Raw genomic sequence first — 57671 nt, 5'->3', positions numbered from 1 at the left:
GCTCCATCCACTATGCACATAGCCGTGTAACCGACTCCTGCTTCAAGTATTACTTCACCCAGTCAATACAAGTGCCATGCACGATCCTTCGGACGTCGCGCAGTGCTTTATCTCCAAGCTCAACGTTGTCTGCACGAGTCCCACATGCACCCGAGGGATTGTCAAAATCTGCGCTCTCGACACTTAGCGCGCGGAGAGCTAGCTGCCCCGCAATTCATCAGGGTTCGTCTCGTATCCCTAGGGATTCGAGACGCTGAGGTTATGAGAAACAGAGATTCAGCTTTCCATCAGCGGACCCACGAAATCCTGGCATCATTAATAAGGAATCGGAAGCCGGAGGGCAGGTTCGGATTCACAAAGTCGACTGCGGCGGGAGACGTGGAGTCCGGAACAGTATAGAACTAAGGAGTTGGGGGACCTTTCTAGTAGGCGCTAGGAGGTCCTCCGTGCTCCGTATTCTACCCAGCAAGCAGGGCGTCGGACCGACCAGTTGGGTCGCCCCGTGATCCTCAGAACGTCCAGCCCTGGCCTTCGATAAAGCCCATTAGGTTCACACATGGGACGCCGATGGCCTGGCATACGTCCGGAATTTTCGGTTTTTGGAGGTTCCCGCTGAAATGTTCCTCGGTTACGACTGTGCCCGTTGTAACCATGGCTAGCGCGATGACAAAAGGGTCGGCACCATTTCGCCCGGTCCCAGCCCCAACAAGCTTGGGATGGGACCGGAGAATGTCCCGCGTAGCCATCTGGACCTCTTCGTCCAGCTCACAAAATAGTTCGCGTTGGTTACTCGCCCAGGAGGAGGCGTCATCGTCACGGCGGTTCAATTCCTCCCGGACGATGTCCACGGAGCGAATACGCCCGTCGACGATCATCCCCTCGATGTTGGCCCATAGCCCTTGGAAAACGGTTGGACGGAATAAGTCACGCCGGCCATTGAGTATTGCGCTTGTATCGAAGGAATAGAAGTCCCGCATCAGATGACTGTCCGAAGACTAGCAGTTTCCGCCAGCCGGCTAATCTGACCAACCTTGACATTGAGGTAGATCGCGGCAGTATTGCTGTCGATCACGCGCCTCCTATGCGCATCCGCTACATGCCTCACATATCCCTTGCCAAGATCCCGAACAGTGTTTCGGTACCAGTTGCCGCCCCCCGCACGACTTTGCACTTCCTCCCTTTCGTACGCTGCCAAGAATGTCTCGCGCTGTTGCTCGTAGAACGTCCTGGAGACTCGACCCAGAATTGTAAGCCGCCGCAGGATTACTTCTGCGCTAACCCCAAATGCAGCAGCAACGGGCTTCAGAGTCTCGTAGTCCCAAGTATTTGGACTATCTCTCCGCGCGATAACTTCAGGACGTGAAAGCAAGACGTTCCCAGGAACTAGCAAGGATCCGGCGATTGCGTTGCAGCGAGCTTCCAGCTCTCTGTCCGGACTTGTCGCTCGCAGATCTGTAGTCGTATCGCAAAGTCCCTCTGTATGAAGTAGCAGGTGCGCATACTCGTGCATCAGAGAGAATAAGCGACCACGTGGACTGTCGGCGCCGTTCACCACTATCACTGGTAGGACATCGAAATGCAGCGAAAAGGCGCGCATCTCCTTCACTGCGATGCGGCCCCCACGAGTGGCCGCCACCAAGACGCCGGCCTCTTCTAAGGCAGAAATCCAAAAATTCAGGTGCTCGTAAGGTGTACCAGCATTTTGGGGCAGATCGAGGGCAGAAGCTGCAAGTAAGGCATCACGGCCGGCGCGCGCAAGCTCCTCATCGCTTCCCGGAGTCTCAGGCAGACGCCAAGCGGAAGCGATGTCCTGATCGTCCAACTCGGAAAGTTCCAGCAAGTAGTCTCGTTGTGTATGCGCACGTCGGTACTCGTCATGCAGGTCAGGGCTCCATTCCCCGGCCTCAGAACCTGCCATCCTCCGAAAGTCTCTCAGAGTGTCGAATCCGGACGGCGGCTCCGAGAGGAAAAAGACCGACAAGGATCTCTTGTAAACGGCGGCTGCCTTCTTAAGCTGGGCTACTGTCGGCTGTTGTTGTCCACTTTCCCAAAGCGCGACACGGTCGTCCGGAACGCCAATCTTTCGTGAAGCGGCGAGGTCAGAAAGGCCGCATGTTTCCCTGGCCCAGCGAAGCACTGACACTTCAACGAGAGCGGGGATGGACGGCATGACTCAATCATGCCGTAGTTGGTACGTCCAGTTAGAACATTGAAGCTTGGAAGATCCGCAGGTCGTGTGGATGGAGGCGGCTATAACCCCATGCGCATATAGCGGTACACGGTGGGCCGGCTCGTGCCGATGATCTTCCGATATCGGCCGCCGCCAGGCTTCTTGCCTCCGTTAGGCTCGGGCCCGGCATGCAGAGTTCGGCGGGTGAGGACGCTGCCACGGATCTCGGTCTACTCGACGACGCGATACAGATCGCGCAGTAGGGCATCCGTAATCGGCGAGTCAGGTAATCGATTTCCGATGGATAGCGCCAGATCCATGAGAACGTCACTACCCTGCGGGACGAAAAGTTGATCTGATTGAGGCAACACTGGTTTGAGCTCGTGGCGGAGTCTTCCCTCGAAGTAGACGGCGGCTTCGAGATGTCGCGCTGCGTCGTTGGACCTCCAGCCCCAGGTGTTAGTCGTCACCCACCCGCGCTGGCGGGCTGGCCGGCCGTAAGGAGACATCTGAACATCGATCGGCGCACCTGCATCCATGTCCGGCCGGAGAACGTAGATGACGCAGATGTCCTCGTCGTCGACGGGTGAGGCCCGAAGGATCCCGGGCGTGGCCAGCTGAAGCCTCGTTGTAGCGAACCAGCAGGCTACAAGAAAGTCTTCGGTGAGGTCCAAGGATGGCGTCGCCAGCCCGTAGTGCTGCGCGAACGAGGTCTTCAGGTTGTCACCACGAAACGTAGACCAAGTTTCATGGTCGTAAGAGTGCGGCTTTTCGGGTGATATTTCGACGGCAGATTCGATGAGTGAGTTGAATGCCGTGGCCGCCGCTGCCGGGGTAGAGCGTCGGGTGCCACTAGGCAAGAGGGATGGTTCAATCGCATGGGCATCCCCGAAGAGCTTGAGACGCGTTGCACGCGAGCGTTGCAACGTATGTTCCCGGTTTTGCCCTCTATACAAGGGGACACCGTCACCCAAACTATTTGACACAGCGCTCTGGCTGTTCTCTTCCAGCAGCGTGATGAGCGTGTCGGCGGAGTCGGCGAAGTACCGAGGCACCGTTCGAAAGGGGACCGACAAGTGGCCGAAAGTTCCGTCTGTGAGCTTTCTGGCTCGATAAATGGAGTCGTTCTCGGAGAGAAAATCGTGGCTATAGACCTGGCCGTAGAACGGGTCGACGAGCCCAGCCTGCACGCGGGGCGGAACAACCAAGAATGCGGTTTCGTTCACGGTCGCTCGAGGGTTCTTTTCCCATGAGAGGTCAGAAACGTCGTCCACGTGATCGAGATTGAGATGCGAAAGGCTCGCGGTTTCGCCAAGTGACTGGCTGTGACTGACTCCGGACGGGAGGCCGATAGGAAGTCCCCACACGCGAAGAATGAAGAGTTCTATGGCGGATTGTGCCTCATCAGGTAGGCGACTGCTCCAGAACGTCTGGATTCCTAAATCAACTGCTTTCTGCCAAGTGTCTAGCATGAGTGCGATGAACGAAGAAAGGACAGCCATTGGTTGGATGAGGATATCGATCAGGACATCAGGCCCTGTGATTGTGAACCACGTAGAGTCGGGTGCGTCTGGCCCGATGGGACGCATATCAGCGAGAGGTTCGAGCCGCAGTTCAGAAAGCGCTGACGAGGCGCGCTGACGTTGTTGTTCGTCGAGTTCCGTGGCGGCCAGGATCCAATTGAGGTGCAGGGGATCGAGATGCAAGTCCACGAGGGCGCCACTGATCTCCGCGAACAGAGCCTCTCGCACCTCAGTGGGCCCGACTGGGGGGCTCGTGATGTGAAGGCCTGCAGGGACGAGTGCCTGCTGCCGACAGGATTCGTCGATAACGCGGGGAGCTGCGCGCATGATCGCAGTGGCCCCAATGTTGCGGAGAATTAGGGTGCGAATATGGTTGCGGATGTGGGGCACATCTGAATACTCCCACAGAGTGGCGGACGGTCTCGTCTAGCGCCACGCGAACCGACCGCTGGCGGGCAGGCCGTAACTGTGCCGGAAAAAGCCATTCTTCACGCCCAGATTAATCTCGCGCAGTCGTGGCTCGATCTGAGCTGCAGAGAGCGTCTCGAAACCCTTCAGATACTAGACGTATCTACGGTCGCATGATGGTCTCGCGAAGGAACGGTGGAACGCTGCGAGTCGGCGATTCTCATAACTATGTGTCGAAACCTTGCGGTTGAATCGCGGTACGAACCTTTAGTTACGAGACACCTGTAAGGGTCGTGACGAAGCTGATCGTATGCGCGAGGGTATCGAGCGAACTCTTGCGATGTCACGGTGGGCGTTAGCGTCCGCCACACGTTTACCCCACGGAAATGATGAAAACCGCTGACATGTCACGGACTTTGTACGAGGCAGAAATCCGCTAGATTCCGCGGATTTGCAAGACAACACAAGCCGTTGGCAGACAAAGAAATATGCCCTCCCCTGAGAAGAGGTCAGGAGTTCGAATCTCCTTAGCTCCACAGTGAAGGCCCTCCCACCTGCGGAAACGCTGGGTGGGAGGGCCTTTGTCGTTCCCCTTTCTTGGAACTGCGTCACGCCACGCACCTTTTTGGCGCCCGGACTCCTCCGAAACCCCGAAACCCGCTCGCAGTCCGTTGAGGGCACCGAAAACCTGCTCGGCGTGATGCGGCCCGCGTCGAGCCTTAGGTCATCCGCTCAGCGAGGGACACAATGATTCCCTCTGGACCTCGCACGTACGCCATGCGCCAGGCTCCTTCGTACTGGCCGATACCGCCGACCAACCCGTAACCCTCGGCGGCAAGCCGGTCGACATGGGCCTGAAGATCGTCGACTTCGAAGGACAGGCTGCGCAGCCCTAGTTCGTTGGCCATGGCGGCAGGCGATCCCGGCTCCGGGTCCGGCCTGACGAAGCTGGATAGCTCAACCCCTGTTCCTCCGTCAGGTGTCCGCAACATGACGATCTCCGTGCGGGAGTCAGGGATCGCTATGACCGTGTCGATGAATTCGCCCTCCACGAAGGTCCGGCCCTCGACCTCGAGCCCGAGTCCTACGAAGAACGCCGTTACCTGGTCGAGGTCCTGAACGGTTACACCGACGTGGTCGAACCGCATGATTCGGGACATGGGACAAGCCTCCAAGTGTTCGTTTCACGGCCCAGGACGGAGCCTACCGGGGACTTTACGGCGGATTCACGTCGGGAGAAAGTCATCGTCCGGACGGCAGCCTGGCGGCGTGCCCAGCAAGCCTGCCGGCTGGCTCGCACGGCCCGTGCGTAGGCTTGGGGAGTGACCATGCATGAGAACCAGCTCAGCCTAGGCCGGACTGAAGCCGTGCGCCTGGTGCGGGGCCTGTTTCCTTCGGTCTCAGAACCGGAAGTAACCGCGGTCGAGAGTGCCGGAACGGTCAATTACGTGTACCGGGTGGGAACATGGTGCGCCGCCAGGTTCCCAATACAAGGCGGTGACGCTCGCGAAGTCCGCGAAGTCCTTCTCGCGGAACACTCTGCAATGCGCGAGTTCGCCGCAGTGAGCACCGTGCCGTCCCCTTTGCCTGTAGCGATTGGTGAGCCAAGCGGAGAGTACCCGTCACCCTGGTCTGTCCAAACGTGGATCGACGGCGAGATCGCGACCCCGGCCTCGGTCGCGTCGTCGACGTCGTTCGCGGTGGACCTTGCGGCGCTCATCGCGAGCCTTCGGCGGGCGGACACAAAGGGTCGCTCATTCTCCGGCGAAGGCCGCGGCGGGGAGTTGGCAGCGCACGATGCGTGGATCGCGCAGTGCCTGCAACAGAGTGATGGACTCTTGCCGGTGGATCGGCTCCGCCGGGCCTGGGCATCGCTCAGATCGCTGCCTCGTCACGGTGACGATGTGATGTCCCACAAGGATCTCATTCCCGGAAATGTGATCCTCAGGGACGGTCGCCTCGAGGGCATCCTCGACACCGGTGGCTTCGGTCCTGCCGACCCCGCGCTCGACCTCGTCGCCGTGTGGCACATGCTCGACTTCATCCGACGAGAAACGGTCCGCGCCAATCTCGCGATCGGGGACCTCGAATGGCAGCGGGGTGCCGCCTGGGCCTACGAACAAGCGATCGGGCTCGTCTGGTACTACGCCGAGTCGAATCCCACAATGAGCGCACTTGGACGGAGCACACTTGATCGGCTGCTCACGGATCCGCTCTTGGGGCTGTAGAACGGATGCCGCCGGTCATCTTCTGCCATGTCAGACTGGACGCATGTGTCCCCTCCCTATGAAGCCGCGCGCTCTGTCCGACAGCGTTGACGGCGGGAGCCCGACGCCGCCGAGCGCCGCGCGCCGCCACCTCGCCCTTAGGCTCGACGACGGTTGGCTCAGGTTCCAGACGCGTCTCGCGATCCGGCGCGGTCGGGTGGAGACGGTCATCCCTTACACCGGTTACGGCACCACTTCCTGGGTCCGGGTCTTGGCGCGCATTGTCCGCAGTGAACCGCGGGACACGGGGAGCGGTCCTCAGGCCGGTGCGCTCAAACCGCTGAAGGATGGCATGCGCGGCTGGCGCAATTTCACGAGTGCGCCCGTGGCACACGCTGCCGTGCGCGTGATCATCGCAGGCACTGTCCATGATGTCGAAGCCGACCGCGGAGGCGTCGTCGACGCGCGTATCCCCGTAGCCCTCGACGCCGGCTGGCATACAATCACCATTGAATCCGGCGGATCCAGGATCGTGGAAGCCCCGGTGCAAATCATCGCTGACGACACAGACTTCGGCGTCGTCTCCGACATCGACGACACCGTGATGGTCACGGCGCTGCCTCGTCCATTCCTAGCTGCCTGGAACACGTTCGTACTTGACGAACACGCGAGGACCCCGACGCCGGGCATGGCTGTGCTGTACGAGCGGATCGTAAGGACGGTGCCCTCGGCCCCGGTGGTGTACCTGTCGACGGGCGCTTGGAACGTCGCTCCGACGCTGTCGCGCTTCCTGTCCCGAAATTTGTATCCCGCCGGTCCCAAGCTCCTGACCGACTGGGGTCCCACCCCAGACCGCTGGTTCCGCAGCGGCCAGGAGCACAAGCGGACCTCTCTGGAGCGTCTCGCGGCGGAGTTCCCGGGCATCAAATGGCTGCTGGTTGGCGACGACGGACAGCACGACGAGGCCATCTACGCAGAGTTCGCCCAACGCCATCCGCAGAACGTCAGGGCTATCGCGATCCGCCAGCTCTCCGCCAGCGAAGCGGTACTCGCTGGCGGGCGGTCGAAGTCCGCGGCTCAACCCACTCCGGGGATCCCTTGGATCTATTCTCCGGACGGTGCAGGGATGTCGGCCCAGCTAGAGCAGTTGGGCATCATCCGGCGCAGCGTCCGGTCCTCCGCGGTCGGCTGAGTCGGCCCTACTGGTAGCTGATAGCTGTGCCGGCTGCGCCGGACCAGGTGATTCGTCCGCCTTGGTAGTCCTGCGCCACACCGGCGCCGAAGGCGAACTCATTGGTCGTCGGGTAGCCAAGGCGGCCGTTCTCCCAGCCCTGGGATGCGTAGGCTGCGCGGATAGCGCCGGCGTTGGAATGGGCCCCTGAACCGGCAGACCAGTAGATGACGCCGAACTGGAAGTTCTGGTAGACCCCACCGTTCTTGAGCCCGGTGATTTCATCGCTGGTGGGGTATCCGAGGATGCCGTTCTCCCAATTAAGTCCGGCCCAGGCGGCGTCGATGGCGGCCCTGGTGATGTGGGCGCCGGTGGCCGGTGACCAGTGGATGACACCGTGCTGGAAGGTCTGGTAGACGCCTCCGTTGGTGAGGCCGCCGATTTCATTGCTGGTGGGGTATCCGAGGGGGCCGTTCTCCCAGTTTTGGGCGGCCCAGGCGGCGTCGATGGCGGCCCTGGTGATGTGGGCGCCGGTGGCCGGTGACCAGTGGATGACACCGTGCTGGAAGGTCTGGTAGACGCCTCCGTTGGTGAGGCCGCCGATTTCATTGCTGGTGGGGTATCCGAGGGGGCCGTTCTCCCAGTTTTGGGCGGCCCAGGCGGCGTCGATGGCGCCCTTGGTGATGAAGGCGCCGGTGGTCGCCGTCCAATGGATCACGCCTCCCGTGTAGTCCTGATAGCACCCACCGGCGGCGAGCCCGCACACGACCGCTCCGGTGGCCGTACCGGCGCCCGGAGGAACCGCGGCTGCTGCTGCAATGGCGTCCGCGCCCGGTGTCCCTCCTCCAGACGTTCCTCCAACCTTGATGACGAGATCGTCGATGTACTCGTCTCCCATTTGCGTCAGATGCTCAGCGCCGAGCTGGAGCGCCGACACTGTGGTCGCTGTCGTATTGACTTGGTTGCTTGAAAAGATTGATGTTCCGTCAACCCAGACTTCAACCGTGGACGCGGCGCCGTTTGCTATGACATGCATTCCAACATGCCGCCACGCATTCAGCGCAATGGAGCCCGACACCAACTTGGTGTAAGTAAAGCCCGTCGAGGATGTTACCCGGAGCCAAATTTGGCCGTTGCTGTTGTAGCGGTAGATGTCCACGAACCTTGTGGTGTCGAAGAAGAACCGGAAGTAGGGGACATCGTTTCCGGCGACGCCCGCGGTGGTGATATTGAACCAGGCGTCCGCATATACGTCATTGGAATTTGCCGGGAGCGTGGTCACCAAGTTGGCCAGGGAACCGGGGTCGGTGGTCACATGCAGGTGGGCCGAACATGATCCGGAGTGGGCCTGTGAGTTGTCGATGGTGGCCGTTCCAGTTGTTCCGGTATTAACCGTGAAGCCGTCAAGGGTTCCGGATTCGAAGTTGTTGGCCACAACCGTTGTTCCAGGATAAGTGTTCGTGGGAGCTGGAACTCCGGCTGAACAAGTGGTCGGCGGCGGGGCGGCTGCGCTTGCCGGACCGGACGCAAAGGCCAGTGCCATTACGGGCACAGCAAGTGCGCTGATGAAGCTCAAGCTAAGCAGTCGTTTCACTGATCTGTCCTCCCACTTCGGTCAACGTCCGCCACCACAGTGGTGCCGAAAAGCTGCCGGTGAGTGCGGAGGCTCGTGGCCCAGGCACCCGGCAACGCGGTCGAGAACCTATGGCACCATGGGGGCGGTTACAGGAGCGTTACCAAATCCCTAGGTGGGTGATGACGGCGGTGGAGTAGAGGCATGACCGGTTGACCTCCGCAAGCTCAGGGGTGCACGCTGAGGACGTCGGGACCGAAGCTGGGCAGCCCCGGGGCCCCCGCATAGCCCAAGCGGGGGAGGGAGAAGATGTCCTCCATCGTGGCGAGCAGGCTGTAGTGGTTGTACATCTTTGCGCTGCTGGTGCCCGCACTGGTGAACCGGGAGAGCACAAGCGCGCCGATAAGGCCGCCGGCTGTTCCGCCTGGCAGACCGGAGGGGCCGGTTGCGTTACCGTCCGCCTCGTCAAAGGTGATGACGAGCAGGCCGTCCTGCCGATACGCCTGTGAGTTGAGGATTGCTGGGACTTGTTCCTTGAGCCAGGTGTCTGCGGTCGCCAGTCCGCCGGGTTGTCCATTGACGCAGGGGCTGTCGTGGCCGTCGTTGCAGAGGTTGGGGCTGATGTAGGCAAGGTTCGGAGTGGTGGCCGCGGACTGCAGGTCCCTCGCGAGGTTGGAGTAGTCCACTACGTTGTCTTGGCAGCCAGGGAGGGAAGTGATGCTGGTGAAATAGACGAAGGGATTGTGGCGCGTGGCGTACTGGTCATTGATTTTGGCGTTCTGGGAGTCGTCCTTTGCACCCGGGTTCGGGTGGCGGCACGGCGTTCCCATATCTTCCATGTATCCCTTCCAGGTTTTCCCGGCGCCGCTAAGTTGCCCGGCGAGAGTCGGGACTGAAGCGGGGTAGACGCAGCCCGATCCGAGCACTTGTCCCGGGTCGGCGGTTCCGGTTTGGATGAACGGAGCGTAGGTCGTGCAGTCGTTGCGCGTCATCGGGTTGGATGCCTGCCCGGAGATCTGGGCCAGATAGTTGGGGTTGGAATGATGGGCGACCCCGTAGTACTGGGTCAGGAGGACGCCCTGACTGCGCAGGGTTTGGGAGAGGTAGGGGGCTGCCGAACCCGGACCCCAGGTCTTGTTGTAGCTCTGGTTTTCCAGATTGATTACGAAGATGTGCCCGACTTTCCCGGCTGCAGCAGATGGTACGGGACTGGCGGGAGGCGAGGCGGACGTCGGGGACGCGGAGGAACCGGTGATCGTGGTGGGATCAGGAACCGGTGTTCCACCACCCGATGGACCTTGGCAAGCCGTGCTGATCACCAAGAGCGCAGCTGCCATGACGACGCGCCGAGTCCGGGGACGGCGGTATTGCGGACCGTCCTGGCGCGGGACCTTCCTGCCGGATTTCATTCTCAGTTTCATCTGATCCTTACTCCTCCAAATTCCTGCCGACCTCGGGCTGAGGCCCTGGCCCGCATGGCGGCAGGTCTGCGCCGAAGGGTCACGCCTCGTTTTGGCGGTAGCAGGTATCGCGGAAGCGTTCCGGTGCGGACACTTTTGCACACTAAGTTCAACAGGGCTATGGTTCCGGGCTTCGGGTTACCTGTGAATTCGGAGCCGGGGCCATAGATGCAGCGGCTCCGCGCCTGGACGATGGAGGAATGGGCCGGGCCTTGTTTCGGTGCCTGTTTGCCGCCACACTGGCTCCCATGCACGTGGAGGAACGGCGAAACGGCAAGTGTTTCAAGACTGCCCAGCGCGCGGCTATGACGATCGCGCTCGTGGCTTCCTTGGCGCTGGCCTCCTCCGGATGCACCGACGGATCGAAGGGACAACAGTATCCTGAGGCAAGCCGGGCAGCTGGAACCCCGCCGACCGGAACTTCGACGGCGGGATTTTCGACGGCCGGAACTGCGACAGTGGGGGCGGGCGCAGGGCAGTCCGAGGCGACGGGACCGATGCCCGTGGGTGATTTGCCCGGATGGCGGCGGGTATTCAGCGAAGACTTCAGCGAGGGGGACGTCCCGGTCGGGAGTTTCCCCGGTGCGGCGTACAGCGCAAAATGGAGTGTCAACTACGCTGACGGCACACCGGACACGGCCGGTCAGCAAAGCGGCGGCAGGTCGGGGTACTACCCATCGAAGGTGCTCAGCGTCAAGGACGGGATGCTCGACATGTACCTGCACACCGAGAAGGGTGTCTCGATGGGGGCGGCACCGTCGCCGAAACTGAATCCGGCCAACGGGCGCCCGTACGACAGTCTGTTGTACGGGCGGTATTCGGTACGGTTCAGGTCCGAGGCATTGCAGGGGTTCAAGACGGCGTGGCTCCTGTGGCCCGATAGCGGAGTGTGGCCGCGTGACGGAGAGATCGACTACCCCGAGGGTGATCTGTCCAAGTCCTTTTACGGCGCCGTCCACCAGGCCGGCTCGGACAAGGACATTTCCCGCAATATCCAGTCGGGTGCGCAGTTCACGTCTTGGCATACCGCGACGACCGAATGGACGCCTGGGCGCGTTGAGTTCTTCCTCGATGGTGTCTCGATCGGTGTCAGCACTGTCGGCATCCCCGACAAGCCGATGCATTACATCCTCCAGACCGAATCCTGCCTGACCGGCTGCCCCGCACCTGCAACAGTCGGGCACCTGCAGGTGGCCTGGGTGGCAATTTGGGCGAAAGCGTAGGTGCATTGCCCGCCCCTCGTTACCGCGCCGCTTCCGTTCGCCGGGACCGTCGGTCCACGCCGGCGAGGAGGACCAGAGTGAGTACGGCCAGGAGGGACACAGCCACCGACGGATGCCAGAAACCGGAGTAAAGCATCGCCGTCGAGAGCAGGATTGCCGAGGCAAGGCTGAAGCTCACCGCTATCGCGACGGCCAACGGGAGCACTTCGAATCCGGTTCCTTTTCGGAGCCGGGCGGGTTTCAGGAGCAAGATGAGCGCTGTTCCCGGGCCAGCGAGGAGGAACGGTCCTATGATGGCAAGGCGTAGAGCCTCCGGGCCTGTAAAGGACAGGGGAATCGAAGCCAGCGCAACGGCGGCCACGATGGCGCCGATCATGCCGACGGTTCTTTCCTTAGATGCCATTCGGTGCTCCTTGCAGGTGGTAGATCACTCCGCCTCCGTTGCGGTACTCCACTGTCCACCCTCCTTGGACTGCGCATCTGTCGATGAAGTGCGGGAGGCCTTCGCTCGGCCCCGTGTTGAGAAGGTCGGCTGCGGCGACCTGGCTTGCAGTGACTATCAAATAGGCGCCTGCCGATGGGACGAGTTGGGTTATCGATGCGCAGCCGGGCTGCGGGTCGCCAGGGCGTGCCGGCTCCGCTTGGAGGACTGTCTGGTACCGGTATCCGGTGTAGTGCTCATACCGCCACGCCGTGTCGTGAACTGCCTCGATGAGGACCGAACCACGGGGCGCGGTGGCATAGAGCTGGTTGACCAGGGCGATTTCGTCGGGAGTGAAATTCTCAATTGCGTCATTGCCGTACCTGGTGGTGACCGTGCCCGCGGCAATAACGGAACCTAGCATGAGGAGCGCTGCCAGCTGGCGCAAGCCGGGCGGACTGGGACCAGCGGGAAGAAACGGAAGCACAACGAGGCTCGCGGCGAAGGGCAGGCTGAATAGGTATATCCGGAGCAACAGCTCACCGCCGTACGACTGGAGCGGGAACATGACGAAAGGTGCCACCGTCCCCATTGCAGCAGCCAGCCAGCGCGTCCCCAGTCGTCGTCCCCGGAGGCTACCCAGCCCCGCGAGGCCCCAGACCAAGGCTCCCTCCGCGAGCCGGGAGTAGACGATGAACTGGTGGGCAGGGTTACCGCCCACCCTGTTGAGCAATGAGGCAGAAGCCGCGGCGTTGATGTTGCCTATGGATCCGAAGAGGGTGTGCAGGTGGCCAATGAGGAAAGGCGTGGCGGCCAGGACCAGCCAGCAGACCGGAAACAGCAACGCCAGGACCGGCAGGAACCGCAGCCGGCACCGTCCGCTCAGGGCGAGCAGGGCCAGGATAGGAATCGCGGCGAAAGGTGTGAGTTGATGGGCGACCGTCATCCCGGCCAAGAGCACCGCACACACCGCGGCCAATATGATGAAGGCTGACCGTGACAGTTCGGCCGGTATCGGCGCCGGTTTCACGGGTTCGAGCCGGCGCACGAGATTCCTCAGCCGGCTGGCGAGTTTATTCCCCGGTTTCCACGGCCACCCGGGGAATACTGTCAGGACACAAGCGACCAGGGTCAGCAGCAGCAGCAAGGCGCAGGCTTGCGGGGAGAGGTAATCCTGCCCCACCCAGCTGGCAAGGTAGAACATCCATACGCCCGCCCACGCTTGCCTCCGGGTGGAGGTGAGGCGCAGGGCCAGCGCCAGCAGGGCGGGCATGAGCAGGACGTTGACACCGACCGGCGCCCACGTAGCAGCCCAGGTCAGATCGTGGACTCCTGTCGTATTCGAGAGCATCGCCAATAACCCGAAAAACCCGGGCCAGTTGAAATATGCGTCCAGCTTCCGGTCCAGGCCTCCGGACTGCGTGATGTAATCGGTGATGCCCAAGTGGCGGTAGCTGGCTTCCAGACGGGGCAAACCGTGAATGATCGGGTCTGCCCCGTGCAGAATGACGATCAATACCAGAAGCTGAATGACGAGCAACCACGGGCGAAGAACCTTGAGACCGAGGGAACCGACGAAACCGGCAAGGCTTAGGCCCAGGGCAAAAAAATAGGCGAAGGGCAGGACTTGGATCAGGCCAGCGCCGCCAATGTCCTGTGCGTTGACCGTTTTGAGCGCCCAAACTCCCAGGATCAGAGCGGTCGCCGCCATGACCGCGAGAGCCCCCATAATGCGCGGGTCACCCCGGTCGGCCCGATGCTGGGCTTGGTGCAGATGTTTTGTGTCGCTCGTGCGGAAAGGGACCACGCCGACGTCGGATCGGTGCAATCGCGCAGTGGAGACCCGCCACGGGGTTTGTACGGCCATCACGGAGCCGGGACTCCATGTGCTCGTGACCCGGATGTGCGCTCGACTTTGTGTTTGGCCGGGGCAAGGCGATGCTCCTGCGAGAAGTGATGCAGCCGCGCGGCGGCGACCACCGCCGTGGCCAGTTGGGACGCCAGCCAGAGCACGGAAACTCCGACGAGCCCGTAGCGCTGGGCGACCGCCGGGGCCGGCGCCACTGAGACCACGAACGCCGCAATCGCGACCACGGTCGACTCGGCCAAACGTCCGGCGGAACGGCACACGCCGTAATAGACCTGAGTGACGCAGGTGAGCATCAGGGCCGGGACGAGGACAGGCAGCAGCACCCACGCCGATGCGTAGCCGGATCCCAACAGGGGCAGAAGCAGCGAGCCCGCGGCGAGCAGCAGAACCCCGGCGAGGGCGGTTAGGAGGAGACTCATCTTCAAGGCCCGCCGGATCAGGCCCGCACGTGAGGAGAACCGGCTATCGGACGTGTCAGCGGCGATAGCGGTCTGAAGCGAGTAGCCAGCTGATTGCGGCACAAAGAAGATCGCTGACGCAAGCATCCAGACGAGGTACCAGGCCGCGGCGGCCGACGTGTTCAATGCCGCTGCCACGACAAGTGGAAGGACGTATCCGGGTGCGCGGTCGGCCAGCATCAGCGCATGCTGACGGAGGCCCGGGCCCCAGACTTTCGCCGCCTCACGCCAACTGAGCTGTGTCCAGTCCGGAGTCGTTTCGGTGCGTCTAAGCTGGTGCAGGCCCAGGAGTACGCTCGCCAGGGCACCCGTGGCTACGGCGACGACGATTGCGGCTGGAGCGCGGTAACCCGCAAGCAGGCAAGCCGCCAAGGTAATGAGCTGGCACGCGGCCTGGACCAGGCTGCGCGTCAATGCACGATCTGCCCGGGCCTGCGCGACTGCAATGTGGTCGAGCTGGTACGCGACCGAGGCAAGGAGCGCAGCCGCGAAAAAGCCTGCACTCATGACAGGATCTTTCCAAGCGGTGCCGACGCCGGATCCCAGGAAATAGGTCACAACGACTACTCCCGCACCCGTGAGAAGTGACGAAAAGCTCACCGCCCCGACGCTCGCCGGTATCAGGTTCCGGCCTTGATCCGGCTGGGCAGGTAACAAGGTCAGTGTTGCTGGGCCGACCCCGAGCATTCCCAGCTGTACCGTCAGCATCGTTGCGGAGACCACGGCAGAGGCCAACCCCAGGCGATCGGGAGGAATCATGAGCGCGGCAAGCGCCCAGAATACGAGCCCGGCCGCCATTGGCGTGATGCGGGCGGCGGCTAGCCACACGGCGTTCCCGCCGAGGGACAGTCCTTGCTTGGGAAGGCGCAGTAAAGTGCTGCTAAAGGCCCCGTAGTTGTATACGAGGAAGCCCGCCCAGTAGGGCAGGTACCGGGGGGCTGTGGCCAAGGAAAGAAGGACGCCTCGCGCCGTTGCGAGCAAAGGCAGCAGCACCAGCCACCCGGCCCTGCCAGGGTGCTTGTACATTGTGCGTGCCAAGCCTGCCCCGTCCTGCAGCCACTGGTCGCGGGCGTACCCGAAGGTGTCAGCGAACCGGTGCCTTACGAAAGTCGTGGGGGAGACGCCGATGCGGTATCCACCGTCCTCAAGCCGGATCCTGAGCTCGATGTCCTCGCCCGAGCGGAAGCTTTCATCGAACCCGGCTTCGAGCAGAACGCTACGGCGCATGAGCGTGGCACTGACACCAAACCATGAGCGGACTCTGCTGTGGTTATGGTGCCAGGCAAGGGCCGCCCCCCAATAGCCCGCGCCGTCGGGCTCGCTCACAAGTCCAAACTGCAAGCCATCGAAGCCGCCCGCTTCGAACTCTTCCACCAGGTTTGCGAGGACGCCTGCTGGTACGACGACGTCGGCATCGATGAGCGCGACAAGATCGGCGTGCGCGGCCCGGGCCCCGAGCATCCGCGCCGCCGGAAGTCCTCGCCCCTTGTCGGAGATGACCCGTGCCCCGTAGGAGCGGGCGATCTGCACGGTGGAGTCAGTTGAACATCCGTCGATGACGATCACCTCGCGGGGGTTCTGGTCGAAGACAGACTTCAGGCATTCGCCGAGCCAGTTGGCAGCGTTGCGGGCCGGGATCACGACAGACACGTCCAGAACGCTGCCAGACCACGCCTTCCTGCTCACGGCCGGCCGTCCACCATGGAGGTGACGGTGCCTGCGACAAAGTCTGAGGTCCGGTCGGCGGACCAGGCCACGGGAAGGCGTAGCACGAAGCAAGGAACATCACTCAGCGAACGTGTGATGACGGAGGTTTTTGCGGAAAAATGCTCGCCCAATGGCACGAGGCCCGTGGCCCCTAAGGCCTCGATGAGCCGCCGCGACACGAAAGGCAATTCCGAATGGAAGTTGCCCACAATGCGCGCTGCCATCCAGGCTTCTGTCCGGCGCTCCAACCGGGCTTCCGCTCCGTCGAAGCGTTCGAGGAAGACGGCGATTCTGGCGGGCGCCTGCGTAACGATCTTCCCTGGGCCGAAAACGTCTGCCGGGTGGACCATTCTGTGCTCGGGTGACCACCGACGCGTGAACGCGGCCGTCCGTGGATAGCGGACGATGACAGGGTGTACAGCGGTGGCCACGCTGCTGATGGTCGAAGTCAGCCAGCCCGGCGCGAGGGGCTTGCGGATTCCTTGGAACAGTTCCGGATAGATTGGCCGGTGGTGGGGTTTGATGAACATCGGTTTTGCGTAGGACAGAAGGGTCCCCTCCGCAGTGATGAATCCCCAGTCATCGGCCATGAATCCGACGTCCGGCATGGCCAGAAGTTTCGCGACCGTACTTGTTTTCCCGACGCCACCCCATGCGGGCATCAGGATGCCCGCTCCCCGGTAGTTCACCATAGCGGCGTGAACCATCGCTGTATCCTGCCTGATACACAAGTGGTCCAGCAGCGGCACGACCGCCGTCAACAGTTCGCCCGCCCCTTCGACCACGAAGCCGTTTTCCGCACGGGTAACCTGAACCCGGTCCTCCGGGAGGAACAGTGAATCATCTGTATACCGGTAGGCGTCTTCGGCATGGGACTGCGCGGGAACCGGAGTGACGCCGCCGCTGATGTTCAACTGAAGGGTTGAAGCCGAAGGGCCAAGGAACGGGGCAAGCATGTCACGTAGCTGTGCCTCACCCGGCGTGCCCTGGGCCACCCTGATTCCGACTCTTCCGTGGACGTCGAAGGCAACTGCGGGTGAGGTGACGATCTGCTGGTTAATCACTGGGCTTGCCTCCGCTGTTGTCGCGAATGAGCCGGTACAAAACGGAGCCGGACGCACGCACGGGGCTCGATGACGACTGCCACAGGCTCTGCAGATAGCCAATTGCAGTGACAGCCAGAACCGCAAGGATCACTCCCGCCCGGGCCAGTCCTCCGACGTCACCGTCTCTCCCGCAGGAACGTAGTCCGGCCAGAACAGCGCGCGGGAGCACTCGGCGGACATATCGGCGTTCCGGTCCAAGGATTTGGCTCCGCCCTAGAAGCCGGGTCACCTCGGCCTTCGAGACGCCCTCCGACCAGGCCCTGGACAACATGTAGCGCAGGGTACCGCGCGTCGCAGGCACATGGTGGCGAACCACGGCTGCCGGTTCGTAAACCACGCGGGTGCCGGGGGAGCCCATGGATGCCCTCAGGCACAATTCGGTCTCCTCGCATCCAAGCGGACGATCACCTTGCCGGCCAAGGGAAGCGTTGAACCCGCCGACCCGCTCAAAGACATCGGAGCGGAAGGACATGTTCGCGCCGATCACGTTACGCACTTGTGCCGCGACTCTGGGCAAACCTTTATAGGTGCACCCGACAATCCAATCAAGCTCTTCGGGAAAGTGCGCCGGACGACCCGATTCCCACACGGGCTCAACCCTGCCCCCGACCGCCAGCACATCCGGATCGTCATAGAGCACGACGAGCCGGGCCAGCCAGTCCGGGGCGGCTTCGGCGTCATCGTCGAGGAAGGCCACAATGTCACCGGTTGCCGCCTTCACTCCGGTATTGCGAGCACCGGAAAGTCCCGGGGGCCCCGAGTTCTCCACTACTTCAACCCCCAGCAGCGCACCCGTTAGTCGCCGGTACAGACCCAATCGCCGGTACAGATCCTCATTGTGGTCAACTACGACAACAAGCTGTTCCGGCCGAAGTGTTTGAGATTGAACCGACGCGAGCCCGTGGAGCAGCAACTCCCACCGGGCTTCGGTGAAGCAACAGATCACGACGCTGACACTTAGCCAGCTGGCACCGCTTGGCATTAGCCGTCCGCCAGCATCGCAAGGACCGTCTTCGGGTCGGTTGGAACATGAGGAAACCTCATATCCGGATACCGGTACTTCACGCGCCGAAGGGCCTCCGGCCGTACCCCCGCCGTCGGCGCATCCCATCCGACGCACTCGCGGGTCAGCGTTCGCAGGACGCGCCACCCGTCGCGGAAGGTCTGCAGATGTGAGTTGCCTGAAATGCGGGACAACTCGTGGCTAGGCACCTCAGCGATGCGAAGCCCCGCCCGGGCCGCCCGCGACACCAGTTCGGTCTCGATTTCGAAACCATCGGACTTGAGTTCAAGGACCTCCAGGCACTCCCTGCGGAAGGCGATATACCCGTAGCAAAGATCCGAGAAGTTGCAGTGCAGGGCCTTGTTTGCCAGCCCAGTGAGCGCACGGTTCCCGAGATTACGCAAACGCGTCAAGTCGTCGGAACCGCCGCCGGTGACATATCGGGAGCCCTTGACGAAATCGTGGTCGTGCTGAAGGGGTGAAACAAACCAACCGATCTCCCTCGGGTCCATGCTCCCGTCCGCATCGAGCATGACGATGATGTCCCCGGTGGCCGCGGCGAACCCTGCCCGCATGGCGGCGCCCTTGCCGGCATGCAGCTCGTTCACCACGACGACGTCGAAGCGAAGCGCGCGCGCCACATCCACGGTGAGGTCTTCGGACCGACCGTCCACGACGATGACTTCGTCAACGTATGACGGCATCCGCCTGAGCACCCACGGCAGATTCAACGCCTCGTTCAGAGTAGGAATCACCACGCTGATCGAAGCCGCCGGGAGCGAAGCCCCGGGAGCTGAAGCAGCAGGGGTCCGGCCGCTGGCAGGCTCCAACTGTCCAATGGACACAGATCTCACCCCCGTCGATCTATCCGCACGAATGCGGAATACCAACTGGGAAGGATCCGGCGCCCTCGTTTGGACGGTCGCCGGAAAAGGGGGCCTCCATAGTTCATGACGGCACCTCCATTTCGCTCGCGATTACATGCACCAGGTCAAGTGGATGTTGGCACGAGCATGGGACCGGGCGCGTTACAGCACCGTTACAAGGAGACGTGGCTCGTGTTGTGAAGGATTCAGCCGGGGGAGGCCTGCGTGGCCAGCCGAGGGAAGTATCGATTACGAGTAAGTAGGACTTCCTTCGGGGTTCCTTGATTCAAGTAGTGGCCACTCGTGACCGGGCTGGTCAAAGCTGACTAATGTCGGACGACGTAGCGTTTGCCCACTAGGAACCCGACTTTAGATTGGGGTACGAGACGTGGTTTCATCACCAGATCCCCAGTGGTCCCTGACCTTGCTCAACGGTTGGACCTTGAGCCGGGATGGCGCACGGCAGAAGGTAGCACATCGGCAGCAACGCCTTATCACCGCGCTGGCCCTGCTTGGCGAGCGGCCGCGGACGTTCCTCTCCGGACTTCTCTGGCCTGACTCGTCCGAGGCCCAGGCGGCCGTCGGTCTCAGGGTGAGCATCTGGCACATCAATCACGAGCTCCCCGACCTGCTCGATGCTGACGGAACTACGGATGTCTCCGTCGCCCTCGGTGAGCACGTGCTCGTTGATATCACGGACCTTCAACGAGAGCTTCAAGCCCCGGGAGCAGAGTTGAGCGATTGGTACCCGAGATGGGAACGGCTACGGACTGCGGAGCTTCTTCCCGGATGGTACGAGGACTGGATTCTGGTCGAACAGGAACGGTTCCGGGCTCTTCGTACAGCGGCCCTCGACTCCATCGCGTCATACCACCTCAGTCAGGGAAACACCGAGGAAACCAAGGCTGCGAGCAAACTGGCCATTGCCCTGGAGCCTTTCAGGGAGTCCTCGTACCGTTTGCTGATACAGGCCCACCTTGCGACCGGCGACCTTGTCTCCGCACTCAAAACTTATCGGAGCTTCTCCGCCGACTTGAGACAGGAATTCGGTGTTGGCCCGTCCCCGTCACTCGTCAAGCTCATCGCCGGTGCCGTCGGAGACAGCGGCCGTCAAATGGACAGCGGCGGTTTGCCGCTCACCCAGATGCTCCCGTCGCTCCGCCCCGTGACCTCCGAATCGGGGGACCCCGGCGTAAACCTTGTCAGGGAACTGGCTGCGCAAAAACCGTAGTCCGGTGTCACCTTTCGACGCCGAGGCGTGCGAATCCAAGGCTCTCACCGCTAAGCCTGCCATCACGTACCTTGAACGGATACAACCGCCCGATATCCAATTCTTTGAGTCCTGCTGCCGGGAAAAGCGCCGAAACCGTATCGTCGAGTAAGAACGTTGCATCCGGTGACCCGTCTACCCGCCCGAACGACCCGCTGAAACGAGCGGCAGACGATACGCGCAGCAGGTCGAACGATCCCAGGACCCTTCGCCCACGGAACCGAATGCCCAGACATCGCACACTTCCGGCTAAGAAGTCGTCCGCGGTGAAGCCCACCAGGATTTCGCCCTGGCCACGCAGATGCTCGCCCACTCGAACGGAGAGCATGATCTCCCGGTCGAAGTGGATCAGCAGCAAGTGGTTCGGCCCTAGGTTGTTCTGTCCAAATCCTCCTGGAATCCGTGAGTCGCTGCGAAAGCTCGCTCCGCCCATGGCTCTTCTCCCGCCTGAACACCGAGACATCTTCTTTCCTGCAAACGTACGTTGGGAAATTGGAAGGCCGTCGTCCGGCTTCGGATCAGACGAAAACCGATAGCAGCAGGGTGAATCCGAATCCCACGACGGAAATTATGGTTTCCATAACCGACCAGGTCTTGATCGTCTGGCCTACTGTCAGTCCGAAGTATTCCTTGACCAGCCAGAAGCCCGCATCGTTGACATGGGAGAAGAACAGCGATCCGGCACCGATGGCGAGCACTACCAGCGCTAGCTGAGCCGGCGACAATCCGGTTGCCAGCGGTGCGATGATGCCAGCGGCTGTCACCGTAGCAACAGTCGCCGAGCCAGTGGCGAGGCGAATCAGCACTGCGATGATCCAGCCCAGCACCAGGGCCGACAGGCTGGCGGCTACCGCGATCTTGGCGATCGCGGTTCCGGTACCGCCGTCGACGAGTACCTGCTTGAAGCCGCCCCCGGCGCCGACGATAAGCATGACCCCGACAATCGGCAACAGGCTCTCGCCGATCTTCTTCGTCAGGATGGAAGCGGAGAAGCCGACCCGTGTACCGAATGTCACCATTGCCAGAAGCACGGCCACGAGCAGGGCAAAGACCGGATCACCGATGAAGTCAAGGAAAGGACGGAGTGCGGCGCTCTTGTCCATCCAGATGTCTGCCCCGGCTTTGATCAGCATGAGCACCAACGGCGACAACAGGGTCACCAATGTCCAGCCAAAGGACGGGCTGCGCGTTGCTTGCGGATCCTGTGCCTTGCCTACCGGCGCCTCGCCGTGTGAACCGGCGGCTTTCGCGCCGGGGCCTTGTGACCTGGCCGGTTCAGCGTGCTCGCCGGATCCGACGGTGACTGCCAGGCCTGCGCCAGCGGCTCCGATCGGCACGATCCTTGCTGCGAGACGGCCAAAGAGCGGACCTGCGATGATGACCGTTGGAATGGCGATCAGCAGGCCAAAAGCAAGAGTCACACCGACATTGGCGTGCAGGATGCCGATCGCCGCCAACGGGCCCGGGTGCGGCGGGATGAACCCGTGGAGCACCGACAAGCCGGCCAGAGCCGGAATGCCAAGACGCATCGCCGGACCCTTGGAACGGTGCACAGCCAGCATCACTACGGGAATGAGTAGCACGAGCCCGATCTCGAAGAACATGGGGATGCCGATGATGCCGGCGATGAGAGCCATCTTCCAAGGCAGCGTTGCGGGCCGACCATGGAGAAGCGTGTCGACGATCTTGTCCGCGCCGCCGGAATCAGCCAACAGCTTGCCCAGCATGGCTCCCAGCGCGATGAGCACACCAACGTAGCCCAGCACGCCGCCGACGCCGTTTTCGTAGGACGTGGTCACCTTGTCCAAGGCGATGCCCGAGGCAATGCCGACGAAGAGGGCGCCGATGCTCAAGGCCAGGAAAGCATGCATCTTTGCCCAGACGATCAGTAAGACGACTATCGCGATGCCAATGGCCGCCACCACAAGTACTTGGGTGTCGTGGCCGGTCCACGGTTGATGCATCGCGTCCGTGGTTGCGTCGGTGGCGACCCCGGCGAAGGCCTTGTTGAGGATGGAGATTCCGTTCATGGTTCTCGTCCTGTTCCGCTCGGCCGCAGGCCGAACTTGTCCATGATTTGCTGGGCAATCACTCCTGGAGCCGGACCGACGTCTATCCGGATTCCGGGCTCACCCGGGGACAGTTCCTCAAGGTCCGCGAACTGACTCCCCAACATACTGGCGGGCATGAAATGGCCGTGGCGTTCGGCCAGCCGTGCGCTGATGGTCTCGGGTGTCCCTGACAGAAAAACGAAGACAACACCTGAACCTCGGCGATTGATGATGTTTCTGTAAGACCGTTTGAGCGCCGAACAAGTAATGACGCCGTTTTCCCCGTGATCCAGCCTCCAGTCGACCCACTCGGCAACCTTCTCCAGCCAGGGATATCTGTCCTCGTCCGTGAGCGGATGTCCCGCTGCCATCTTGTCGATGTTTGTTTGGGGATGCAAGGCATCGCCTTCCTCGAAGGCCCAGCCAAGTCGACCCGCCAGGAGCGCGGCAACCGTGGACTTGCCGGAGCCCGAAACGCCCATGACAACCAGCACAACCGGTTCGACCAGCGGGGGCGTCGCCATGTCAAGAGGGTCCATTGTGCCCATCATGGCAGCACGTGGGTCTCTGTGCCATAGCGAATCGCAGCGGCTCTCTCGGCGGCCAGCGCCGGAAATGCTTCCGTCAACGGCATATACAAAGCATACTGATGATCTACTCAAGGAGGAGGGCCATGTCAGCAGTGAGAGGTGCAACAAGCGACGTCATCGAAACGAACATCCCCGGCCGAATGGATCGCCTGCCTTGGTCCAGATGGCATTGGATGATCGTCATCGGTCTCGGCACCGTCTGGATCCTGGACGGACTCGAGGTCACCATCGTTGGGGCGATTGGCGACAGCCTCACGCAGCCGAATGGCGGTCTCGGCATGTCCACTGCGGACATTGGCGTGGCTGCCGGGGTCTATGTATCCGGCGCCTGCGTCGGGGCCCTCGTTTTTGGCCATCTCACGGACAGGTTCGGGCGGAAGAAGCTCTTCCTCCTCACCCTCGGGCTGTATCTGCTTGCCACCGTGGCCACTGCGTTCTCCCTGAACCCGATGTGGTTCTTCATTTGCCGCTTCTTCACCGGAGCGGGCATTGGCGGGGAGTACGCGGCGATCAATTCGGCGATAGACGAGCTCATCCCCGCCGCCCGTCGGGGCGTCGTGGATTTGGCCATCAACGGCTCTTTCTGGCTTGGGACGGCCTTCGGCGCGTCGCTCTCCGTGCTGTTGCTCAACCCAGCCTTCTTCGCGCCCGGCATCGGCTGGCGTCTCGCATTCGGCCTGGGGGCGTTTCTTGGCTTGCTGATCCTGCTCGTGCGGCGCAACGTGCCTGAGTCTCCGCGTTGGATGTTCATCCACGGCCGGGACAAAGAGGCGGATCGGCTCGTCCGCAAGATCGAGGACGACGTCGAGGAGGCCGCGGGGGAGAAGCTGTCCGAGGTCAACCAGACGCTCAAAGTCCGTCAGCGTAAGTCAATTGGCTTCGGCGTCATCATCAAGACGGCGGTCCAGCGCTATCCGAAGCGGGTCGTCCTGGGTCTGTCGCTCTTCATTGGCCAGGCGTTTCTCTACAACGCGGTGTTCTTCACCTATGCGCTCGTGCTGACAAAATTGCTGAATGTCCCCAGCGACCTTGCCCCATGGACGCTGGTCCCGATCGCCGTCGGCAATTTCCTTGGCCCGCTCGTCCTGGGCCGCTTCTTCGATAGCGTCGGGCGCCGGACGATGATTTCCGGTACCTACATCGCGTCAGGTGTCCTGCTTGCCATTACGGCGTTCGTCTTCTCCCGCGGAGCGCTTGATGCTTTCTGGCTCACCGCCTGCTGGATGGTGATCTTCTTCTTCGCCTCAGCGGGCGCCAGTTCCGCGTATCTGACAGTGAGCGAAATCTTCCCAATGGAGACCCGGGCCATGGCCATCGCGTTCTTCTACGCCGTGGGCACCGGTATTGGCGGCATTACTGGCCCTATCCTGTTCGGTCGGTTCGTTGAACAAGGAATCGGAGCAGTGGCCTTCGGTTATGTCATAGGCGCAGTGCTGATGGTTGCAGCCGGCGTCGTCGAGATCGTATTCGGGGTTGAGGCTGCGAGGCGGTCGTTGGAGGACATCGCTGCCCCGATCACTGCCCAGATGGAGGGAGCGCCGGCCTGACGGCGGCTCATTCGGGGCACTGTTCGATCTCGGACAGGAGCTGCAATTCTCGAACGGCAGCGGAGGAGGCAATTCAGCAAGCTGAAATCACGATGCCGGAGTTCGCCACGGCGAGTACATCCGCATGGCAGTTGCCAATATTTGGCAATCGGTTGTCAACCGGTGCGTAGCTGACTAGACTCGAGGTGAACGCATGCCCGCGAACTAGCATTTGGCGCCCTACGCCGCCATGCGGGCGAACGGATCCAAAGGAGATTTCCGTGACTGAAACCAATGCCGTGTGGAGCCTGTCCGGTTTCGGCGACGAAGTGGATCCCGATCCCGCGGTCCAGGCCGCCGTCTTGCTGGCCCTCGGTGCCGGCCATATTGAAGTGCGCAGCGCATGGGGCACCAATGTTTCAGAACTTGAGCCCGAAGCGGTGGAGCGGCTCAAGGCCATCCTGGACGAGAAGGGCCTGAAGGTTTCCGCAGTCGCGAGCCCCATCGGCAAGGTCGACGTCAGTGTTCCCGTGGAACACGAGCTCGCCCGGCTGCGCCAGATTATTTCAGTGGCCAAGGGCCTCGACACCAAGTACATCCGCATCTTCTCCTTCTACCGGGCCGAAGGGCAGAGCAATGAAGACATCCGCGACTCAGTCATGGAGCGCCTGACCGCACTCACGAACGAGGCGGCCGCGTCCGGCGTCGTCCTCCTGCACGAAAACGAAAAGGGCATCTACGGTGATACGCCCGAGCGAGTCCTGGACATCATGGAGACCATCGCTTCACCCGCGCTGCGCGTTGCCTGGGACAGCGCCAACTTTGTCCAGGTGGGCGTCAAACCGTACACGGAGGCTTATGCCGTGCTGCGCCCCTACCTGGAGTACTTCCAGATCAAGGACGCAATCGCCGGTACCGGTGAAGTAGTGCCTGCCGGCGAAGGCGACGGCGAACTGGACGCCACCATCGCCGCGCTCAAGGCCGATGGCTTTTCCGGCTTCTTTTCCCTCGAACCTCACCTTGCAAGCACCCACGAACTGGGCGGATTCTCCGGACCCGTCGCCTTCGGCGCCGCAGCGCGCGCCTTTGCGGCACTCGCAGCGAAGAACGGTGTTGCCCTCGCCTGAGGGCCTGTAGGTTCAAAGGAAAACATCTTTCGAGGGAGAAGAATGCCTACAGCAGCAGTCATCGGTTGCGGCGATGTATCGAGCGTGCACTTCGGAGCAATCGCCAAAATGGACGACGTTGAACTTGTGGCGGTCTGCGACACTGATGCCGGACGCCTGCAGGCGGCAACGGCCGCCTACGGCGTAGCGGGGTACGCGGACTACCTTGAGATGCTCGAATCGGTGAGGCCCGACGTCGTGCATATCTGCACTCCGCACCACCTGCATGCCTCACTGGCTGCGGACTGCCTTGAGCGCAGGGTTAGCGTGATTGTCGAGAAGCCGCTCGCCCACACTCTCGAAGACGGTCGCCGGCTGGTCGAGGCGGCCGAACGGAGCACGGCGAAGATCGCCGTATGTTTCCAGAACCGCTATAACGCGACGTCGCAGGCCATGCGGAGACTGCTCGACGACGGCGGGCTGGGCCAGGTTCTCGGCGCCTCGGCAACCGTGATGTGGCACAGGACGGCCGAGTACTACCGTGACAGGCCGTGGCGCGGCACCTGGGCTGAAGGCGGCGGAGGCCTCATGATGAACCAGGCCATTCACACGGTAGACCTGCTCCAGTGGTTGGTAGGTGACGTGACCAAGGTGGAGGGTCACGCCTCCACCCGCTCCCTGGGCGGCGTGATCGAGGTGGAGGACACGGCGGAATTCATTGCCGGGCACTCCAACGGTGCTACCAGCGTCTTCTACGCCACCCTGGCCAACGCCACCAATGCACCTGTGACGCTGGACATCGTGACCGAAAAGGCCACTCTCAGCCTCAGGGGCGACCTTGTTGTCAGCTACGCCGACGGCACCGTGGAAACCATCCCGGAACGTGCCTTGGAATCGGGTGGGCGCGCGTATTGGGGCGTATCGCACGAGCTCCTGATCAAGGACTTCTACGCCAAGCTCGGGGATCCTGCGCCGTTCTGGATCAGCCCAGCGGAAGCCGAAAAGTCACTCAGGATCGTCAAAGACATCTATGCCCAAAGCTACCCGGAGATTTCCGGGCAAGTGGGCTAACCACGCGGCCCAAGGGCCGGGAACTAACGGAGGACAAAGTGGCAAAAATCGGCGTACAGGCAATGATGCTGAAGGGCAGTTTTGCCGAAGCCGGGGCGTTTGAAACGCTTCGCAAGGTCAGTGCGATGGGGTACAACGCCGTCGAAATCTCCCAGATCCCGATGACACCGGAAAACGTTGCCGATCTGGACCGCTCCCGCAGCGAACTGGGCATGGACATCGCGGCGCTTTCGGTCGCCATGGAGACGCCCAAAGGCATGCCGGGGGACTCCCTCAAGGACCACTTCGACAAGATCGTTGACGACGCAAAGCGACTTGACACGCACCTCCTGCGGATTGGCATGATGCCGTTCCCTGCCATGAAGTCGATCGACGCCGCGGTGGACTTCGCGAAGCAAGCCAACGAATACGCCGAACGGCTCCGGGAATACGGCGTCGGTTTGTACTACCACAACCACCACATCGAGTTCGCCAAGTTCGAAGGCAAATACATGCTGGACATCATTGCCGAAAACTCCCCGGCCATGGGCATGGAAATCGACGTGCATTGGGTGCAGCGCGGCGGCCTGGACCCTGTCCGGACCCTTGCCAAATACGCCGGACGTACTGCCATGGTGCACCTGAAGGACTACAGGATCGGCGCGTTGCCGGAGCAGGCCTTCGGGCTCCTGGAAACGGGGGACATTGCGGGTTTCATGGCCGAGTTCAAGAACGTGGTCCAGTTCGCCGAAGTGGGGGAAGGCAACCTTGACTTCCCGTCCATCATTCCCGCGGCCCAGGCTGCCGGCGCCGAGTACTTGCTCGTGGAGCAGGACGAGCTCTACGGCCGCACGGTGTGGGAAGCACTGCAGACTTCCTACGACAACCTGGTGGCCATGGGCCACGCCGACCTCTTCTAATCCCACAACAACGGAGATCCACTCATGAGCAAGAAAGTACGCCTTGGCATCATCGGCCTGGGCCAGCAGGGCGGCACGTACGCCAAGTTCATCACCGACGGAATGGTCCCGAACATGGTGATCGGCGCCATTTGCGACACCGATCCTGCAAAGAAGGAACTGGCAGCTTCCCGGTACCCCGATGCGCCTTTCTATGACGACTACATCGCCATGCTGGAAAGCGGCGACGTCGATGCGATCGTCACGTGCGTGCCGCATTACCTGCACCCGGAAATGGGCATCGAATCGCTGCGGCACAATATCCATGCCCTCGTGGAGAAGCCGGCCGGCGTCTACACCAAGCAGGTCAAGGAGCTCAATGAGTTCGCGGCCTCCAAACCCGAGCTTTCCTTCGGGATCATGTTCAACCAGCGCAACAACCCGCTCTACAAGAAGCTGAAGGAGATCGTCGACAACGGCGAGATCGGTGCCATCCGACGCACCAACTGGATCATCACCAATTGGTGGCGTCCGCAGGGCTACTACAACTCCAGCGAATGGCGCGCCACGTGGGGCGGCGAAGGCGGCGGCGTCCTGGTCAACCAGGCACCCCACCAGCTCGATCTGTGGCAGTGGATCTGCGGCGTGCCGAAGTCCGTCTATGCCAAGGTGGCGTACGGATTCCGCCGGGACATCGCCGTCGAAGACGAGGTCACCGCCGTCGTGGACTACGGTAACGGCGCCACCGGCGTCTTCGTTACGGCCACGCACGACCTCGTGGGCACGGACCGCTTCGAGATCCTGGGTGATCAGGGCAAGATCGTGGTGGAAAACAGCAAGACCGCCACGGTCACCCGCCTGGTCAAGCCCGAGCGCGAACTCAGCGACGGAATGGACATGGACGATGTCCGCAAGCTCTTCATGGGCGAGTTGAAGGCCGAGGACTACTACACCACCGAGGTCATCGAGTTCGAGTCGGCCTGGGGCGGACAGCACGCGGGCGTCCTGGAGAACTTCGCAGCCAACATCCTGGACGGCACTCCTTTGTTGGCACCCGGATCGGACGGCATCAAAGGCGTCCGGCTGGCCAACGCCATCCACCTGTCGAGCTGGACCGGCAGGGAAGTCCCGCTCGACTTCGACGAGGAAGAGTACATGCGCGAGCTCAACAAGCGCATCAGCGAAGAAGGCAAGTTCGCCGAGCGCTCCTAGTTAGCACGGCGCGTCAGCAGGGCACTCAAGCAGGGCGGTCGCCGAGCGAATGGTTTGGCAACCGTCCTGCTTTTGTTGCCAAGCCAGATTACGATTGAGCCGTGACTGAAGCGACGAATTCCGGAGCAGCAACTTCCCCCGCCAAGCGCGGACGCGGGGAGAAATCCTCGCCCACCATCTACGACATCGCGAGGCTCGCAGGAGTCAACCCGTCGACGGTCTCCCGAGCGCTGAGCAAACCGGGCAGGGTCAGTGCCAAGACCCAGAAGATCATCGAGGATGCTGCCGGGCAGCTGAACTACCAGGTGAACCCCTTCGCCCGGGCACTTCCCACCGGCCGTACCCAGACCATCGGACTGATCGTCGCGGATATCACCAACCCGACGTTTTTCGACATCATCCGCGGTGCGGAGACCACGGGGTCCGCCCGGGACTACACCCTGGTGCTGGCCGAGTCTGCAGAGTCTCCTGAAACCGAACTGATTGCGGCCCGCAGGATGTTGAGCACGGTGGACGGCCTCATTTTGGCGAGTCCGCGCATGGACGACGAAAAGATCCGTGCCCTGGCCGCGGACAAGCCGGTGGTAGTGATCAACCGCGAAATAGAGGGAGTGCCATGCGTGGTCCCGGACGTCAACAAGGGGATTAGCCAGGCCGTGCGGAGCCTCGCCGCCAACGGCCACCAGCAGCTCGCTTATGTTGCGGGGCCGCCGCAGTCCTGGATGTCGCGCCGCCGCTGGGAAGGCGTCCAAGCTGCCTGCGATTGGTACAAATTGGGGGCGGTCCGCTTGGAATCGTCCAAGCCGACCGTCGACGGCGGCCGCCAAGTAGCGCGCGACGTCCTGGCGAGTGGTGCGACGGCGGTGATCACCTACAACGATCTCCTCGCCATAGGCCTCATGCAGGAGCTTCAGGCCGCAGGCATACACGTCCCGGATCAGATCAGCATTGTGGGTTTCGACGACATCTTCGGGGCAGACTTCACGACGCCGGCGCTCACCACCGTGAGGTCGCCGTTGGGGGAGTGCGGTTCCCGCGCTGCCGCCCTCCTGTTGGACATGTTGCTCGGCCAGGATGGGCCCGCGGAAGCAGTTCGCGTGGACACGGAGCTCGTGGTGCGCGGCTCCAGCGGACGGCTGATCGCGTAGCTCAAGCGATCCCCGGGGGGAGTTGCAACGACATGGCAATAGATGGCAACCGGTTGACAGATTGATTCTTCCGACTGAAAATTGACCTATGTCACAGTCGATCGCAGCCAATCCTGACCGGCTCCTGCCCGCGGATCCCGGGACGCGCAGCATTGCGCGCTCCCTTCTGGAGCGCGTCCGGGACCTGCCCATCATCTCTCCGCACGGCCACGTTGACGCCGCCGTCATCGAGCACAACACGCCGTTCCCTGATCCGGCCGCGCTGCTGGTCAGCCCGGACCACTACGTCACCCGGCTGATCCACGCCAGCGGAGTCCCCATGGGTAAGCTGCTCTCGGGAGGCGCCAACCCTTCCGAATCCCGGGAGATCTGGCGGACTTTCGTCCAGGCCTGGCCCCTCTTCGAAGGCACTGCCTCCGGGTACTGGTTGCGTACGCAGTTCGACAGCGTGTTCAAGCTCGGCGCGGACCTTGGCGAGATGCCTGCCGACGCCAGCTACGACGCCATTGCCGCCAAGCTCGTCGAGCCTGATTTCCGTCCCCGCCAGCTCTTCAAGGACTTCAACATCGAAGTCCTCGCCACCACAGACGATCCCCTGGACAGCCTGGCCAGCCACAAGGCCATCGCCGAGGACCCCTCCTTCAACGGCCGCGTGCTGCCGACCTTCCGTCCGGATGCCTACCTGAACATCGCCCACCCCGCGTGGAGTACCAACGTCGAGCGGCTTGTCGATTCCGCCGGCGACGGCGCAACCGGTTACACCGGCTACCTCAAGGCCCTGGAAAACCGCCGTCGTTATTTCGTGGACCATGGCGCAGTCTCCGCGGACCACGGCGTCCTCACTCCGGCGACGCTCAAGCTGGACCGGAGCGACGCCGAGCGGATCTTCGAGCTTGCGCGCGCCGGCAAGGCCACGGCCGAGGACCGCAACACCTTCGAAGCCCACATGATGTACCAGATGGCCAGGATGTCCGTCGAAGACGGCCTGGTCATGACGATCCACCCGGGTTCCTTCCGCAACCACCACCAGCCCACCTTCGACGCCTTCGGTGCGGACACCGGCCACGACATCCCGTTTGCCACCAACTACACCGAAGCCATCCGGCCACTTCTCCAGGACTTCGGGACGGTCAAGGACTTCCACCTGGTGCTGTTCACCCTGGACGAGACGGTGTTCTCCCGCGAACTGGCGCCGCTGGCTGGGTTCTACCCCTCCGTCTACCTCGGCGCTCCGTGGTGGTTCCTCGATGCACCGGATGCCATGCTCCGCTTCCGCTCCGCCGTTACCGAGACAACCGGCTTCTCCCGGTCCTCGGGCTTCATCGACGACACCCGCGCGTTTTGCTCCATCCCGGCCCGGCACGATGCCTCCCGCCGGATCGAAGCGTCCTTCCTCGCCCGCCTCGTGGCCGAGCACCGTGTCAGCGAAGACCGAGCCCATGAAATCATCGTCGACGTCGTCGACTCCTCACCCCGAAGGGTCTTCAAGCTGTGAGCAACGAACCCGAGCAAACTGCGGATCTTCCCCGCTTGAGCCGTGCCATCAAGCCAATTCGCAAAGCCCCGGTGCGCATCGTGCACATGGGACTGGGAGCCTTTCACCGATCACACCAGGCCTGGTACACCCAGCATGCAGGCGACGCGGCTGAGTGGGGCATTGCCTCCTTCACTGGCCGCCGCCCGGATGCCGCAGAGGTCCTGGCCGCCCAGGACGGCCTGTACACCGTGGTGGAGCGTTCGGATGCGGGTGATTCTTTCGAAGTCATCGGCAGCATCGTCGAGGCCGTCGACGGTGCCGACGTCGAGCGTTTTGTCGAAGTTGTCGCAGCGCCGCTGACTTCGCTCATCACGCTCACCATTACTGAGGCCGCCTACCGGCTTGGGGCCGACGGCAAGTTGGACAACCAGGCGCCCGACGTCGTCGCGGACCTCGCCGTGCTCTCTGGCGGCTCTCCTTCCGGCAAGCCGACGACGCCGCTGGGCCGCTTGGTGCTGGGCCTCGCCGCGCGCCGCGACGCCGACGCCGGTCCACTCGCCGTCGTCTGCTGCGACAACCTCTCCAACAACGGGAGCGTTGCGAGAAGCGCCGTGATGGGGATGGCCAAAGCGTTCGACGCCGGACTCGCTGCCTGGATCGACGCCAACGTCAGTTTCGTCAGTACCTCCGTTGACCGCATCACGCCGCGGACCACCGACGCCGATATCGACGCCGTCGCTGCAGCCTGCGGATACCGGGACGAATCGCCCGTGGTCGCCGAGCCCTTCCGCAACTGGGTCCTCAGCGGAGACTTTCCCGCGGGACGCCCGCACTGGGAAGACGCCGGCGCCGTTTTCGTGGACGAGATCGAGCCGTACGAAAACCGCAAGCTATGGCTCCTCAACGGCGCACACTCGCTCCTCGCCTATGCCGGCCAGTTGCGCGGACACAAGACCGTGGCCGAAGCCCTCGCCGACGATTCCTGCCGACGGGCGGTAGAGGACTTCTGGGATGAGGCCGCCGCCAGCCTGCACGGTGATGACTTGCGCATCCCCGAGTACCGGGCTGCCCTGCTGGAACGCTTCGGGAATTCCCGGATCGCCCACCATCTGGCCCAGATAGCCATGGACGGCAGCACCAAGCTGCGCATGCGGGCGCTGCCGGTGCTCCGCGCCGAGCGCGCCGCGGGCCGTAGCGGCCAAGCGGCTGCTCGGATGATCGCGGCCTGGACTGCCTACACTGCCACGGCAACAGGTCTCCAGGACCCGCAGGCGGCAGAGATCGCTGCTGCGAACCTCCTCACGGGCCGTGCACGGCTCGAGGCTCTGCTCCGCCTCGTGGATCCCGACCTGGTTGCCGACTCGGCGATCGTGGACCTCGTTGAGGGTTTGGCCGAGACCTTCGCGGTCGCTGGAAACCTCAGCTAATCCGACAGGCACTTTCGACGGCGCCCGTTGCCTTCCGTGAAGGCAACGGGCGCCGTCGTTTTGGCCCTGGCAAGTGAGCGAGCGTTTGCCAGACACCCGCCATATGTGAGCGGGCGTTGGGCAGGACCGACGCTCGCTCACCTATATGGCACTTCCCCCCAACGCTCGCTCACCTATATGGCACTTCCCCCCGACGCTCGCTCACCTATATGGCACTTCCCCCCAACGCTCGCTCGCTTATATGGCACTTTCCCCCGATGCTCGCTCGCTTATATGGCACTTTCCCCCGACGCTCGCTCACCTATAACGGCCCTTTCCCCCAACGCTCGCTCACATATATGGCACTTCCCCCCCAACGCTCGCTCGCTTCTTCTGAGCGGGCGTTGAGACTGCACTGACGTTGAAAAGTTTCTATGGAAACATTTGGCAACCGCTTGCCGAATGGTTGCCAGGGTGATTAGGATTACATCAAGCTTCAACAATTTCTGGCCTGGTTTCGGCCGAAGCTTTTCCATCATCGCAAGCCGGAACTTGGGGTACCGGCAAGGGTAAAGGAGCCCGCAATGAACAAGCTCAGCAAACTCAGCATCCTCGGCTATGGGGCTGGCGACGCCGCCAACAACCTTGCCTTCACTACTGCCACCATGTTCCTCCTTGTCTACTACACCGACGTCGCGGGCATATCCGCGGCGGCCGCCGGCACCCTGTTGCTTACCGTGAGGATCTTCGACGCTTTCGCCGATGTCTTCGCCGGACGACTGGTTGACCGCGCCTACAGCAAGCGCTTCGGAAAATTCCGCCCGTTCATCATGTTCGGCTCGATCCCATTGCTGCTTCTGAGCGTCGCGGCCTTCTCCATTCCGCAAGTCGGCGAAACAGGGATGTTGCTCTACGCCTACGTGACATACGCGGCCCTCGGCCTGGCTTACTCGCTGGTGAACATCCCGTACGGTTCGCTGGCCGGCGCGATGACACAAGAACCGGGGGAGCGAGCCAAGCTGGGTTCAGCCCGCATGGTCGGCGCTCTTTTGGTCAGTTCTGCGTTGGGCATCTTCGTTGCTCCGCTCATCAAGCCCGGCGCAAACCTGCAGTCCACGTTCACCATCATCACTCTGGTCTTCGTCGTGATCGGCGCAGCGCTGTACTTCTTCACGTTCCTGACCGCCAAGGAGCGGGTCCACCGTGCGGTGCCCAAGGTTTCCTTCAAGCAAAGCATGGCGACACTTAAGACAAACCGTCCCCTGCTCATGCTGTGCCTGAGCTCCTTCCTCTTCCTGACCGGCTACATGGCGCTGTCGTCGGTGCAGCTGTATTACTTGCGCGACGTCCTCGGGCGGCTGGATCTCTATGCGGTCCTCTCCATCGTCCAGCTGGCGGTGACCTTTGCCCTCGCTCCGCTCATGCCGAGGCTGGTCCGAAACTTCGGCAAGAAGACCATCTATGTGGCTGCCGGTTTCCTCGCCATCATCGGTGGCGCAATCGTCTTCCTTGCTCCGGCCTCCATGGTCTGGGTTGGATTCTCCGGTCTGCTCCTGAGCATGCTTGGCGTCATGGCCGTCAACATCGTGGTGTGGGCCTTGGAGGCAGATACCGTGGAATACGGCGAATGGAAGACCGGTGTCCGGACTGAGGGCATCACCTACGCGCTGTTCTCCTTCACCCGCAAGACTGGCCAAGCCGTCGGCGGCGCTCTTGCTGCATACGCACTCGCGGCCGGCGGCTACAAGTCCGGCACTACGCACAGCGCCGGATCCCTGCAGGCCATCCAATTTGCCGCAGGCGCGCTGCCCGCCATCATGACCATCCTCGCGATTGTCGTCATGGCCAAGTACAAGTTGACTGACGCGTTCCACGCCCAGATCCTGGGCGAGATCAAGGCGCGCCGTTCCCTGGAAACATCCGGCGAGGAGCCAGTTAGCGCGGAGGGCGCAGCCGCAACCCCCGCCGAGCGGGCGGCCGCGGAAACCGCCGCGGTAATCGCTGGGCCAGAAAAAATCTCGACGAAATAATACTGCAACCGGTTGCCAATAATTGTCATCCATCCTAAGATCGTCTTTACCCGCCCTGTGGTGCACGTCGCATCCGGGCCAGGCCAGCCCTCGATCAGCAACCCTGAAAGGACCAGCTGTGAAAATCATTGCTGCTGAAGTCTTCGTGACCAGCCCTACCCGGAACTTCGTGACCTTGCGGATCACCACCGAGGACGGCGTGACCGGCATCGGCGACGCGACCCTGAACGGCCGTGAACTCGCGGTGGCCGCGTACTTGAAGGAACACGTTGCGCAGCTGCTGATCGGCAAGGACCCGCACCGCATCGAGGACACCTGGCAGTTCCTGTACCGCAGCTCGTACTGGCGCCGCGGCCCGGTCACCATGGCCGCCATCGCCGCCGTCGACATGGCCCTGTGGGACATCAAGGGCAAGGTCGCCGGACTGCCGGTTTACCAGCTCCTGGGCGGAGCCTCCCGCAACGGGCTCCGCGCGTACGGCCACGCCTCGGGCGCGGACATCCCGTCCTTGTTCGACTCGGTCCGGGAGCATCTGGAGCTCGGTTACAAGTCGATCCGTATCCAGACCGCCATTCCGGGTATCAAGGCCGTCTATGGCGTGGCCGCCCAGGCGCAGGCCTCGGGTGAGCGCTACGACTACGAGCCCGCCGGCCGCGGTGCGTTCCCGCAGGAAGAGGACTGGGACACCCGCGCCTACCTACGCCACCTGCCCACCGTCTTCGAAGCGGTGCGCAACGAATTCGGCCCGGAAATCCCGCTGCTGCACGATGGCCACCACCGCATGACCCCCATCCAGGCAGCCAAGCTCGGCAAGGCCCTGGAACCGTACGACTTGTTCTGGCTCGAAGACTGCACCCCGGCCGAAAACCAGGAGGGGCTGCGCCTGGTCCGCCAGCACACCACCACGCCGCTGGCCATCGGCGAAATCTTCAACACGGTCTATGACTTCCAGACGCTCATCAAAGAACAGCTGATCGACTACGTGCGGGCCGCGTCCACGCACTTCGGCGGAATTTCGCCGCTGAAAAAGGTCATGGACTTCGCCGCGCAGTACCAAATCAAGTCCGGCTTCCACGGCCCCACCGACATTTCCCCTGTCGGTTTCGCCGCGCAGCTGCATGTGGGCCTGGCCATCCACAACTACGGTATCCAGGAGTACATGCAGCACTCGGACAAGACCAACACGGTGTTCGAGCAGTCCATGACCTTCACCGACGGCTACCTGCACCCGGGCGACAAGCCGGGCCTCGGCGTCGAATTCAACGAGGAAGCCGCCAACTCCTTCCCGTACCAGCAGGCCTACCTGCCCTACAACCGCCTCGTGGACGGCACCGTCCATGACTGGTAGGAACGTGGGCATGGCTGGCGAGTCCACCGCCGCCGCGGAAAAGCCGCGGCGCATTGTGGTGATGGGCGTCTCCGGCTGCGGCAAGACAACCATCGGAGACCTCGTGGCCCGGGCGCTGGGAGTTCCGTTCCTCGACGGCGATTCGCTCCACCCTGTGGAAAACGTCGCCAAAATGGCCGCCGGAACCCCGCTCACCGATGAAGACCGCTGGCCGTGGCTCGCGACGGTCGGCACCGAACTCGCCAACGCCGGCGACGGCGGGCTGGTTCTCGCCTGCTCCGCCCTCCGGCGCAGCTACCGTGACGCCATCCGTGAGAAAGCGCCCGACACCGTCTTCCTGCACCTGCATGGCAGCAAAGAGGTGCTGAGGGAACGGACAGAGGGCCGCTCCGGCCACTTCATGCCGCCCGCGCTGCTGGACTCACAGCTCGCCACCCTGGAACCGCTCGACGCCGACGAGGCAGGTTTCGTCGTGGACATCGCCGTCCCGGTCAGCGAGGTGGTCGCGGAAGCGCTGGCCGGGATTGCGGCCGTCGCAGGTTCCAAAGCTCAGGCGGGCATCAGCCCTGCCGGTACCGCGGGCACCCAGGCGCGGCAGTTCGACGTCGACCTCCAGGCGGCGCCGTTCAATCTCGACGACGACGCCGTTGCGTGGGTGGATTCCACCATCCGTGGCATGAGCCTCGAGGAAAAAATCGGGCAGCTCTTCATCAATCACAACAACGATTACTCCCCTGAGTACCTCGACGGTGTGCTGGAGAACTATCACGTTGGTGGCATGCGGTACCGGCCGGGCCCGTCCGCCGCTGTCCAGGAACACATCCGCTATGCCCAGTCCAAAACACGCATCCCGCTTCTGGTGGCCTCCAACCCGGAAATGGGAGGAGCTGGAAGCTGCGACGACGGAACATTCGTGTCGACCCACCTCCAGGCGGGTTCCCACCCGGACAAGTCCATCGCCCGGAAAATGGGCCAGGTGGCCGGCGTGGAAACCGCGGCTTTGGGCTGTAATTGGGCCTTCGCGCCGATCGTGGACATCCACTACAACTGGCGCAACACGGTCATCTCCACCCGGGCGTTCGGCAACACTCCGGAAATCGTGGTGGAGCGCGCCAAGGAGTATTTCGACGGCATCAGCGAATCGCCTACTGTCTGTGCCATCAAGCATTTCCCGGGCGACGGCGTGGACGAACGCGACCAGCACGTGGTCACTTCGTACAACACGCTCGGGTACGCGGAGTGGAATTCCAGCTACGGGCACGTTTACCGGGAAATGATCGGCCACGGGGTCCAGTCGATCATGGTCGGACACATCGGGGCGCCCGAACTCACGCGGCATTTCCGTCCGGGGACGGAGGACAGGGACATCCTGCCCGCCACCCTCGCTCCGGAGCTTCTCCAGGACTTGCTCCGTGGCGAACTCGGCTTCAACGGACTTATCCTCACTGATGCATCGCAAATGGTCGGCCTCACCCAGGCCAAGAAGCGCAAGGACCTTGTTCCTGCCACCATCGCCGCGGGCTGCGACATGTTCCTGTTCTTCCGCAACCCGGCGGAGGACTTCCAGTACATGTTGGACGGCTACAAATCAGGTGTGATCAGCGATCAGCGACTGCATGACGCGCTGCGCCGGATTCTGGGGCTGAAGGCCAGCCTGGGGCTGCACAAAAAGCCGGGCGCGGAGCTGGTTCCGCCCGCGGAGGCCCTGCGGCTGATCGGCAGCGAGGCGCACCTCGCCGTCGCTGCCGAAATCGCCGACAAGACCGTCACGTTGATCAAGGACACTGCCGGCAACCTGCCGATCACACCGGAAACGCATAAGCGCATTCGCCTGTACGGCATCTCCGGCGGTTCCGATTTCACCCGGGCGGATCCGCTGGCCTATCTGGATACGGTCAAGGAGGAACTTGAAATCGCCGGTTTCGAGGTCCACCTCTTTAAGACGGCGGAGCAGCGTGAAGCCGCGGGGGAGGCGGGGGTGAACTTCATGAGCGTCATCTCCGACGAAGCCACCGGCGATTATGCGGACAAGTACGATGCCGCGTTCGTCTTCGCTTGCGTGTTGGGCTTTGCCCAAGAGGCGGCGATCCGCATCAAGTGGTCCAGCCCCATGGCGGCCGAAATCCCGTGGTACGTCACGGAAGTCCCCACGGTGTTCGTTTCGCTGAACCAGCCGAACCACTTGATCGATGTACCGATGGTCAAGACGGCCATCAATGCCCACGCTGGGACTCGCGAGGCCATTCGGGCTACCATCCAGAAAATCCAGGGCAAGTCCGAGTTCCAAGGAACGTTCAACGAGAACGTGTTCTGCGACTCCTTCGACACCCGGCTTTAGCGCGGCTTTAGCCAGCGGCGGCCATTTCCCAGCTGCATGGGGGACTGGCCGTCGCATGCCCGGTGGCCGTAATGATGGAGCTATGGGGTTCGAATTTCCTGACCTCCATATTGTCGATGCCTCGCAGTAGTATTCGGGCATGCCTGACCAGCCCGAATACCCCGCGCCGTTGAATTCAGTCGGCGCCCCGCCTCCGCGGCAAACGGAACCGTTATCGACCGTTTCAAGGGTGCCTGTTATCGCCAAGCTCGTTTGGCCGAAGTACCTTCAATATGTTCCGGCCATGGTCACCCGGACGTCGGAAGGCAAGGTCCTGGTCCAGTGGTGGCCGAATCCCTTCGGATCGGCCACGAGAATGACGTGGCTAAAGGATACGGACGTGAGGGCCGAACTGCGCTACGAGCGTTGAGTCAGGCAGCCGGGTTCGCGACGTCCACCAACCTGGTGTTGTCTTCGACGAGTTCCACGGGCCTCATTGTCCACGCCGACGACAAGCCGTACGCCTCGCCCAGCACGGCGTCCAACAAGGCCTGGCCCCTGGTTTCCTTGGGGTCGATCCAATCGTCGATCATGTCCGCAGAGATCGGAACCGGAATCCGGTCATGCAAATTGTGGAGCCGCTCGTGAACGCCCTCGGGAGGGGAATCCATGGTCAGGATCGAGCAGGACAAACGCCATGCGCCGGGCGCGGACTTGTCCTCGATGCTCTCGTCCCGCCATGGCGCAAACAGTCCCGCGAAGGTAATCAGCTCATCCTTCGGTTCGACGATGTAGCGCTGCTTGGGATCTTTGCGGCCGGGACCCGATTTCTTCCACTCGTAGTAGGCAGAGGCAGGAACGACCGCCCGCCACTTGGGCAGGGACGCCCTGAACACCGGGATTGCCCCGGCGGTTTCCGAGCGCGCATTCCAGGTGGGTACCTTCGAATCGAAGGACTTGGAGAATGTCGGAACCAAGCCCCACCGCCCGGCCGCGAGCTCGCGCCCGACCGAACCGTCCCCGGCCCGTCCCCGCAGAAAGACCACGGGGTCAGTCGGGTTGATCTGGAGCGTCGGCGAGGGGTAGTCGGTATCACCGCGCAGCACGGCACCGAGCTTCCTCGAGAGATAGTCTGCTTCGAAACCGACACTGAACCGACCGCACATATCGACATTCTCGCGTAGCGCTTGGGACAACGCCAGTCGCAGAAGCCCATACTGGAGCAAGATTGAAGAACCCGCATCGTGACAACCCGGACATTTGGAGGACCCCATGATCAACCCCCGCGGCGAGGACGTGCCGCCGGCCAAGGGCAGCCCGGCCCGCATGACCGGTCCCGTGCTGGCAGGGGTGCTTCCGCACCAGCCCGTCGCGGTGATCGAGAAAGCCGCGGAAGTAGCGCTCAGCGCCGGGTTGGAACTGGTCCTGGCCTTCGCCGATGTCACGAGCTTCCCGGCGGCAGGGGACCGGGATGGGCATCTGGCGGCCCAGCCGATCGATCCCGACGGAATCGACGACGACGCCGCGGCCATCTCGGAGGCGCTCCGGTCCCGGATCGCGGATCAGCTCGACGGAACGGGTTTAAAGTGGACCTTCGTGACCCTCGCCGGCGAACCTGCCCGGTCTCTAGGCCGATATGCGGCGAGTATCAACGCTTCCATGATCGTCGTGGGAACCAAGGAACACGGCCTCGGCCCGAAGTTTGAAGGACTGGTCACTGGATCGGTAGCCTTGCATTTGGCGCATCGCCAAAACTGCCCCGTGCTCATGGTTCCCTTGGGCCGTCACGACCCAAGCAGGGATCAATGAAGGAAAGCAGCACCGCACCGCCGGGAGCCAAAGCCCAGACGGCGCCACCGGACCGGAACCCGCACCGCCCGCTCCACTTGCACGGGCGGTTCGTTCTGCTCGTCGCGGCCGGCGGAATCCTGGGCGCTTTGAGCCGCTACGGGTTCGGCATGGCCCTTCCTGCGCCAAACGCGTGGCCGCTACCCACGCTGCTTATCAATCTATCCGGCGCGTTGGCGCTTGGCTGGCTGCTCGAGGCGCTCGCACGGAGCGGGCCCGACGCCGGCCTCCGCCGGATTGCCCGTTTGGGCATCGGAAGTGGTTTCCTTGGGGCCTTCACCACCTATAGCACCTTGGCGCTGGACTCGGTGCATCTCTTCGGAGCAGGACGCGGGATGGACGCCATGTGGTACCTGGCAGCCAGCCTGTTAGGCGGCGTCGCGGCCACGACCCTGGGTATTTGGCTTGGGGCGCTCCGGCACAGGTCCAACCACCGGACGCCGAAGGCCCGGACATGACCCTCCTTCTCATAGCGCTCGCGGGCGGCGCAGGTGCGGCCCTCCGCTTCGTGGTGGATGGGGTGGTCCGTTCCTGGGCCCGGACTGCGTTGCCGCTGGGCACGATCTTCATCAACCTTTCCGGTTCGCTGCTCATGGGGATCCTGGCGGGGCTGGTCATGGCACATCAGGCTCCAGAATCCCTCCAGCTGATTCTCGGGACAGGGTTCCTTGGCGGATACACGACGTTCAGTACGGCAAGCCTGGAGACCGTCCGGCTTGTCCAGGCCGGCCGGACCGGCCTGGCCCTCCTCAACGGAGTGGGCACTATGGCGGCATGCGTCGGAGCCGCGGCAGCCGGCGTCGGGCTGGTCTTGTTGTTCTGAGCCGAACACGTCCGAGAAATCACCGATACCCAGTGGCAACCAAACACTGGAAAACTTTTGGAGAGACTGTGTTTGAAACGATCGTGCGAGACGGGGTCGTCTTGAAGCCTCTCGAGACATGGCACGCCGGCGAGTTTGCCGAGCATATGAGCAGGGCACGAGACCACATCCGACCGTGGGTCGGACCGACCTTTGTCGCCGACACCGTTGTCGCGCAGCGACTGCGCATGCGTTCGGACGGCGTTCTCCGCAGTAGCTGGGTCTACGACCAGGCGTTACGACAAGGAGGTATTTTCAATACTTCGGGCCGAATGGATGAACACGCGGCCTGGTGTCGTGCTGTGACAGACGCGGTCCGACGCCATAGCGCTCTTCCGAACGCCAAACCGGCCACCGATAGAAAGAACCTCGCTCTGCACGTACAACTCATGCCGGCCACGGGAGCACCGTCAGCGTGGGCCATTCCGTCCTCCAGCGTCTGGTCTTCGCCTCGTACACATCCTGAGGGGCGAGCATCGGGTTCGGCACAATCTTCCGGGCGAACAGGTCATCGTAGCCATGTGGGGCGTACGTTCTGAGGGTGCCGGCCTCATCTGAGGTGATCGCGAAGCAGCAGGTCTTCGCCGCGAAATGATCCACCGCATCGGTGGTGCTGGTGAAGGGGGTCGCCGGAACCCCGAAGTGCTCCTCGTACCAAAGGTGTACGCGTGCTTCGTTGCGGACTTCGACGTCGACTCCCAGGTCCTTGAACAGCTCACGCGCCCGCAGAATCACGGCGTTTTCCGCAGCGTAGGAGGTGTCTTCGTCGAAGTAGAACAGGTCGTAATCTCGGATGCCGGCTTGGGGATCTTTCCCTTCCAGCACGTTCCAAACGGTCTGGAACAGGGCCCCGGCAGTCAACCACCAGTCGGAGACGCCAAGAAGCGGGGCCAGCTTGAGTATTTGCACGTCGATGGGGTTCGTGTGGATGCAGGCCAGGAAGAGCTGCTCGTCATGGGTGGTCACAGGTCCATCGTGTCCCATCCTTCGTTCCACATTGTTGAGCTTCAGCGTTTCGCCGACCGTGGCCGACGCGCCCTCGGCATCGAGTGTGACAGGGCGCCGGTGATCGGTGAGGTCCGGAAGGCTCGAAACGAACCGCGGCTGTGTCCTCGTCACTGCTTTGGGGTGGTCTTCTCGCGGATGAGGGGTGCCGCGAGTCCGGCGAGCAGGATGCTGATGCCCTGGTCCAGTTCGGCCGCGCCGTCGTAGTCCGCAAGAACGGGGCCAAGCGCGCGGGAGGCGGGGAAATTCTTTCGCCGGCAGACGATGGAGACCAAGGCGGAGCAGTGCTTCGTTTTCGTCCGGATCCACGATGAATTCCTGCAGCTCATTGAGGATGTGGCCGTAGAGGAACCCATAGTAAGCCCGGTAGACGTGTAGCGCGTCGGCCGGGGTGAACCCTGCGTCGATTAGCAACAAGAGGATCTGCTCAAGCGGGCGCAGCGTTCCCAGAGGGCGCAGGCCCAAAGGCGTCGACAGCGGGCGGGTGACGAGCAATGGCACGACGTTCGGGTGCCGCAGCGCCAACAGGCGCGAGCCGCAGAGTTCCACAGAACCGGGTGACCGCTCCGGTGCCGTGTGCACGCATTGGGGCTCCGCTGCTATAGCCCCATGGCAGCACACAACGCACCTGCAAAAAGGGCCCCATGGCTAATACGGCTAGTATCCAGTTCGACCAATTCCTTGAAGAAGCCACCATCATCAGAGCGTTTTTTTGGCGGCGATGAGGACCAAAGGCATCCATCCCGCCGGCAGCGGGCTCCGAATGACGGGCCCGGCGGCCGCCGACTACATTCTGGCAAGCTGCCCGGCCCTGGCCTGATCCGATGAGCGCCATCTCGAGCACCTACCTCCCGTTGGACGCCCACCAGCCCCGGGGCAAGCAGCCCTGGTGCGCGACCTGCGACACCGATCTGCACCTCGTCGTGGACTCCATCACCATCATGGACCGCCGCCGCGAAACCCTCGCCGTCGCCTTCAACTGTGCTAAATGCGGCGGCGCCCGCGTCCTGTCCACAACAGCTGGCTTCGTCGCCGCAGTCCTGGCCCGGTGCGGCTTCCAAATGGAAAAACCGCACTGATCCACCCACTTACCCTCATTGGTAAGTATACTTAGTAACGAATGCCCTAGGCCGCCGGCCTGGGTACGCGAACAAACGAAGGAGACTCACATGTTGCTTTGGATAGCCATCATTATCGCCGTTCTCTGGCTTCTCGGCTTTATCGGCGGCATCGGCGGCGGGCTCATTCACCTGCTTTTGGTTGTTGCCGTCGTCGTTCTGATTTTCCACTTCATCCGCGGCAGGTCACGCGTATAACAACGAACTTTTGCTCTGACGCCGGGACTCCTTATGTGACAAGGGGTCCCGGCGTTGTCGTTCGGCGTCATCACAGCCTTGGTCGGCCAGCCCGGCCCTCGCGGTAGGGTGTCCGTGAGGCAAGGTGCCTGGAGGCTGGGAGTCCCTCAGCGTGCGGCAGTGCTTGAGTCCAGGAGCAGAGCTAGGCCGCCCATGATGCCGCACGAATCTGGGCGAAGGTCATTCCGCAATCTTATGGCCGGTCGCCTAGAGCCGCTGAGCAGTCCCGTTGTCCGGTCGCCTACGGGACACCTTCCTGTGGCGAGACACTGGCCAAAGCGGCCTGAATCTTCCGAATGATTGACCCAAGAAGGCCCGACGAGAGAAGTCCGGAACCGAGCGGGCCCGCTGAGTCCTCACCAAGTGGCGGCAACTGCTGAAGCGCCGCCCTCACTTGAGCATTCATGTGCTCGAGTTGCCAGGAGATCTCGTCGGAGATTGCCGTGGGCTGATCCCGAGCGGCGAGCCCGGCCGCTTTCGCGGCGTAGGCGGCTGCGCCGAGAGCGTGCGCGCCCATGTGTGCGACGCCGGCGGCTTGTCCAGCCGCCCGCGCGGCCGCCACCGCCGCAGGAGAGCTCACCGCGTTCGCGGCCCGGCCAGCAACGAAGCGCCGGCGAATCTCACCGGCGGCGTCGAGTTCACCGTGAGCAAACGCCCGAGTACGGGCGATGGCATCACGTGGCCGGCCATCTGCGGGGGCCTCCATCTCGAACAAGATCAGGACCCGCTCAGCACAGTCCGCGGCCCAAGCTGCCACGATGCGACGATCGGCCTCGCTCAGTGTCTGCGGGGAAGACATGCTTAGCTGCCCCCGGCCTCGACTTCTTCAAAAGGTGTCGAGTCTTCCACCCGGCCCAGGAGCGACAGGCGCCTCGCAATTCTGGCCAGATCAACGGGCTGGGTGCTGGTCCGGTGGGCCGGATCCTGGGCCAGGTCCCAGTCCAAGGGGCCGTGGCCCACCAGGAACAGCGTGACGTCCCGGTCGTACAGGACATCGACGACATTGCTGAACCGTTGCCAGGCCGGTGCGGACCCGGCAGTCGACTCCAGCGTTGGCGAGGGTACGCCGTCGATCACCCACGTTCCGTAGTCCTCCGCCAACGCCAGGTAGTCCGCCGTCGACATGACGCCACCGCACAATTCCGTGAAACTGACCCAGAGCATGTCGTCAGCCGCTTTGACGGTGAGCCGTTGCGTCGCGGGGGTGAGGATCCGCTCTTGCGACTTCGCCGGCGGGAACAAACCGAAGGCTCCGAGTTGCGCCGGCGTTCCGGGAGTAATGATCTTGCCCCTGCTGAAGCCCTCCTGTCCGGGAGCCACTACAGCCAGTTCTTCCGCTTGAAGATGACATACATGACAAAGCCGGCGGCAACCATCATGCCGAGCGCCATCGGATAGCCGAACGTCCAATGGAGCTCGGGCATGATGTCGAAGTTCATGCCGTAGAGCCCGGTAACGAATGCCGGTGCAAAGAAGATCGCGGCCCACGAGGAGATCTTCTTGGTTTGTTCGTTTTGTGCAGCACTCGCCTCGTTTTGCCGGTTCGCGGTCAAGGTCCCATCGAGGGTCAGGGCGTTTTGGAGCAGGTCGCGGAACCCATTGGCGCGGGATATGACCTGTTCGACGTGGTCCTCCACATCGCGGAGTTTGCGCTGCAGTTCGATGTCGACTCCGTATTTCTCGAACCCGCGCTTCAGGGAGGCCATCATTTCCGGGAGTGGGTTGATTGCGCGCTGGAACTGGATGACCTCGCGGGCGAGTTCATAAATGCGCCGCGAAACCAGGGGATCGCCGCCGAAGAGCTGGTCCTCGATCTCGTCGATGTCGTTTTCCAGGCCCGAGATCACGGGGCCGTAGTCGTCCACCACTCGGTCCAACAGTGCGTACAGGACGGCTTCGGGACCATGGCGCAGAAGCTCCGGTTGTTGTTCCAGATCGCGACGGACCTTGGCCACCCCGGGCGTCTCCGCGTGCCGGACCGTGACTACGAAGTTCCTCCCCGTGAAGATATGAAGTTCACCGAACTCCACGGTCTCGGTAGCGTCCACGTATCTCGCAGGCCGCAGGACGGTGAAGAGGTTGTTGTCGTAGCGTTCCAGCTTGGGCCGCTGGTGGGCGTTGACGGCGTCTTCGACGGCGAGCAGGTGGAGGCCGAACTCGGCAGCCACCGCCGCCATTTCCGTCTCGTCCGGCCGGTACAGTCCAATCCACACCATTCCGCCATGGGCGGCGAGTGTTTCGACGCTTTGCTCAAGGCTTTCCGGAGTCGCGGTCCGGATGCCGTTCACATAGACGGCATTGTCAATGATGGTCACGAGGTTATTCTCCTCCCCTACTGCAATGCCCCGATGATTGCCCCGGCGACAGTCATCGCCACGATGTCGTGGCCGGAGTCGATGAGAGTCACGGCGGACGGCCTGCCTGCGAAACCGTTGTGGATGACGTGGCCGCCGACGCGGAAGACCACCGCAATCACTAGCGCAAAGAAACCGGCGTGCAAGCTTCCCTGCACGTCCAGCTTTCCGATGAGGACGGCCAACAGGATGCTTGTGAACGCTGCGGCCACCATCATGGGGATCCAGATTCTTGCGCCGCCGTCGATCTTCTTGAGGTCTTCCTCGGTCTTGCCGATAGCCTGCATCCACCGTCTGCCGAGGACCGCCGGCATGTACCAGACAAATCCGATGACCATGCTGGAGATGAAGGCCAGGAGTATGGCCAGCCAGTTGAGGTGCTGAAGAGAAGAGAGCCAATCCATTCTGGAATCCTAGTCGGCTTCCCTGACCGGCGAATCAGTGGAAACCTGCGTTTTGACCCGTTTGGTGGCGCCGGCCGTTTCAGCGGCGTCCACGAGCCGGCCGATCAGCGGCTCTGTCCGGTAGGGGATATGGGTGTGCAGGGCAAGGACCGTTTCCGTGCGGATGACGCCCTTGGTTCTGAGGATGGAGCGAAGAGCGGTTTGCAGGTTGTGAGTGTCGGTGGCCACCACGCGGCATAAGAGATCGCCGCGCCCGGAAATTTCATGCACCTCAAGGACCTGGGGGATGCGGCGCAGGGCTCCGATCACGCCGTCGAGTTCCCGGTGGGTCACCTCCAGCGTCACGAAGCCGACGACGTCGTACCCCACCTTTTCGAGGTCGACCTCGCGGCCGCCGTCGTTCAGTACGCCCGAGCGGACCAAGCGGCGCATCCTCGATTGGGCGGTGTTGCGCGCAATCCCGAGAGACTCGCTGAGTTCGCCGATCTGAACCCGGGGATCACGGATCAGCTCGAGCAGGATCTTCAGGTCCGTCGGATCGAGGCTGTTCAAATCATCACTCCGGCTCATTTGTGGTCATTGGTGGATATCAATTTTGACTGTTCTGATCAATTCTTTCATGGAAATCTGATCTATCCGGCAGGCTTGCGACATCCTGTTGCCATCAACATTTTGGGCCGTCCAGTCCCGGCCCACAAGGCCAGGTTCCGTGATGGCCGCTGAGGCGAAGGCACGGAAATGACTGTCTTTAGCGAACTGCGCATGCGCCAGGCCACCGCCGCGCGCTCGGGCTGGGATGCTTCCACCACGGCACGGCTGGTCCTGGCCGGCGCCGTCATGTTCACACTGCTGGTCGGTGCCAACTTGGCGAGCCCGCTGTATCCGCTACTTCAGGCGGAACTGGGAATCACTTCATTGGGCGTGACCATTGCCTTTGCGAGCTACGTCCTGGCACTCGTGGCTGTGCTGATGCTCGCCGGCCACTGGTCCGACCATATCGGCAGGCGTGCAGCGCTGGTGCTGGCGGTCCTGGTGGGCTTGGCGGGTGGCCTGGTTTTCGCAAACGCTGACAACCTCTTGATGCTCTCGGCCGGCCGGATGCTCCAGGGCGTTGCCGTGGGCCTCGCTACCGGAGCGAGCTCGGCTGCATTGCGTGAATTGCTTCCGTCCCGGCCCGAGTGGGCCTCCCGCTTCACTCTGCTGTCTTCCTCCGGCGGGGTGGCAGCCGGTCCCGCCATCGGCGGACTGCTTTCGCTGCTCCCGGGTGCCACGTCAACGCCGTTCTTCATCCACGCGGCCGTCCTGCTCCTCTTGCTGGTCCCGCTGTGGCTTCTCAAGGCACGCCCCGCGATTCACCCTGCGGAAGGCCCGCGCCCCTACACCGTGTTGGCCCCGCGGCGGCCCTCGGTATCGCGGGAAGCGAGGGGAGCGTTTTGGCTGGCCTCGAGCGTCGGCTTCCTCAGCTTTGCCGTGTTCGGATTCTGCCTTTCGCTCGCGCCCGGCTACTTCGCCGTCGTCGTGCACGCCGATTCCCGCCCCATGACCGGTCTGCTGGCCGGACTGACGCTCGGAGCGTCCGCGCTCAGCCAATTGCTGAAGGTCCGTGGCCGTTTCGCCGTGCCCGCTGGGCTGGCGGTCCTGGGGGTTTCCATTGTGCTGGTCGGCGCTGCGGCCTCCCTGTCCAGTCCGGTGTTGCTGGTGGCAGCTAGCCTGTCCGCCGGGGTTGGGCAGGGGATCGCCTTCCGGCTCGTGTTCAACGACGTTGCCGGCAAAGTCGAAGCGTCCCGGCATGCCCAAATCATCAGCACTGTCTACGTCATCACCTACCTTGGCAGCGCTGTGCCGGTCATCGGGCTGGGCCTGGCCGCTTCGTTCATCGGACTGGGCGCCGCTGCCAGCTATTTCACTGTGGTGTGCGGGCTTGCAGCGACGGTGCTCGCTGTCATCTCCCTCCGCAGGGTCCTCCGCAAGGGCTGACTGACGGCTCATCCTGGAAGTCCAAGTTTGCAAAGATTGATTTGCAAAGAAAGTATTGCAAAGGTTTCTTTGCAAGGGTAGCGTTTCCGGCATGGACAAGGTTCAAGAGCCGGAATTCCCCGTCCGCAAGGTCGATACGGCGTCCCTCAAAGCGCTCGCGCACCCCCTGCGGGTTCAGATCCTCGAGATGCTGTCGCGTTATGGGCCACAGACCGCCTGTAGCCTGGCCGAACTCCTCGATGAATCCAGTGGCGCTACGAGCTACCACTTGAGGCAACTCGCCAAGTTCGACTTCGTCCACGAAGTCCAAGGCAAAGGGACGGCGCGGGAGCGGTGGTGGGAGCGGCCCAGGGGAGCCATCCAGATCACGTCCCCGGAGTTGGCACATTCGCCGGCGACCCAGGAGGCATCGCGGTTGGTAACCCGCGAGTTCGAACGCAGCAGGCAAGCCGTCCTCGCCGACTTCATGGCACACGGCATGGATTCCTTGGACGAAGACTGGCTCGACGCGGCCATCGTCAACACCGCCAATGCCCGGATGTCAGCCGAGCAACTCGGCCGCTATGCCCGGTCCATGGAAGCCTTCGCCCGGAATCTTCTGGAGGAAATCCGGAACGAACCCGAGGCGGACGATGCCCGCCCCGTGCAGATCCATTTCAACGCATTCCCGATCCTCGGAGTCCCGGCGTGGGCCGGAGACAAGAAATCCCGCGACGCGAAGTCGCACGCAGCAGCCACCGAAGGGAAAGAGTCATGAGCACTGCCACCGCATCATGCGGCACCTACCGCCGGCCCTCCATGCTGGAGTCGGCAGCCGCCGGAATCGGAACCGGCCTGGTTTCGTGGGCCGAGCGGAGGCGCTACATTCCTCCGGTCGACCTGGCCATGCAGCGAGCGGCGCTCGCGCGCCGGCAGGAACTAGGTGATCTTCGCCAGGACGCCATGGGGGCCGCACATTCGGGCCTCGAGCCGCGTCACTGAGCCGGGCAGCGGCCGAATCGGCCGCTAAGTCAACCGCTATTCCGGCAGCGGACCGTGGTTGCCCTGGATGTGGGCGAAGACCAAGGTGGTCTCGGTGTGTCCGACCACGGGGTCGGTCGCGAGGTTGTCCAGGACCCAGTCGCGGAGGTCGTCGGTGTTGGCGACCGCGATGTGCAGCAAATAGTCCACGGAGCCCGAAGTGTGGAACGTGGAGATCACCGCAGGGAGAGCGGGAACCCGGGCCGTGAAGCGGTCGATCTGGTCGCGGTCATGGGCGCGCAGGCGCACGGCGATCAAGGCCTGGACCGATCGGCCGATTGCCGGGAGGCTCAGCACGGCTTCGAAACCCTCGATAATGCCGCGTTCGGTGAGTGACCGCGTGCGCATGAGCGCCGTCGACGGAGCAATTCCGACGAGTTCGGCCAGTTGCTTGTTGGAGATCCGGGCATCGTCAACCAAAGCCGCGAGGATGCGTTCGTCGATCGCATCCAAAGGCTCACTGATGCCGACGGGCCGAACGTTCTTCGGGGTGGTGGTCACGGATCCTCCTGAAAGTGCTGTGTATTCATCATAGGTGCCAGTTTCCGCTCAATGCATTCATTTGCACTGTCAATTTCCGAATTATTGCCAGATACTGACCGAATTCAACGGTGAATAATTCAAGGAGAGCAGTGACAGCCATCGACACACTCGCAGTTCACGCGGGCCGGACAGGACTCACGGAGCAGGGCGTGCATGCCGTTCCCATCGACCTTTCAACCACTGCGCCTTTGCCTTCCGTTCACGACGGCGGCCTCGCCTACGAGCAGATGGCCATGGGCGGGGTGCCCCTCGACGGTCAGAGCACGGTGTACCAGCGTCTCTGGAATCCTACGGTAGCCAGGTTCGAAGACGGCGTAGCGGCGCTTGAGGGTGCAGCGCAAGCTGTCGGTTTTGCCTCGGGGATGGCTGCGTTCAGCGCAGTGCTGCTCGCCTCCCAATCAGAAGGCAAGACGCACGTGGTTGCGGTGCGGCCACTCTATGGCGGCACGGACCACGTCCTGGCCAGCGGACTGCTTGGCAACCAGGTCACCTTCGTCAAGGCCGACGGCGTGCGCGATGCCCTCCGCCCGGACACCGGGCTGGTGGTAGTGGAAACCCCGGCGAACCCGAGCCTGGACCTCGTGGACCTTAACCGCCTGGTTGCCGACGCCGGAGACGTTCCTGTTCTCGTGGACAACACTTTCGCGACGCCGATCCTCCAGCAACCACTCAAGCACGGCGTCGCGATGGTGCTTCACAGCGCCACGAAATTCCTGGGCGGCCACGGCGATGCCATGGGCGGAGTGGTGGCAACAGGTCCCGAGTGGGCCACTCGGCTGCGTCGGGTCCGTGCCGTGACCGGGGGCATCCTGACCCCGTGGCCCGCCTACCTGCTGCACCGGGGCCTGGCCACCCTTCCCATCCGGGTGCGTGCCCAGCAGGACCACGCCCACAAGATCGCGGCGGCGCTCGCAAGCCACGAACTCGTCGCCAAGGTGTACTACCCGGGGCTTCCCGAGTGCGATCCTCTGCATTTGGTCGGTACGCAGATGGGCGGTCCGGGCTCGTTGATCTCGTTCGACCTTGAATCAGCCGAGCATGCGGAGCGCATTCCCGGCGCGGTCCGTCTCATCACGCACGCAGTGTCGCTGGGCGGCATCGACACGTTGATCCAACACCCCGCCGGGCTGACCCACCGCCCGGTTGCCCCGGAGGCCAAGCCCCAGGCGCGCATGCTCAGGCTCTCCATCGGTTTGGAAGATCCGGCCGACATCATCGATGACCTGGTCCAGGCCATCGAGTCGACCCGCTAGCGTCTGCTACTTTCCCTGTCCGGCCGGTTCCAAGGAGCCGACGACGGCGAGTTGCGGCGCCGGGGACCGGTGCACGACGGCGGTGATCACCGCCGTCGTGCACACCAGGGCGATGACCGCCCAGGCGAGTGCGGTCCAACCGAACGCCTGGAAGGCGAGTCCGCCGGCCCAGCCGATGATGCTGGAACCCAGGTAGTAGGAGAGGTTGTACAGCGACGCGGCTTGCGCGCGGCCGCTCGTCGCAATGGTCCCGGTCCAGCCTGCTCCGATGCTGTGCGCGGCGAAGAAGCCGCCGGTGAAGACCACCAAGCCCGCCAGAACGGCGGCGATGTTGTCCCACAGAGTGAGTCCAAGGCCGGCCGTCATGGTCGCTATCCCGGCGAGCATGACCGTGCGGCGGCCGAAGCGCATGGACAATCCGGCACCCCAGCGGGAGCTCACCGTACCGGACAAATACGCCAGGAAAATCAGGCTGACCACAGTGGCGGGCAGTCCGAAAGGCGCTGCATGGAGGCGGAAGCCGAGGTAGTTGTAGACGGCCACGAAGCCGCCCATCAACAGGAACGCTTGAATATACAGAGCCAGCAGCCGCGGGTTGGAAGAATGGGCCGCCAACGTCTTCATGGCCCCACGGAAACCTCCGGCGGAACTTGGAGTGAAGCGGCGCGGCTTCGGAACCAGCAGCAGGAACAGGGCAGCCGATGCTGTCGCAAGGATGGAAACCGCGAAGGCGGCGGCCCGCCAACCCCACAATTCCCCGATGGGTCCCGCGAGCAAACGGCCGGCCAGTCCGCCGAGGGTGGTGCCGGCTACGTAGCTTCCCGCGGCCAGTGCGGCGTGCACTTTGTTCACTTCCTCATTCAAGTACGCGATGGCGATCGCTGGAATACCGCCAAGCGCCATGCCCTCCAGCGCCCTCAGGGCGAGGACAAGGGGAAAGGTCGGGGCCAGGGGGACGAGCAGGCCTAGGGCGGTGGCCGCCGCGATTCCGATGGCCATCGCACGAACGCGGCCGATCTTGTCGGCAACGAAGGACCAAGGCAACACCGTTGCCGCGAGGCCTACCGTGGCCAAGGAAATCGTGAGCGCTGCCTCCGCCGCCGTGATGTGCAGTTCATTCGCCATGAGCGGCAGGACGGCCTGTGTGGAGTACAGCTGCGCGAACGTGGCCACTCCGGCGAGGGCCAGACCGGCGAGGATGCGCCGGTACGCAATGGAGCCCTTCAGGTGGCCTTCCCAATCGGACTCGGCGGGGCTCGGGGATGCTGCGCTTGTGCTCACCTTTCCACAGTATGGCGAGCAGAAGTGATGATTCCAATGCATGATTCACTTAAGATTGATAGCGGTTTTGGATAATTTCGCGCGTAGTCGATCTGAGGGTGGACAGGTATGGACATCGAACACAAGCAACTGGTCCAACTGCTGCCGTTGCTTCCACTGCTGGCTGAGCTTGGCCGGACAGAACATGTCACCGAGACGGCCGAGCTGCTCGGAGTACCCCAATCGACGGTGAGCCGGGCGCTGGCCCGGGCTAGCGCCGTCGTCGGGACCGAACTCCTTATCCGCGAAGGCCGCGGCGTCCGCCTGACCCCGGCTGCGAAAACGCTGCTTCCCTACATCGAAGCGGCGCTCGCGGAATTCCAGGCGGGACTGGACGTGGTCCGGCACGAATCCGATGTTGTCCGCGGCCGAATCGCGGTGACCTTCCAGCACACTTTCGGCGAGGCCACGTTGCCGCTGCTCATGAGCGCGTTCCGCAGCCGGCACCCCTCCACGGCTTTCGAGCTCAGCCAAGGAGCGCGTGCCGCCTGCCTTGAATCGCTCGTTGCCGGTGACGCCGACTTCGCCTTGACGGCACCCGTGGCGGCTCCGGGCAGGAACCTCGGCTCTGCGGCGCTGTACCGCGAGCCGTTGCGGCTGGTGGTCCATCACCGCCATCCCGTGGCCCGGCGTGCCAGCGTGCGGCTTGCAGAGCTCAGACACGAGCCGTTCGTTTCCATGGGGCCAGGCTTCGGCCTGCGTTCGCTGACCGACGCGATCTTCCGGGATGCGGGCTTTCGCCCAAGGGTTGCTTTCGAGAGCCAGGACTCGCATACCATCCGCGGGCTCGTGTCTGCCGGATTGGGCTACAGCATCCTCCCGCCAGGAGGACTTGGGCCGGGACCTCAAGGGGTCCTGGATTCCACGGACCTGGGGTGGGTGGAGGTATCGCTCGACTCGGAGCTCGCATACCGGGAGATAGGGATTGCCTGGCGTGAACGGCGCAAGGAACCCGACCCCGTCAGGCTTTTCCGCGAAATGGTGCTTTCCGAAGGGCCGGGGCTGCTCGCAGGCCTTGTCAAAGCGCGATCCGCAGCCCAATAGATCCACCCGGTGCGCCCACGCTAGGCTTTTGGACGTGGAGACTGCAGAAAACACGACCCCCCGGCCCGACGCAACGGTCATCGGGCTCGACATCGGCGGCACGAAGACCCGCGGTGTCCGCTTCGAGGGCGGCAAGCCGGTCCGCGACGAAAGCACCGGCAGCTCCAACGTCCAGAACGTGAGCCGGGAGACGGCGGCCAGGAATCTCGCCGAGCTCTTCGCCATGATCGGTGGCGGCGACGTGGACCGCGTCCTCGCCGGGGCGGGCGGAATCGATACCGACGCCGATGCCCGCGCCCTCGCCGAGCTGATCGAACCCCATGTTCCGGGCGCGCAGGTCACGGTGGTCCACGATTCCCGCCTGCTGCTGGCGGCAGGCAGGGCCAGCACGGGAGTGGCTGTCATAGCCGGGACCGGATCCGCGGCCTGGGGAAAGAATGCCGAAGGGGAAGAAGCCCGCGCCGGCGGCTGGGGCTTTCTCCTGGGCGACGAGGGAAGCGGTTACTGGCTGGGCCGGGAGGCAGTGCGTCACAGCCTCCGGCGCATGAACAAAGGACTGGAACCCGATGGTCTTACAGCGGCACTCTTGGAGTCCTGCGGGTTAGACGATCCGAACAAACTCATCGCACTGTTCCATTCGGAGGACACCGACCGGCGGTACTGGGCCCAGCGCGCAAGTGCGGTGGTGGAGACCGCCCGCCAGGGGCTCGGGATCAGCCGCCAACTGCTGGACCAGGCAGGACGGGATCTCGCGGAGCTGGCGGCGCAGGCCGTTCGCCAGCTTGGCCTCCCCGGACCGGTGATTCTTGGCGGCGGGCTCGGAATGAACGTCGAGCCCTTGCAGTCAGCTTTCCGGGCAGGACTGGCCGCGCACGGGATCACCGATGTGCGGGTCCTGGACCAGGAACCGGTTTTCGGTGTGCTACGGATTGTCGCGGAACAGGCCTAAAAGCGACGCGCATACGGCTGGCGGATACGGAGAAAGACTGGCGACGCGCGAATTCCGGGGTCGCCAAACCTTTTGGGGGTCGCCAAACCTTTTGGGGGTCGCCAAACCTTTTGGGTGTCGTGACCCCTAGTCAGCAGCCCTGTTCCGGGACCTCGGCTTGAGCTGGACCCCCGGCATGGGCGGTGCGGGGATGCGCCCGGCTTCGGCTCCGGCGTCGGGCCCGTGGCCATGGATCCAGCCGAAGCGCGAAGCGCGGGCGTCCTCGTCGCTCAGGAGCGCCTGGGCTTCCCAATCTTCCCGGGCCTGCTCCACTTCCTCGTGAGTGCGGCCCACGAAGTTCCACCACATCAGGATGTCTTCTTCGAAGGGTTCGCCGCCCAGGAGCATGAAGCGGGTTCCAGGAGCCGTGTCGAGGTGGAGGGCTTCCCGGCCCATGCCGAGGAAGGCCAGGGGACCGGGGTCGACTTCTTGGCCGTCGATCACCGCTGAGCCGTCCAGGACCAGCACGGCATGCTCGAAATCGGGATTCAGCGGCAGCTCGATCGGGCCGGAGGCTGAGATTTCGACTCCGACAATCGGGCTGTACATGATCGCGGGGGAGCGCTGCCCGGCGAATTCGCCCACGAGCACCGTGGCCCTTAATCCGTCCGCCGCGACTACCGGCAGGTCGACGATCTGCTCGAACGACGGCGCGCGGTGCCTCACGGCGTCGGGCAAAGCAACCCACAACTGCAGGCCCCGGGACAGCGGCAGGAGGGCGCCGCCGTCGGGCTCGCCCGGGTGAAGTCCGGGCGGGAGGATGCCGAACTCGGAATGCGAAATGCCGCGGCCGGCCGTCATGATGTTCAACTGCCCGGGACGGACCACGACGTCACTGCCGACGCTGTCGCGGTGCCGCACCTCGCCCTGGAGGGGCCACGTGACCGTCTGCAGTCCCATATGCGGGTGGGGAAGGACGCTCATCGCGATGCGATCCGGGCCGAAGCTGTCCAGGAAGCACCAGGCTCCTACCGTCGGCATGCCGCGCTGGGGCAGGGTTCGGGAGACATTCATGGCCCTGACGCCGCCGAGGGGAACCTCGCGGGCCGGCCAGAGCTGTACAAAAGGTCCCTGTCCGGGATGCCCGGCCGGGCAGACTTCCTGGGACGGGGCCGTTTCCAAGTTGGTCACAATACAACTCCATGTGCTGAACAGTGTTCCCTCCAGCTTAGGCCTAGGCTGGCTCCATGAGCATGCAGTTCGACACCCGCCCGGCCGCGTACGGAGTGGTCATCCGCGACGGAGCAATCCTTCTCGCCTACTGGAAGCAAGACGGCAAGGAAGGCTGGACCCTTCCCGGGGGAGGCCTGGACCTGGGGGAGCATCCCGTGGACGGCTGCCGCCGCGAGATCCAGGAGGAAACCGGGTACGACGCCGATATCGGAGCGATGCTCGGCATCGACGTCGGCCACTGGCCGGGTGAGGAGCGGCTGGACGGATCAGAGCGTGATTTCCAGGCGATCCGGCTGGTCTACGAGGCAAGCATCACGGGTGGCGAATTGACCCACGAGATAGACGGCAGCACCACCCACGCCGCCTGGGTGCCGCTCGGCAAGGTTCCGGGACTGAACCGGGTGTCCTTGGTGGACATCGGCCTGCGCCTGCACAGCGAGCGTCCCCTCAACGGAAAACTGCAGACGCCCTGAGCATTGCCGATTCATTACGGTCTTCGCGCCTGCGCTGACATCGTCGGTGGTGCTGGTTAGGCTGTAGAACATCAGTTCGCTGTTGATTGAGTTCCATCGTTGATATTTGCGGCCCAAGAAGTTAGGTAAGCCCCGGAATGGCTGAAGCCATGATTGAGTTCCAGAGCGTCACCAAGCGGTATCAGGGCGGACAACCCGCTGTTGATGGATTGAGCATGTCCATCGACAAGGGTGCCATCACCGTGTTCGTCGGACCCTCGGGCTGCGGAAAGACCACGTCCCTGCGGATGATCAACCGTATGGTGGAGCCGACATCGGGCACCATCACCGTGGCCGGCAAGGATGTTTCGAACGAACCGGCCGCCCAGTTGCGCCGCTCCATGGGTTACGTGATGCAGTCCTCGGGACTCATGCCGCACCGTTCGGTGCTGGACAACATTGCCACCGTTCCGCGGCTCAACGGCGTTTCCAGGGCGGCAGCCCGCAAACGCGCGGAAGAGCTGCTCGACGTCGTCGGGCTGGCTTCGGGGCTCGGCAAGCGATACCCGTCCCAATTGTCCGGCGGCCAGCAGCAGCGCGTCGGGGTGGCGCGCGCGCTCGCAGCGGACCCGCCTGTTCTGCTCATGGATGAGCCCTTCAGCGCGGTTGACCCTGTGGTCCGCGACGAACTCCAGCAGGAACTCCTCCGGCTCCAGCGCGAACTGGCCAAGACTATTGTCTTCGTCACCCACGACATCGATGAGGCCACCGTGCTCGGCGACAAAGTGGCTGTCTTCGCCGTCGGAGGCAAACTTGCGCAATACGCGGCGCCCGAAGAGATCCTCCGGGCACCTGCCAATGACTTCGTGGCCTCTTTCGTGGGCCGTGACAGGGGTTTCCGGCACCTTTCCTTCAACGGCGCCGATGCTGTTCCGGTGCATCCGGTCAAGACCGTGGAGGCCCCGCAAGTTGCCGCGGGCAGCAGCGAATGGGCCTTGGTGCTCGACGGCGACTCCCGGCCTATGGGATGGGCGTCGCCGCGCGACGGCGCCGGGCTGATTCCCGGAGGTTCCTTGTTCCGGCGCGGGGATACGCTCCGCCGGGCCCTGGATGCCGCGCTGTCCTCACCTTCGGGCCTTGGCGTGGTGGTGGACGACGACGGCAGGCTCGCCGGCGTCCTCAAAGCCGACGAAGTGCTGGCGCTCATCGAACGGACCCGGCACAACAGGGAGGACGCCCCCTGATGGAATGGTTCCTGGCGAATAGCGGCATGGTCTTTGAGCGGGCAGGCGAGCACCTTATCCTGGCTCTGATCCCCATGGTCTTGGGTCTGCTCATCGCGGTGCCCTTGGGGCAATTGGCCCGACGGAACCGTACCCTCAGGACCGTGGTCACCACGGCAAGTTCCTTGCTGTACACCATTCCCTCGTTGGCGCTTTTCATCATCCTGCCGCCGATCCTGGGAACCCGGATCCTG

The 57671-nt window shown here is 63.1% G+C and carries 55 protein-coding genes and 1 pseudogene (1 of these 56 cut by a window edge); 30 read left to right on the top strand and 26 right to left on the bottom strand.

The annotated features are described in order from the left end of the window. Positions 1-509 precede the first annotated feature (509 nt). From ABEA18_RS10145 to ABEA18_RS10130, 4 genes are all read right to left on the bottom strand, one after another. Positions 510-977 carry a DUF4411 family protein gene (locus ABEA18_RS10145; RefSeq protein WP_345449226.1) on the bottom strand — a complete coding sequence of 156 codons (468 nt, stop codon included), beginning with the start codon at positions 975-977 and terminating at the stop codon, positions 510-512. Then, complete coding sequence (locus ABEA18_RS10140) at positions 977-2170, bottom strand: XRE family transcriptional regulator (RefSeq protein ID WP_345449225.1); 1194 nt, start codon at positions 2168-2170, stop codon at positions 977-979. Before ABEA18_RS10140 ends, ABEA18_RS10145 begins: the two co-directional genes overlap by 1 nt. A 230-nt stretch (positions 2171-2400) precedes the next feature. Next, complete coding sequence (locus ABEA18_RS10135) at positions 2401-3882, bottom strand: FRG domain-containing protein (RefSeq protein WP_345449224.1); 1482 nt, start codon at positions 3880-3882, stop codon at positions 2401-2403. A 938-nt stretch (positions 3883-4820) separates the two neighbouring features. Then, positions 4821-5261, bottom strand: coding sequence for a VOC family protein (locus ABEA18_RS10130; protein ID WP_345449223.1), 441 nt, complete (start codon positions 5259-5261; stop codon positions 4821-4823). Positions 5262-5429: 168 nt separating this feature from the next. Between ABEA18_RS10130 and ABEA18_RS10125 the strand changes: the two genes are divergently transcribed. Beyond that, the gene (locus tag ABEA18_RS10125) at positions 5430-6329 is read left to right on the top strand and encodes a phosphotransferase (protein ID WP_345449271.1); all 900 of its coding nucleotides are present in this window, start codon (positions 5430-5432) and stop codon (positions 6327-6329) included. Positions 6330-6372: 43 nt separating this feature from the next. After that, complete coding sequence (locus tag ABEA18_RS10120) at positions 6373-7500, top strand: App1 family protein phosphatidate phosphatase (RefSeq protein WP_345449222.1); 1128 nt, start codon at positions 6373-6375, stop codon at positions 7498-7500. Positions 7501-7507: 7 nt separating this feature from the next. Here the strand turns inward: ABEA18_RS10120 and ABEA18_RS10115 are convergent, their stop codons facing one another. Together ABEA18_RS10115 and ABEA18_RS10110 are read right to left on the bottom strand one after the other, a co-directional pair. Continuing rightward, positions 7508-8914: an LGFP repeat-containing protein gene (locus tag ABEA18_RS10115; RefSeq protein WP_345449221.1), complete on the bottom strand. Its 1407-nt coding sequence runs from the start codon at positions 8912-8914 to the stop codon at positions 7508-7510. A gap of 365 nt (positions 8915-9279) precedes the next feature. After that, on the bottom strand, positions 9280-10473 hold the full coding sequence (locus ABEA18_RS10110) for an alkaline phosphatase family protein (protein ID WP_345449220.1): 1194 nt from the start codon (positions 10471-10473) through the stop codon (positions 9280-9282). Between the two features lie 287 nt (positions 10474-10760). Between ABEA18_RS10110 and ABEA18_RS10105 the strand changes: the two genes are divergently transcribed. Further along, positions 10761-11735, top strand: a complete 975-nt coding sequence (locus tag ABEA18_RS10105) for a glycoside hydrolase family 16 protein (RefSeq protein WP_345449219.1) — start codon at positions 10761-10763, stop codon at positions 11733-11735. 19 nt (positions 11736-11754) lie between these two features. Here ABEA18_RS10105 and ABEA18_RS10100 read toward each other — a convergent pair whose 3' ends face one another. From ABEA18_RS10100 to ABEA18_RS10075, 6 genes are read right to left on the bottom strand one after another with little or no spacing between them, the layout of a single operon-like run. Further along, complete coding sequence (locus ABEA18_RS10100) at positions 11755-12138, bottom strand: hypothetical protein (RefSeq protein ID WP_345449218.1); 384 nt, start codon at positions 12136-12138, stop codon at positions 11755-11757. After that, on the bottom strand, positions 12128-14023 hold the full coding sequence (locus ABEA18_RS10095; RefSeq protein WP_345449270.1) for a hypothetical protein: 1896 nt from the start codon (positions 14021-14023) through the stop codon (positions 12128-12130). The genes ABEA18_RS10100 and ABEA18_RS10095 overlap by 11 nt, the downstream gene beginning before the upstream one ends. Continuing rightward, complete coding sequence (locus ABEA18_RS10090) at positions 14023-16134, bottom strand: glycosyltransferase (protein WP_345449217.1); 2112 nt, start codon at positions 16132-16134, stop codon at positions 14023-14025. The genes ABEA18_RS10095 and ABEA18_RS10090 overlap by 1 nt, the downstream gene beginning before the upstream one ends. Before the next feature lie 32 nt (positions 16135-16166). Next, positions 16167-17255, bottom strand: coding sequence for a hypothetical protein (locus tag ABEA18_RS10085; protein WP_345449216.1), 1089 nt, complete (start codon positions 17253-17255; stop codon positions 16167-16169). After that, positions 17248-18279, bottom strand: a complete 1032-nt coding sequence (locus ABEA18_RS10080) for a glycosyltransferase family 2 protein (RefSeq protein ID WP_345449215.1) — start codon at positions 18277-18279, stop codon at positions 17248-17250. Before ABEA18_RS10080 ends, ABEA18_RS10085 begins: the two co-directional genes overlap by 8 nt. After that, a complete protein-coding gene (locus tag ABEA18_RS10075; RefSeq protein ID WP_345449214.1) occupies positions 18279-19145 on the bottom strand; it encodes a glycosyltransferase family 2 protein in 867 nt (288 codons plus the stop codon). Before ABEA18_RS10075 ends, ABEA18_RS10080 begins: the two co-directional genes overlap by 1 nt. 409 nt (positions 19146-19554) lie before the next feature. Between ABEA18_RS10075 and ABEA18_RS10070 the strand changes: the two genes are divergently transcribed. After that, positions 19555-20397, top strand: a complete 843-nt coding sequence (locus ABEA18_RS10070; RefSeq protein WP_345449213.1) for an AfsR/SARP family transcriptional regulator — start codon at positions 19555-19557, stop codon at positions 20395-20397. A 7-nt stretch (positions 20398-20404) separates the two neighbouring features. Here the strand turns inward: ABEA18_RS10070 and ABEA18_RS10065 are convergent, their stop codons facing one another. From ABEA18_RS10065 to ABEA18_RS10055, 3 genes are all read right to left on the bottom strand, one after another. Continuing rightward, the gene (locus ABEA18_RS10065; protein WP_345449212.1) at positions 20405-20869 is read right to left on the bottom strand and encodes a hypothetical protein; all 465 of its coding nucleotides are present in this window, start codon (positions 20867-20869) and stop codon (positions 20405-20407) included. An 85-nt stretch (positions 20870-20954) separates the two neighbouring features. Continuing rightward, positions 20955-22400, bottom strand: coding sequence for a GntT/GntP/DsdX family permease (locus tag ABEA18_RS10060; protein ID WP_345449269.1), 1446 nt, complete (start codon positions 22398-22400; stop codon positions 20955-20957). Between the two features lie 62 nt (positions 22401-22462). Then, positions 22463-23026 carry a gluconokinase gene (locus tag ABEA18_RS10055; RefSeq protein WP_345449210.1) on the bottom strand — a complete coding sequence of 188 codons (564 nt, stop codon included), beginning with the start codon at positions 23024-23026 and terminating at the stop codon, positions 22463-22465. Between the two features lie 134 nt (positions 23027-23160). On the opposite strand from ABEA18_RS10055, the gene ABEA18_RS10050 reads away from it, so the two are divergent. The 12 genes from ABEA18_RS10050 (at position 23161) to ABEA18_RS09995 (ending at position 39026) form a co-directional block, all read left to right on the top strand. Then, positions 23161-24624 (top strand): MFS transporter, encoded by a 1464-nt coding sequence (locus tag ABEA18_RS10050; RefSeq protein ID WP_345449208.1) that lies wholly within the window; start codon positions 23161-23163, stop codon positions 24622-24624. A 260-nt stretch (positions 24625-24884) separates the two neighbouring features. Beyond that, positions 24885-25730, top strand: coding sequence for a sugar phosphate isomerase/epimerase family protein (locus ABEA18_RS10045; RefSeq protein ID WP_345449207.1), 846 nt, complete (start codon positions 24885-24887; stop codon positions 25728-25730). A gap of 42 nt (positions 25731-25772) precedes the next feature. Next, the gene (locus tag ABEA18_RS10040) at positions 25773-26780 is read left to right on the top strand and encodes a Gfo/Idh/MocA family protein (RefSeq protein ID WP_345449206.1); all 1008 of its coding nucleotides are present in this window, start codon (positions 25773-25775) and stop codon (positions 26778-26780) included. Positions 26781-26818: 38 nt separating this feature from the next. After that, positions 26819-27679 carry a sugar phosphate isomerase/epimerase family protein gene (locus tag ABEA18_RS10035; RefSeq protein WP_345449205.1) on the top strand — a complete coding sequence of 287 codons (861 nt, stop codon included), beginning with the start codon at positions 26819-26821 and terminating at the stop codon, positions 27677-27679. Between the two features lie 24 nt (positions 27680-27703). Continuing rightward, positions 27704-28870, top strand: a complete 1167-nt coding sequence (locus ABEA18_RS10030; RefSeq protein ID WP_345449204.1) for a Gfo/Idh/MocA family protein — start codon at positions 27704-27706, stop codon at positions 28868-28870. A gap of 101 nt (positions 28871-28971) precedes the next feature. Beyond that, entirely contained in the window at positions 28972-30018 is a 1047-nt protein-coding gene (locus ABEA18_RS10025; RefSeq protein WP_345449203.1) for a LacI family DNA-binding transcriptional regulator, read from the top strand. Between the two features lie 88 nt (positions 30019-30106). Further along, positions 30107-31513 (top strand): glucuronate isomerase, encoded by a 1407-nt coding sequence (uxaC, locus tag ABEA18_RS10020; protein ID WP_345449202.1) that lies wholly within the window; start codon positions 30107-30109, stop codon positions 31511-31513. Positions 31514-31599: 86 nt separating this feature from the next. Continuing rightward, a complete protein-coding gene (locus tag ABEA18_RS10015; protein WP_345449268.1) occupies positions 31600-32922 on the top strand; it encodes a mannitol dehydrogenase family protein in 1323 nt (440 codons plus the stop codon). Between the two features lie 563 nt (positions 32923-33485). Further along, the gene (uidB, locus tag ABEA18_RS10010; protein ID WP_345449201.1) at positions 33486-34931 is read left to right on the top strand and encodes a glucuronide transporter; all 1446 of its coding nucleotides are present in this window, start codon (positions 33486-33488) and stop codon (positions 34929-34931) included. 118 nt (positions 34932-35049) lie between these two features. Beyond that, positions 35050-36279: a D-mannonate dehydratase ManD gene (gene manD / locus ABEA18_RS10005; protein WP_059387443.1), complete on the top strand. Its 1230-nt coding sequence runs from the start codon at positions 35050-35052 to the stop codon at positions 36277-36279. A 10-nt stretch (positions 36280-36289) separates the two neighbouring features. Next, positions 36290-38617, top strand: coding sequence for a gluconokinase, GntK/IdnK-type (locus ABEA18_RS10000; RefSeq protein WP_345449200.1), 2328 nt, complete (start codon positions 36290-36292; stop codon positions 38615-38617). A 139-nt stretch (positions 38618-38756) separates the two neighbouring features. Further along, complete coding sequence (locus ABEA18_RS09995) at positions 38757-39026, top strand: hypothetical protein (protein ID WP_148667388.1); 270 nt, start codon at positions 38757-38759, stop codon at positions 39024-39026. Between the two features lies 1 nt (position 39027). On the opposite strand, the gene ABEA18_RS09990 is transcribed toward ABEA18_RS09995, so the two are convergent. Continuing rightward, a complete protein-coding gene (locus ABEA18_RS09990; protein ID WP_345449199.1) occupies positions 39028-39762 on the bottom strand; it encodes an SOS response-associated peptidase in 735 nt (244 codons plus the stop codon). A gap of 106 nt (positions 39763-39868) precedes the next feature. On the opposite strand from ABEA18_RS09990, the gene ABEA18_RS09985 reads away from it, so the two are divergent. The 3 genes from ABEA18_RS09985 to crcB are packed head-to-tail and all read left to right on the top strand — an operon-like array spanning position 39869 to position 41267. Then, positions 39869-40405: a universal stress protein gene (locus ABEA18_RS09985; RefSeq protein WP_345449198.1), complete on the top strand. Its 537-nt coding sequence runs from the start codon at positions 39869-39871 to the stop codon at positions 40403-40405. Continuing rightward, on the top strand, positions 40402-40902 hold the full coding sequence (locus tag ABEA18_RS09980) for a fluoride efflux transporter FluC (RefSeq protein WP_345449197.1): 501 nt from the start codon (positions 40402-40404) through the stop codon (positions 40900-40902). The genes ABEA18_RS09985 and ABEA18_RS09980 overlap by 4 nt, the downstream gene beginning before the upstream one ends. Next, positions 40899-41267, top strand: a complete 369-nt coding sequence (gene crcB, locus ABEA18_RS09975; RefSeq protein ID WP_345449196.1) for a fluoride efflux transporter CrcB — start codon at positions 40899-40901, stop codon at positions 41265-41267. The genes ABEA18_RS09980 and crcB overlap by 4 nt, the downstream gene beginning before the upstream one ends. 426 nt (positions 41268-41693) lie before the next feature. Here the strand turns inward: crcB and ABEA18_RS09970 are convergent, their stop codons facing one another. Then, positions 41694-42425, bottom strand: coding sequence for a nucleotidyltransferase family protein (locus ABEA18_RS09970; RefSeq protein WP_345449195.1), 732 nt, complete (start codon positions 42423-42425; stop codon positions 41694-41696). Then, a pseudogene (locus ABEA18_RS09965) lies at positions 42422-42842 on the bottom strand (TetR/AcrR family transcriptional regulator C-terminal domain-containing protein); the annotation flags it as partial. The gene ABEA18_RS09970 and the pseudogene ABEA18_RS09965, both read right to left, overlap by 4 nt. A 293-nt stretch (positions 42843-43135) precedes the next feature. On the opposite strand from ABEA18_RS09965, the gene ABEA18_RS09960 reads away from it, so the two are divergent. Together ABEA18_RS09960 and ABEA18_RS09955 are read left to right on the top strand one after the other, a co-directional pair. Then, complete coding sequence (locus ABEA18_RS09960; RefSeq protein WP_345449194.1) at positions 43136-43390, top strand: hypothetical protein; 255 nt, start codon at positions 43136-43138, stop codon at positions 43388-43390. A 90-nt stretch (positions 43391-43480) separates the two neighbouring features. Next, positions 43481-43627, top strand: a complete 147-nt coding sequence (locus tag ABEA18_RS09955; protein WP_345449193.1) for a lmo0937 family membrane protein — start codon at positions 43481-43483, stop codon at positions 43625-43627. Positions 43628-43907: 280 nt separating this feature from the next. Here ABEA18_RS09955 and ABEA18_RS09950 read toward each other — a convergent pair whose 3' ends face one another. From ABEA18_RS09950 to ABEA18_RS09930, 5 genes are read right to left on the bottom strand one after another with little or no spacing between them, the layout of a single operon-like run. After that, positions 43908-44465 (bottom strand): putative immunity protein, encoded by a 558-nt coding sequence (locus ABEA18_RS09950; RefSeq protein WP_345449192.1) that lies wholly within the window; start codon positions 44463-44465, stop codon positions 43908-43910. A 2-nt stretch (positions 44466-44467) separates the two neighbouring features. Then, positions 44468-44986 (bottom strand): AFG1/ZapE family ATPase, encoded by a 519-nt coding sequence (gene zapE, locus ABEA18_RS09945; RefSeq protein WP_345449190.1) that lies wholly within the window; start codon positions 44984-44986, stop codon positions 44468-44470. Next, positions 44986-45981, bottom strand: a complete 996-nt coding sequence (gene corA, locus ABEA18_RS09940; protein ID WP_345449188.1) for a magnesium/cobalt transporter CorA — start codon at positions 45979-45981, stop codon at positions 44986-44988. The genes zapE and corA overlap by 1 nt, the downstream gene beginning before the upstream one ends. 17 nt (positions 45982-45998) lie before the next feature. Then, positions 45999-46424: a DUF1761 domain-containing protein gene (locus tag ABEA18_RS09935; RefSeq protein WP_345449187.1), complete on the bottom strand. Its 426-nt coding sequence runs from the start codon at positions 46422-46424 to the stop codon at positions 45999-46001. A 9-nt stretch (positions 46425-46433) separates the two neighbouring features. Continuing rightward, positions 46434-46994 (bottom strand): Lrp/AsnC family transcriptional regulator, encoded by a 561-nt coding sequence (locus ABEA18_RS09930; RefSeq protein ID WP_345449186.1) that lies wholly within the window; start codon positions 46992-46994, stop codon positions 46434-46436. A gap of 168 nt (positions 46995-47162) precedes the next feature. Between ABEA18_RS09930 and ABEA18_RS09925 the strand changes: the two genes are divergently transcribed. The 3 genes from ABEA18_RS09925 (at position 47163) to ABEA18_RS09915 (ending at position 49382) form a co-directional block, all read left to right on the top strand. Next, the gene (locus ABEA18_RS09925) at positions 47163-48401 is read left to right on the top strand and encodes an MFS transporter (protein ID WP_345449185.1); all 1239 of its coding nucleotides are present in this window, start codon (positions 47163-47165) and stop codon (positions 48399-48401) included. A gap of 91 nt (positions 48402-48492) precedes the next feature. Continuing rightward, a complete protein-coding gene (locus tag ABEA18_RS09920; RefSeq protein ID WP_345449184.1) occupies positions 48493-49158 on the top strand; it encodes an ArsR/SmtB family transcription factor in 666 nt (221 codons plus the stop codon). After that, positions 49155-49382, top strand: coding sequence for a 2-nitropropane dioxygenase (locus tag ABEA18_RS09915; protein ID WP_345449182.1), 228 nt, complete (start codon positions 49155-49157; stop codon positions 49380-49382). The genes ABEA18_RS09920 and ABEA18_RS09915 overlap by 4 nt, the downstream gene beginning before the upstream one ends. A 36-nt stretch (positions 49383-49418) precedes the next feature. On the opposite strand, the gene ABEA18_RS09910 is transcribed toward ABEA18_RS09915, so the two are convergent. Next, on the bottom strand, positions 49419-49922 hold the full coding sequence (locus ABEA18_RS09910) for an Lrp/AsnC family transcriptional regulator (protein WP_345449181.1): 504 nt from the start codon (positions 49920-49922) through the stop codon (positions 49419-49421). Positions 49923-50053: 131 nt separating this feature from the next. Here ABEA18_RS09910 and ABEA18_RS09905 point away from each other — a divergent pair, with 131 nt between their 5' ends. Further along, positions 50054-51217, top strand: coding sequence for a trans-sulfuration enzyme family protein (locus ABEA18_RS09905; RefSeq protein ID WP_345449180.1), 1164 nt, complete (start codon positions 50054-50056; stop codon positions 51215-51217). Positions 51218-51223: 6 nt separating this feature from the next. Here ABEA18_RS09905 and ABEA18_RS09900 read toward each other — a convergent pair whose 3' ends face one another. Beyond that, positions 51224-52498 (bottom strand): MFS transporter, encoded by a 1275-nt coding sequence (locus ABEA18_RS09900; protein ID WP_345449179.1) that lies wholly within the window; start codon positions 52496-52498, stop codon positions 51224-51226. A gap of 108 nt (positions 52499-52606) precedes the next feature. Here ABEA18_RS09900 and ABEA18_RS09895 point away from each other — a divergent pair, with 108 nt between their 5' ends. Further along, positions 52607-53581 carry a LysR substrate-binding domain-containing protein gene (locus ABEA18_RS09895; protein WP_345449177.1) on the top strand — a complete coding sequence of 325 codons (975 nt, stop codon included), beginning with the start codon at positions 52607-52609 and terminating at the stop codon, positions 53579-53581. Between the two features lie 34 nt (positions 53582-53615). Then, positions 53616-54530 carry an N-acetylglucosamine kinase gene (locus ABEA18_RS09890; RefSeq protein WP_345449176.1) on the top strand — a complete coding sequence of 305 codons (915 nt, stop codon included), beginning with the start codon at positions 53616-53618 and terminating at the stop codon, positions 54528-54530. A 126-nt stretch (positions 54531-54656) separates the two neighbouring features. On the opposite strand, the gene ABEA18_RS09885 is transcribed toward ABEA18_RS09890, so the two are convergent. Next, positions 54657-55700, bottom strand: a complete 1044-nt coding sequence (locus ABEA18_RS09885) for a pirin family protein (RefSeq protein WP_345449175.1) — start codon at positions 55698-55700, stop codon at positions 54657-54659. Between the two features lie 56 nt (positions 55701-55756). Here ABEA18_RS09885 and ABEA18_RS09880 point away from each other — a divergent pair, with 56 nt between their 5' ends. The 3 genes from ABEA18_RS09880 to ABEA18_RS09870 all read left to right on the top strand — a co-directional run. Then, positions 55757-56215, top strand: coding sequence for an NUDIX hydrolase (locus ABEA18_RS09880; RefSeq protein ID WP_345449174.1), 459 nt, complete (start codon positions 55757-55759; stop codon positions 56213-56215). A 137-nt stretch (positions 56216-56352) separates the two neighbouring features. Beyond that, positions 56353-57438 carry an ABC transporter ATP-binding protein gene (locus ABEA18_RS09875; RefSeq protein ID WP_345449173.1) on the top strand — a complete coding sequence of 362 codons (1086 nt, stop codon included), beginning with the start codon at positions 56353-56355 and terminating at the stop codon, positions 57436-57438. Beyond that, positions 57438-57671: the start of an ABC transporter permease gene (locus ABEA18_RS09870; protein WP_345449172.1), read on the top strand. Its footprint extends 477 nt past the window's final position; 234 of the gene's 711 nt are visible here — the first part of the coding sequence; its start codon is at positions 57438-57440; the stop codon falls past the right edge of the window. The genes ABEA18_RS09875 and ABEA18_RS09870 overlap by 1 nt, the downstream gene beginning before the upstream one ends.

Source organism: Arthrobacter gyeryongensis (genome assembly GCF_039543785.1).
Taxonomy (GTDB): Bacteria; Actinomycetota; Actinomycetes; order Actinomycetales; family Micrococcaceae; genus Arthrobacter; species Arthrobacter gyeryongensis.
The sequence above is the reverse complement of the archived record's forward strand: the minus strand, read 5'-3'. Positions and strand labels throughout refer to the sequence as shown.

Coding starts and splice junctions, on each gene's coding strand:
- ABEA18_RS09875 (WP_345449173.1), top strand. CDS start 56,353: ATGGCTGAAGCCATGATTGAGTTCCAGAGCGTCACCAAGCGGTATCAG.
- ABEA18_RS09990 (WP_345449199.1), bottom strand. CDS start 39,762: ATGTGCGGTCGGTTCAGTGTCGGTTTCGAAGCAGACTATCTCTCGAGG.
- ABEA18_RS10060 (WP_345449269.1), bottom strand. CDS start 22,400: ATGCATCAACCGTGGACCGGCCACGACACCCAAGTACTTGTGGTGGCG.
- ABEA18_RS09925 (WP_345449185.1), top strand. CDS start 47,163: ATGACTGTCTTTAGCGAACTGCGCATGCGCCAGGCCACCGCCGCGCGC.
- crcB (WP_345449196.1), top strand. CDS start 40,899: ATGACCCTCCTTCTCATAGCGCTCGCGGGCGGCGCAGGTGCGGCCCTC.
- ABEA18_RS10040 (WP_345449206.1), top strand. CDS start 25,773: ATGCCTACAGCAGCAGTCATCGGTTGCGGCGATGTATCGAGCGTGCAC.
- ABEA18_RS10140 (WP_345449225.1), bottom strand. CDS start 2,170: ATGCCGTCCATCCCCGCTCTCGTTGAAGTGTCAGTGCTTCGCTGGGCC.
- ABEA18_RS09995 (WP_148667388.1), top strand. CDS start 38,757: ATGCCTGACCAGCCCGAATACCCCGCGCCGTTGAATTCAGTCGGCGCC.
- ABEA18_RS09920 (WP_345449184.1), top strand. CDS start 48,493: ATGGACAAGGTTCAAGAGCCGGAATTCCCCGTCCGCAAGGTCGATACG.
- ABEA18_RS09930 (WP_345449186.1), bottom strand. CDS start 46,994: ATGAGCCGGAGTGATGATTTGAACAGCCTCGATCCGACGGACCTGAAG.
- ABEA18_RS10065 (WP_345449212.1), bottom strand. CDS start 20,869: ATGGGCGGAGCGAGCTTTCGCAGCGACTCACGGATTCCAGGAGGATTT.
- ABEA18_RS10000 (WP_345449200.1), top strand. CDS start 36,290: ATGGCTGGCGAGTCCACCGCCGCCGCGGAAAAGCCGCGGCGCATTGTG.
- ABEA18_RS10125 (WP_345449271.1), top strand. CDS start 5,430: ATGCATGAGAACCAGCTCAGCCTAGGCCGGACTGAAGCCGTGCGCCTG.
- ABEA18_RS09960 (WP_345449194.1), top strand. CDS start 43,136: ATGAGCGCCATCTCGAGCACCTACCTCCCGTTGGACGCCCACCAGCCC.
- ABEA18_RS09985 (WP_345449198.1), top strand. CDS start 39,869: ATGATCAACCCCCGCGGCGAGGACGTGCCGCCGGCCAAGGGCAGCCCG.
- ABEA18_RS10100 (WP_345449218.1), bottom strand. CDS start 12,138: ATGGCATCTAAGGAAAGAACCGTCGGCATGATCGGCGCCATCGTGGCC.
- ABEA18_RS09935 (WP_345449187.1), bottom strand. CDS start 46,424: ATGGATTGGCTCTCTTCTCTTCAGCACCTCAACTGGCTGGCCATACTC.
- ABEA18_RS09895 (WP_345449177.1), top strand. CDS start 52,607: ATGGACATCGAACACAAGCAACTGGTCCAACTGCTGCCGTTGCTTCCA.
- ABEA18_RS10080 (WP_345449215.1), bottom strand. CDS start 18,279: ATGCCAAGCGGTGCCAGCTGGCTAAGTGTCAGCGTCGTGATCTGTTGC.
- ABEA18_RS09915 (WP_345449182.1), top strand. CDS start 49,155: ATGAGCACTGCCACCGCATCATGCGGCACCTACCGCCGGCCCTCCATG.
- ABEA18_RS10110 (WP_345449220.1), bottom strand. CDS start 10,473: ATGAAACTGAGAATGAAATCCGGCAGGAAGGTCCCGCGCCAGGACGGT.
- ABEA18_RS10120 (WP_345449222.1), top strand. CDS start 6,373: ATGTGTCCCCTCCCTATGAAGCCGCGCGCTCTGTCCGACAGCGTTGAC.
- ABEA18_RS10095 (WP_345449270.1), bottom strand. CDS start 14,023: ATGGCCGTACAAACCCCGTGGCGGGTCTCCACTGCGCGATTGCACCGA.
- ABEA18_RS10105 (WP_345449219.1), top strand. CDS start 10,761: ATGCACGTGGAGGAACGGCGAAACGGCAAGTGTTTCAAGACTGCCCAG.
- ABEA18_RS09950 (WP_345449192.1), bottom strand. CDS start 44,465: ATGTCTTCCCCGCAGACACTGAGCGAGGCCGATCGTCGCATCGTGGCA.
- ABEA18_RS10030 (WP_345449204.1), top strand. CDS start 27,704: ATGAGCAAGAAAGTACGCCTTGGCATCATCGGCCTGGGCCAGCAGGGC.
- ABEA18_RS09880 (WP_345449174.1), top strand. CDS start 55,757: ATGAGCATGCAGTTCGACACCCGCCCGGCCGCGTACGGAGTGGTCATC.
- ABEA18_RS09955 (WP_345449193.1), top strand. CDS start 43,481: ATGTTGCTTTGGATAGCCATCATTATCGCCGTTCTCTGGCTTCTCGGC.
- ABEA18_RS10050 (WP_345449208.1), top strand. CDS start 23,161: ATGTCAGCAGTGAGAGGTGCAACAAGCGACGTCATCGAAACGAACATC.
- uidB (WP_345449201.1), top strand. CDS start 33,486: ATGAACAAGCTCAGCAAACTCAGCATCCTCGGCTATGGGGCTGGCGAC.
- ABEA18_RS10145 (WP_345449226.1), bottom strand. CDS start 977: ATGCGGGACTTCTATTCCTTCGATACAAGCGCAATACTCAATGGCCGG.
- ABEA18_RS09980 (WP_345449197.1), top strand. CDS start 40,402: ATGAAGGAAAGCAGCACCGCACCGCCGGGAGCCAAAGCCCAGACGGCG.
- ABEA18_RS10130 (WP_345449223.1), bottom strand. CDS start 5,261: ATGTCCCGAATCATGCGGTTCGACCACGTCGGTGTAACCGTTCAGGAC.
- ABEA18_RS10015 (WP_345449268.1), top strand. CDS start 31,600: ATGGGACTGGGAGCCTTTCACCGATCACACCAGGCCTGGTACACCCAG.
- uxaC (WP_345449202.1), top strand. CDS start 30,107: ATGTCACAGTCGATCGCAGCCAATCCTGACCGGCTCCTGCCCGCGGAT.
- ABEA18_RS10055 (WP_345449210.1), bottom strand. CDS start 23,026: ATGGACCCTCTTGACATGGCGACGCCCCCGCTGGTCGAACCGGTTGTG.